Raw genomic sequence first — 57671 nt, forward strand, 5'->3', positions numbered from 1 at the left:
ATACGATTAAACCATAGTCTTTTATTTTTATAACTTTTACACTTAATTCTAATACACCCTTATTTGCATGATTAGAATGTGCAGCTTCATGTTGTCCAAAATAGCTTGTATTCTGCTCCATCTAAATAAATTAAAAGTTATAGCATGTATTTTTAGCTAGGGGTAACGATAACATTTCAGAAACCTCATGCTAAGCAAATTCGGATAAGAAAAGTGTCTCTGTTACACCCTGTACCAGAGACAAACTATTTACTTTTTCTTGATAACTAAACTTTTCACAAAGAAAGAATTTAAACAATTTATAGAATTAATACTTGAGAAAAAATAGGAGCAGCCTATCGTGACAGACTCCTCCTGAAATACACCCCTTGTATACATATAGGAAATGAATTTATTTTACCAATAATGAATATTCACCATTTTTATCATCAAACTTATAAACATTCAAATAATATTTCCCTGGTTTCGCTACGAATTTCCCCTTTATAGTATTTCCTTCATCTTCACCACAAGCTACGTAATTTTGCATGTCTGATTCATGATAAAGTACCCATGTCATCCCAATATTTTGTTCATTTACCACAGAAATATCTACTTCTTTTGGATCTGTAACATTAAACGTATAAACATCTGTTTGATCAGGAGTAATCAGATTTCCTTTTACAAGCGTATTAAACGGGAGTACCTTCTCCTCTTCATAAGATTCACCTGTTTGCGGATCTTGTTTTATAGTAACTTTTGTCTGTTCTTTGCTTTCTTTTCCTCTACTATCTTTCACTGTTAGTTCCACAGTGTATGTTCCTTTTTCTCCATATACATGGGTAGGATTTGCTTCTGTACTTGTTGTACCATCTCCAAAGTTCCATAGATAAGAAGTAACTTTTCCATTTTCACTTGTTGTACCATCACTATGAAATTGAATCTCTTCATTTACTATCCCGCTGTATGGTCCATTCATATTTACTATAGTATTTGTTTTTTCCTTTTCCTCAGTTGCAACACCATGAAAAACAATATCATATTCAAACTGGTTAGCTGCATTCACACGATAGTTTACAAAATAGGCTGTAACTGTTTTATAACCACTCCAACCTTTTTGGGATAACTGCTCTAAAGTTCGATTTACTTGTTTACTCATCGTTTTCCAATCTTCAGACTCACCTTTTGATGTACCACCTGTATACTTGCCTTCCACGGTAAATGTATTAAAGAATTGCGACTCATATTTTGTAATTTTGGCATCTTTTATATTTGCTACATCCACAATTTCGTTTTTCACTTCAGCTAGCGGCTTTGGTGCGTGTTGAATTAAATAATCATTTGTTACTTGCGGTACATTATATTTATCTTGATTATCAATCAACTGCTGCATATATGCTTGATATTCTGCATTCAATTGTGTATTGTTGCTCAATGATTCACGATATGAGTCATAATTTTTCACATCGTTTGCACGGATTAAATCTTGAAGCTTATCAAATGTTTCAAATTGATGATTATACAAATATGACTGTAGTGCAAAGGAATACTTATAAAAGTCCCATGATCCATATTTTGAGAACAAAGTTTGCTTTGCTGTATAACGGCTTGCTGGATCAGATGATAAGCCACTTATCATACTTTTACGCGGAACAACATTATTTGTACGTGTAGATCCTGCAAAAAATTCTGCATTCCCTTCTTGGAACCAAGTTAATCGTTCATTTTGATACATTTCTCCGCTTCCAAATAAACCAGGAACCTCATATCTTCCTTGTAAATAGTGAGTGAACTCATGACGGAACAACTCTTCTAAACTATAAATACTCTGCTTTGGCGTACGCTCATATGTAAAGAAAGTCCCCTTCTCTTCAATATAAATTCCACCGTTGTTTGTTTCATATCCATATAATTGTCTATTTAATTGATATTCATCTGGATTATTATAAATTACTATTGTTAGTACATCATCAGCGTTACCCGGTTCTAGCGCTTTATCATTACCAATTACACGGTGATATTGTGCCTTTACTTCTTTGGCTGCCCAATATAATTTCTTAATTTTTTCTTCTGTTACTTTATCTCCCGTCTTGAAGACAATTGATCCGTCATCAAATGTATATGTTTTAGGTAGGTATTGTCGTTTCCCTTCTTCACGTATTTTCTGTAGATCTACTGCATTTCCACTATAATCTTTTCCACCATAGTTTGTTTTCATTTGTTCTACTGCTACAAAATAAGGTCCACTTAGACGAGGATACAAGCTCATCGCTTGTGTAATAACTTCCAATCCTTTGTTTGAATTACTATGAAATTTCCCTAAACGACCTGCATAATAAATACCATTATTAATTAACCAACCATTTTCATTTGTTATATTCCCCACGAGAGCAATTCTATTAACCTCATTTATAAAGTTATCAATCTTTCCATACCACATTGTTTCATTAGGTTGCTTATTCGTATCCTGCAAATAAGACTGTATATCATAATCAATTCCTTTTATAATTTCATATATGGCTTGTCCTTTCGCATAATTGCTTACATACGTTGAAAGGTTATCATTATATTGTTTTAAAACATTTACTGCATACTGTATTGTTTCAGTATCACTAGAGGCATTACCAATTAATTTTCCATATGCAGCTACTACTCTATCTTGCTCAGCTGTACCTAATGTGAAGTTTGAATTTTTCGCAATCGCTTTCAATGCTGGTAAACACTTGTCATGGAAGCTTCTCTCTTTTAAATAACTTAATTCATTATTATAATATCCTACATAAAAAGCAGAACGTAATACTTCAACAAATGTTTCAATGCCCTTTGAGTTTTCTTTCGTAAACGTCCTTCCTCGTTGTCCTAATTCATTAATGATAACGTTCATGCGTTCTTTATTCTGATAAAATGCTTTCGTATCTTGATTGAATTGAAATAAATCCGTAATTTGATTCCAAGAAATTTTTGATAATGTATCAATGAGTTCGCTATTAGGCATTTTATTCAGTTCTGCCAGAGTATAGCTTTGCTTTAATTGAATTTCATCACGTTTCATAACCAGAGTAGGACGTTGTGAAAAATCTCCTATTTTTAAACGTTCTTCAAAAGTCAAAGTTTCGTCCGTTTTTGTAGCATGTACAATTTCATCTTTTGAAGTTTCTGTCCCCATTGGTTTCATCTGTAAGATATTATAGGGTGCTGTTTCTTCTGCTGATACCTGTGTTTGAATACTTCCAAATGATAATGCCATCGTACTAATCCCAATCATCATTTGGGTAAATTTTAAATTCTTGTTCATTACATTTCCTCCATTTATATATTCCATCCAAAAATATAACATTTTATCTTAATAAATCATTATAATATGTATTATTTCATATTTTATTACATGAATTTCCTTATAAACTGATATTAAATAAAATATTATAGAAGTTCTTTCTTTTTCATCCTTACTCATGAATTGGGTATATCTTTTGTTTGAAATTTACGGGTTCATCGCAAGAAACCAAACTCTCTGGCAAGATTTCATAAGATATTTGGTGATAAAAAGCTTTGGATTTCTTAAGCAAATAGTTGTAATTCAATGGATACAGAAATAGACATACAAAAACGTGATCTTTTCTTATAATTTTACAAAAAGAATAACGTATTTTTTTATAAAAAATACTCGTCAAAGTGTAAAATAAAAAGGGCTATCTCAGCCCTTTTTGTTTTATAAATCCTCTATATTATATTCAGTATATCCCTCATAATAGTAACTACTATTAATACTTTTCATGAATATTTCATGACTATTTATTTCATCTACTAATACATTTTGGAGTAAATGCTTAATCTCAATATCTTTAATTGGGCTGCGTTCCATTACAGTAAATAATCTTCTTTATCAATTTTATTGCAGTCGACCACCTGATGAAGTTCATTTTTAAAGATTAAATCTCCCCATATTCTTGTCGCTCTATCGTTTCCTTCTCTAAAGGGGTCGGCTATATTCATTTCAACTTAAAGAGAGTCTGTGTTTTGACACAAGCTCTTTTTTATTACATTTCAAATATATTCAACAAGGTGAGTCTTTTTCAATTACAGCAATATAGAAAAAAGTCTGGTTCTGATGTAAAAACTTCAAAATAACCGCAATTAATCTATAAAACTCGGACATACCAATGAAGAAGCATTCAAACGAATCCGGACTGTTTAAATTTGATTATAAAACTATTTTTCTCTAGCAAAATAAAGCAAGGCTATGGTCGGAAAAGCGATTCCTATCCATAATGTTAGATTCCATCCTCCTAAGGCATATGCCCATCCTCCAATAAAGGATCCAACAGCACCTCCTAAAAAGAATATAGCCATAAATAGCCCATTTAATCGACTACGAATTTCTGGACTCAACGAGAAAATTAAACGTTGGCTAAGCACAAGGTTTGCAGATACTCCCATATCCAACAGAATTGCAGCAATTACTAAAACAGCTATTCCTATGGGCGAACTACTTTGAATAATAAGTGGAAGTAATAAAGAAATAATAACAATAGTGAGAGCTATCCCAGTGGCGGGTCGTGTCCAGCCAAGATCAGCTAGACGACCACCTATTGGAGCGGCTATTGCACCTGTAATTCCGACAAGTGCATATAATGCTATGGCAGTCTGAGAAAAATGAAAAGCAGGACTAGATAATAATAATGGAACAGTGGTCCAGAATAAACTAAAAGCCCCAAATACACAAGCATGATAAATGGCGCGACGGCGTAAAATTGGAGTAGTACGTAGCAGTTGCCACATTGAATTAAGTAAGGCTATATAATTTGTTTTCGCCTTTGGTTTCCTAGTAGGGAGTACTTTCGATAATACAAACGCTAAAACAATAATTACAGTAGCAGATAAAGCAAATATTGCATTCCATCCCCACATATCGGCTACTAGACTAGATATCGGTCGCGCAAGCATAATACCTAATAACAGACCACTCATGACATTGCCAACTACGCGACCGCGTGCATTCTCCGATGAAAGATATGATACAAGAGGTACGAGTACTTGCGCTGCGACCGAACCCAGTCCAATAAAGAATGAAGCAATTAACAACAAGGTTGCGCTTTTTACAAAAACCATAGAAATGAGTGCAAATGCACTTAAAAATAACAATATAAGTATCAATTTTTTATTCTCAACAATATCCCCCAAAGGCACAAGAAATAATAAGCCAACAACATATCCAATTTGAGTTAGCGTTACAATTAATCCAGCGCTACTATTAGAAAGCCCAATTTCATTACTAATTACCCCAATTAAAGGCTGTGCATAATAAAGATTAGCCACAATAATACCACATGCAGTTGCTAAAAGAATGACTAAGCCTGATGAAATATCCTTATCAATTGCTTTATTTTTAAAATTAGACATAACTATTTCCTCCCATACTTTTATTTCAAAATTACTAAATCACCTTGGCAAGTACTACTGCGATGCCATTTTTTATTGTAATAAATTAAGTTTGAGCTACTTTCCATTCTGCTTTTAAAAGGTCCAATTTCTTCTCTTTTTTATCCCCATTTTCTAAATGTTTTAGCAATTTAATTTGTGATTTTTGGAACCTAAATATATCCATAACATTACAGGATGTTAGTTAGTTAGTTAGTTAATTAATAAACTAAACGTTCAGTTTATTAATTAACTAAAATATATACTAAACGTTCAGTTTTGTAAATAGGCTATTTTGTTTTTTGTTCGTATTAAGTATACTAAACGTATAGTTTATGTTTTGAAAGGAATGATTAATGTGCAAGGTAAAAGAGGTCGACCACGTAATATTGAAACCCAAAAGGCCATACTTTCTGCGTCCTATGAGTTATTATTGGAAAGTGGCTTTAAAGCAGTCACAGTCGATAAAATTGCAGACCGTGCTAAAGTCAGCAAAGCTACGATTTATAAATGGTGGCCAAATAAGGCTGCTGTGGTAATGGATGGTTTTCTTTCTGCTGCTGCTGCTAGATTGCCTGTACCTGACACAGGTTCAGCATTGAATGATATTTTAACTCACGCTACAAGTTTAGCCAGTTTTTTGATCAGTCGAGAAGGAACTATTATCAATGAGTTAGTTGGTGAAGGGCAATTTGATTCGAAACTAGCAGAGGAATATCGTGCTCGATATTTCCAACCACGTCGACTGCAAGCAAAGCAACTTCTGGAGAAGGGAATTAACAGAGGAGAATTAAAAGAAAACCTCGATGTTGAATTAAGCATCGATCTCATTTACGGGCCAATTTTTTATCGGTTGCTAGTAACCGGTGAGAAGTTGGATGATTCCTATGTACATGACTTGGTTATAAACGCATTCGAAGGGATACGTTTGAAGTAATTAACATATAAACAAAGATTTAGATTTCCACTGTTTCCTATACTGATGTAACTTGTATTAACTTAATAAATAAAGTATCTAATTTTTTAAAACTGTTGTATATGGGATCGTCCCCGTATGCATCAGTTTTAAAACAGGATTAATCAACAAGCTAATCACGCTTCCTTTTTGATTTTTTGCAGGTTGTAATGTTTATTAGTTATTCATTTTTCATTTAAAAATAGATTAAAACCACATAAGAACCCTGAATTTGTATTGTATACAGTTTACCTATTCTAATTAGTTTTCATAAAATATATTCTGTTTACACAGGAATGGATAGGTTTTAATCTCTTCTGAATCTAAGGTTTCATCAAATAAATGAATGGCTGTAATTTGTCTACAATCGTAGGTATGATAATAATATGTACCAGACTCCATACACATTGTGCTTGTATAGATGGTATTGTCTAATATCCCTTCTTCTGTGATTACTCCACCCTTAGGAACTTCGCAATTTGATAAGATATGAAAACCGGCTGATATTCCCTCTTCTTTTGAATCGTGATATATTTTAGATGTTGATATCATTGGATTTAAGCAATAATTACTTAAAAAATTAATAAATAAAAACCCTCCACAGCTGCAATTCTATCCTCATTTTTATTAACCAAATCATACTGTAAATCATTTGTGAGCACTGCATATTTCATAATAATCCTACCTCCAATTAACTAAGAATTTAATTTTTCTAAAATACAATATCCATTATCCCACCAGTAGTAAGAATATGTAAAATATTATTTTTTATCTGAATTTTCTAGATGATTTTCTGAAAATTAATACCTAATAGGACTCTATTTCCTATTAGGTATTAATTTAACGCTTTTTATTTTGAATAATCACTCATATGTAATTAAAGTTTTTCACTCTCTGTAAAAAATGATTTATGTTCTACTGGAGAAGAAAGCACTATCAAGGTTGTAGGCTTTCCATACTCTAAGCACAAATTAATATAGTCTTCGAGTGTATGTACAGATTCCGTCACTACCTTTGTTAGATAACTATACATACCGGCAATACGGTGACATTCAACCACATCCGAATGTTCCATTGCAAACTTTTTATATTTATTGCAATCCCTTGGTTCCATCAAAACAAACGCAGTAATATGTTTTTTTAATTCTTTCGGATTAACAATCGTGCGATAACTTATAATTACCTCCTGTTCTTCTAGTCTTCTAACTCGCTCTGTAACAGAAGGAGAACTCAAACCTACCAGTTTTCCTATTTCAACCATACTTAAACGTGCATTTTCCTGAAGATGAGAAAGAATCTTTAAATCTGTATCATCCATTGCTTGGCCTCCCCTTGATTAATTAAGAAAATATTTAATAATTCTTAAATTCTTTAAGAAAATTATAATTAATACATAAATTATAGCATGTTATCTTTTTTTTTAACTTTATATAATTAATATCAATTAACGAAAGAGAGGCTGAGAATCTTGACACAACAATCATTGAAACGTTCAATTACTTGGGTACAGGGGACCGCATTAACCATCGGAGCTGTGTTAGGTTGTGGAATCCTTATTTTACCTTCAATTACTGCAAATAGCGCTGGACCAGCTTCAATTTTATCTTGGGTTATCATGTCTATATTAGCTTTTCCTATTGTAGCGACTCTAGCGCGTCTTGCTAAAATGATTCCTAGTGCTGGAGGAATTACAGCTTATGTTCAAATGGCATTTAATGCAAATACAAGTGCCATCCTAGGCTGGATTATGTTAGGTTCTATTCCTATTGGAGTACCTATTATTGCTTTAACAGGTGCCCATTATATTGGATATGTTTTTCCAATAAGCAATCTTAGTGTTATAGGAATTGCAGCATTAATTTTAATTACCTCTTTGCTCCTACATATAAAAGGGATAGAACTATCGTCAAAAGTTAGTGTGTTTGTAATTTGTATTATTTCACTTTTAATAGTTGTCGCTGTTATCGTTTCTATACCATATGTAAAATTAAGTTCTTTTACACCATTTGTACCAAACGGGTGGTCTTCCGTTGGCGCTTCTTCTGTAATTATCTTTTTCTCCTTTGTAGGGTGGGAAATGATAACCCCATTAGCTGAAGAATTTAAAAGACCTGCTAAAGATATTTCCATTAGTTTATTTTTAGGAGCAATTTGTATCTCCATTATGTACATTGCTATATCTTTTGTAACAATAGGTACTCACTCATATGGTGATAAGAATCAGATAGCTTCCCTTAGTATTCTAATATCAAAAGGATTAGGACCAATAGGTACCTATATAACAACTATCTTAGCAATTTTCATTTCGTTTAGTGCTGTACATGCTAACATTGCAGGTTTTTCAAGGATGATTTACGCTCAAGCTAGAGAAGGACATTTCCCTTCCTTCTTTGCTAAGTTACATTCTCAATTTCAAACTCCAACTAGGGTATTACTAGTTTTAGGAGGAATTTTTAGTTGTATTTTAATTTTTTATGGTATGACACGACCAAATTTAGAAATGCTTCTTAAAGGTCCTAGTGTAATATTTATTACCTCATATATTTTTACAATGCTAGCTGCTCTTCAATTATTAAAAGTGCGTGATATTGGTTGGTGGATGGCCTTCCTATCTCTAATTATATGTATTATTGTATACTCATTTAGTGGTTGGGCTATTTTCTATCCAGTTATCTTATCAATTATTGGTTGGATTTATATAGTTATAAATAAGAAGTATAGTACTATAACCAATCATCAAATAAATATATCAAATGAAAATTAGTTTCTACTCCTATAAACTCATACCATAGATTATATACTGTTATTAGCACTATCCAGGTTGGAATAAGTACAGTTTCAGCTGACTTATAATTAGATCAATGTAATTTAATAAAATATGAATGATTAATAGAAGTTATTTTTCATCTTTCAATTAACAACCCTTTTTTATAACGTACCTCTGCAAAGAAACGTTATAAAAAAGGGTGATTGATTATGTGCAGACCCTCTTTCCCCTTACTTCACATATACATAAGTTTCATTTGCAATTACAAAGTAGGTTTTATCCTTACTGTTGTATATTTTATATTGTAGCGAACCTGCACCAAAACAGTATAAATATAGGTTCTCGTGCAGTTTTTTTCAAACTATAATAAACTCCGGAAAACCAACTAAGGAGCATAATAGATGAGATTTGTTAAAGAAAAGTAGTTTGAGAAAGATAATATGTCTGATATTCTAAAGGAACGTGGTATTTCAATTTATCCAACGACCATTATGCACTAAATTCGTGAATATGAAAATTTTATCCGTTATATTTGAAAAACAGCATAGCAAAAATACATTTAGAAATGGATGAACTATATATAAATGTCAACTAATCTATGTAGAAAAACGTTCACTTAATTGTGCATAAAATTACTCAACTTCGAGAGCTAAGTGGTTCTTGAGGGATGATAAGAATATCTGTAGATGCTTCAAGGTAACTACATAATGGTGTGAGTTATATACTTACAATTTCGGGTTAAACCATACACATAAAACAACTAACTCCTTTGCTCAATATTTTCTTTAGCTAGGTGTTCTAGAGCACAAGGAAATATATGTCGTTGCAATTTCCCACTTAACTTAATGTCTAGTTTAGTGTACCACCTCCAATTACTGCGTTACTTTTCGGGTTCAATTCATTATATTTTCTACTTTATCTTTATACTCAACATATTCTTTCCCCTCTATCACCGCAAATTCATCCTTTAAAACCATTTAACCCACATGTTTGCATTAACCACTCCACATATAGTGATATATTTTATGCTACCTAGCCTTATCTCCCCTTCATTACTTCCTCTTCAAGTTGATTTCTATATGTAAGCATAGCAATTATCTTTGTACGATTTTTTTCATCAGATTCAAATTGCTCAATTGTTACGTCACAACGAATCGTATCCCCACTAAAAACAGGACGCAAAAATTCAAAATTCATCTTACGAGCTAATACGTTATAATCACCGCCGATTTTTGTAGGAAGTGTTGATGTTAACAGTCCTTGTACAAATCTCCCTTGCTCATCTGGTGTAACATGGTGCGCCCCCTCATCTCTAGACACCTCTGTGAATAAAGCAATATCTTCTTTCGTAAAAGTTCGTTCAAAGGTGATTTTTTCGCCTACTTGCAATTTCATTAGTCCCCCTCCTCAAAAACACTTTTAAAATAAGAAAAACCGAAACTATAATCGTTTCGGTTTTTCAAAACTGTAGAAGTCTATATTTACTTTAAAGAATGCACAAACAACCCGCTGCGCAGCTTCGGTTCAAACCACGTTGATTTTGGCGGCATAACTTCTCCAGCGTCTGCGATTGCTAATAAATCTTCCATAGATGTCGGATATAATGCGAATGCTGCTTTGTATTCGCCGCTGTTCACAAGGCGTTCTAGTTCTTCTAGCCCGCGTATTCCGCCTACAAAATCGATACGTGAATCAGAACGCGGATCATGTATTTCAAGCACTTGGCTTAATAAATGGTCTTGCAGAATAGATACATCTAAACCTCTAACAAGATCATTCGCATCAAACGTTTCCTCTTTCACTGTGAGCTTATACCACTTCTCATTTACATACATACCAAATGTTTTTGGCTCATTTGGTTTATACGGAGAAACAGGTGCTCCTTCTACATAAAAGTACTGCGTAATTTGATTTAAAAACTGTTCCTCTGATAAGCCATTTAAATCTTTCACAACTCGGTTATAGTCCCAAATCGATAATTCATCATGAGGGAATAGAACCGATAAGAAGAAATTAAATTCCTCTTCTCCTGTGTAATTTGGATATTGTTCTCTTCGCATAAGTCCTACTTTTGCAGCTGATGCAGAACGGTGATGCCCATCTGCAATATAAAGATTAGGAATATCTTCAAATGCGTTTACTAAAGTCGTAATTACATCTTCATCTGCAATCTTCCACGCAACATGCTTAACACCGTCTTCTGCTGTAAATGTATAAATTGGCGCATGCTCTTCTTTCCAGCTTCTAATTAAATGCTTTACTTCATCTTTTGTACGGTACGTTAAAAAGATAGGACCTGTATTGGCGTCACACACATCTACGTGGCGAATACGATCTAGCTCTTTTTCATGACGTGTTCTTTCATGTTTTTTAATTGTATCATCTTCATACTCATCAATAGATGTACAAACAACAAGACCTGACTGCGTTCTTCCTTGCATCGTCAGTTCATAAATATATAGCGCTGGCTCTTCCTCTTGTATGAACACTTCTTCTCGTATAAATTGCTTTAAATTGTCGCCCGCTTTTTCATACACGCGATCATCATACGGTGACAGTTCAGGATCTAAATCAATTTCTGCTTTATCAACATGCAAGAAAGAATATGGATTCCCTTTTACAACTTCCCTTGCCTCTTCACTATTTAATACGTCATACGGTAAAGCTGCCACTTGTGCCGCTTTTTCCTCTACTGGACGAATGGCCCGAAACGGTCGTATTTTTGCCACATTCCTCTCTCCTTTACACAATCATTCGAACGGCTACAACACCTGTAATTTTGCTTATATTTTCTACAATATTCTCTTTTATTATATCATCAATTCCGTTATCGATATCAATCATTGTGTATGCCCAAGAATGTTTACTACGATTAATCATATCGGCAATATTAATATGATGTTCCGCTAAGCATCCTGTAATTTGCCCTACCATATTCGGGACGTTTTGATGCATAATTGTAATTCGTTTCTTTCCGATATACGGCAATTCTACGTTTGGATAATTTACTGAATTACGAATATTTCCTGTCTCTAAATATTCACGTAATTGACGTGCTGCCATTACTGCACAATTTTCTTCCGATTCAGACGTAGATGCACCAAGGTGAGGCGTCGCTGTTACATTTTTCATCTTTATTACATTTTCAGTCGGGAAGTCCGTTACGTAATGTGTAATAATATCTTCTTCTAATGCTTTTTGAAGAACCTTTTCATCTACAAGTTCTCCTCTAGAGAAATTAAATAGACGCATCCCTCTTTTCATCTTCTCTACAGCGTGTTCCCCAATAATCCCCTTCGTTTGATTCGTAAGAGGAATATGCAGTGTAATATAATCACACGTTGCAAAAATTTCATCAAGGCTAAATGCTCTTTGCACATGTGTAGAAAGACGCCAAGCCGTTTCAACTGAAATATAAGGATCATATCCGATAACATCCATCCCTAACGCTAACGCATCGTTCGCAACTAAAGCACCAATTGCGCCAAGTCCGATAACACCTAGACGTTTCCCTGCAATTTCTGATCCAACAAATTGTTTTTTTCCTGATTCAACAAGCTGTGGTACTTCTTCACCCTCTAAGTTTTTCGTCCAACTTACACCATTAATAATGTTACGTGAAGACATAATAAGACTGGCAATAATGAGTTCCTTTACAGCGTTTGCATTTGCCCCCGGCGTGTTAAATACTACAATTCCTTTTTCTGTACATCGCTCGACAGGAATATTATTTACACCAGCGCCAGCTCTTGCAATCGCCTTTAAATCTTTTGAAAACTCTTCTTGATGTAAAGAATAGCTACGAAGCAAAATTCCATCTGGATGATTGATTCTATCTCCTACTTCATAACGTTCTTCAGTAAAAACTTGCAAACCTTTTTCTGCAATTTGATTTAACGTTTGAACACGAAACATATCCCCATCTCCCTATCTATTCTCAAGCTCAAATTCCTTCATATAATTTACTAATTGCTGTACGCCTTGTACTGGCATCGCATTGTAAATACTAGCGCGCATACCACCGACTGATCGATGCCCTTTTAACGTAACAAGTCCTCGTTCTTTCGCTTTTTGTAAAAACTCACTGTTCAGCTCTTCTGACGGTGTTGTAAACGGAATGTTCATAAGTGATCGATACGTAGGATCAACTGGTGAAGTAAACAATTTTGATTCATCTAAGAAATTATAAAGAAGTGAAGATTTCATTCTATTTTGTTCTTCAATCGCAGATACTCCGCCTTGCTCTTTCAACCACTCTAGTACAAGTTTCGTTACGTAAATACTAAAGGACGGCGGTGTATTATATAAGGAGTTATTTTTACTGTAAGTTTCATAATTTAACATTGTCGGACAAGAGCGATCTGCTCCCCCAATTAAATCTCTTTTTATAATAGCAATCGTTAAGCCCGCAGGTCCTAAATTCTTTTGCGCCCCCGCATATATAAGACCAAACTTCGAAACATCATATCGCTCTGATAAAATATTTGAGGACATATCCGCAACGAGCGACACTTTTTCTACATGTGGAATGTCCACATATTTTGTCCCCTCAATTGTATTATTCGTTGTAATATGTACATAATCTAGTTTTTCATCACTTAATAAACCGTCCAGTTTAGGAATCGTAGTAAACTTCTCTTGCTCGGAAGAAGCAATCACTTGTACTTCCCCAACTTTTTCGGCTTCTTGCAATGCCTTTTTAGACCATGAGCCAGTTAGTACGTATCCAGCTTTTTTATACGTATTCATTAAGTTCAACGGTATCATAGAGAATTGTAATGACGCACCGCCTTGTAAAAATAAAACTTCATACTCATCAGGGATGCTCATTAATTCACGAAGTAAGTTACTCGCTTCCTCTATAATACTTTGAAAATAAGAAGATCGATGACTCATTTCCATAATAGACATGCCTGTCCCGTTATAATTTAATAGCTCCTTTTGCACTTTCTCTAAAACTGGCAAAGGGAGTATTGATGGTCCTGCTGAAAAATTATAGACTCTCTCCATTACCCTCATAACCTCCCTATTTCTCATCGGATTATTTTTTAAACTTTCTGAATTATAACCTAAAATATAATATGTGGTCAATTTGTTTTCTATTATTAGGGCGCAAGACGCGATGGAATCGCTTGCAAGTGCAGACTTTTTTATGGACATATAAAAAGGTGTTAAGTACATAATCGTACTTAACACTCTAATAATGAAAGAATAATAGCTAATCGTTCGTAAAGAACCGATCAAAAATTTGATAAATAGCAGAGAGACCAATGAGCCAATAAATAGTGTCCACAAGCGCCGGCATAGAACCAAACCATTTCTCAACTACATTGTAATCTAACGCTACAAATAACCAATTCAAACCGCCAAGAATCACCAAAATTACTGTAAGGTAAGACAAAAATTTCATTATGATTGCCCCCTAGGTGATAAGATGGTGAAAGGCCTTTCACTAGAAATATATGTAGTAAACTTTAAAACTTACCTATTTTATAAAATTTATTTTCTGTACCACCCGTTAATAACTGCCTCTGCTTCTTTACTATGTATTTGATACGCATGTGTACTATCATTAGAGCCAATAAACCAAATTGAAAAACCTTTAAAATATGGTTTCGGTTCTAATACATCGCGGTAAGCACGCCATCCATTTAATTGCACATCCTTCGAAAACACATTTGAAACATCTGGATTCCATGGATTTTGTAATCCAAGTTCACGTGCTGGAACGTTAAATCCACCGAAGTAAACTGGCTTTCCTGTTGCATTATGTAATTGTTCCAATTGCTGAACAACATTTTGCCCACGATTATATACTGTTGTCGCAAATAAACTTTGCTTCACTTCTTCATATGTTGGATTTCTTTTTCCTGAAACTTCAAACCAACTGTCTATGCTAACAATATCCACCTTTTTTAAATACGGGCGATTGATTTTCTCTTTAAACTTCGCTTCATAAGAAGGGTCCCAGCTTGCTGTTAACCACCAGTTCATTTGATACAAAACATTTCCTTTATACTGATTACGAACAAAATCAATTGTATCGCTCCAGTATCCTTCTGCATACTCCATATTCACGAAATTAGAAGCAATCTTTAGTCCATACACATTGTATTTACTTGTAATGGAATTAAAAATATCTTGCAGAATAACCGTCTTCCAATTCCAGAAGAAATCATTAATGTTACTTGGGTTCCATTCTGTCTCTCCAACATTCCCCTGCTGAATATACGGGAACGGTTCCACTATAACTTGAATATTACGCTTTAATAATTCTTGAATTAAAATAATAGCTTGTTGCTTTTGCGCTTGATTAATTACCATGTTCGTAGAAGTCACATTTGGGATATCTACTTGAATCGGTACATTTACTGTATTTAAATTTAAGCGCTCTACATCAGCTAACACTTTCGCTACATTTCCAACTTCCCATACTGTTACGTTTCCTGATTTGATTTTTCCAGATTGAACAGTATTTACATCTGCCTGTACATTTCCTTGAAAACAAAAAGAAAACAACATAAGAAACACTCCTAAAAAACTTATTAAACTCTTATTTTTCTTCACAACTTTCCCCCTATAATTTTTGGCTTTCTTGATTATTTTATACAACGTTTCATATATATTCCACAAAAAACCCAATAAATTTTTATTGATAAAAATGCTATTCATCCTTTATTCACATCTTACTCATACTAAGCTCCTAAAAATAGTAAGATAAATAAAAAAGGAACGGATTTCCGCTCCTTTTTTATCTTTTTACAATTATCAATCCATTTCCCTTTTAGGCTCTACCAACATGATATGGGATTCCTTTTCAGTGAAAGGTTTATGCTCAACGCCTCTCGGGACAATAAACATCTCGCCTTTAGAAATTTTCACCTGTCCATCACGAAAATCGATGAACATCTCCCCTTCAAGCACAATAAATAGCTTATCTGTATTAGGATGCTCATGCCATATAAAATCTCCATTAGCTTTAAAAAGCTGAATTTGATCGTCATTCATTTCACCAATCACTTGTGGATACCAATAATCATTAATTTTAGATAACTCGTCATTTAGTTTAATAGGTTGGTAATGGATAATAATCCCTCCTCACTTTCAAATTCCACTATATTACAGTAATATAAGTAAAAAAGTCGTTATTACACTTAAAAAGAAAATGCTCCGGCCAGAACTTTTCATTCAGATAGTACAAAGGAGTGATTTCAATGAAAGTACTTTCAATCCAATGTTTCCTTTAACTCTCCATAAGTATAGAACAGTGATTTTCAAATAAGAATGGACCCATGTTGACATTAGTATGGATTATTGATGAACTTCTCGCGATATTTAGTAGGCGAAATGCCAACTCGCTTCTTGAAAACTCTACTAAAATAAAAAGGGTCTGTAATTCCAACAGCCTGCGCAATTTGTTGTACAGGCACATCACTTGTACATAACATTTTTTGAGCCATCTTTATACGATAGTTCAATAAATATTCTGCTGGCCCCATACCTGCATGCTTTCTAAACACGTAAGAAAGACGATTTCGATTAACATTATTTTGTTCTGTAAGTGTATGAATTGTAATATCTTTATAATAGTATTTACGAACATAACTAGATATTCGTTCGAATAAAGTATGCGACTCATAATTGCTTTCTCTATTGAAAACACTTAATAAAGCTTCATTCAACGCTTCGCGAAACAGCATTTCGGTCTGAAACATCGAAATGCCTCCACGCTGATTATATACATCCCAAAGACGCATAAGTAATTCGACAAGACGAGGAGATTGTCCTGTTAATAATTCAAAATGCTGATGAGTAAAGCCAGAGTCTTCTCGTTCTGAATTGCTTATCCGATATAAAACAAGAATATATTCCCAGTTTATTTCACCAAGCATTTTATGGGCTAATGTCATTTTTGCACCCCCATGTATAACTTTTCCTGGGGAAAGAGTATACGGCGTACCATTAAATTGAAATTGCGTCTTCCCTGTAATTGGAAATACAAATCCTGGGAAAGAATCTGTAGACTCAGCAAAAGGCACACCTGGATTTTTAGCATAACGATATACTCCTTCTACTCGGAAAGGAGTATTGGCAAGATACTCTGCTAACTCATTCACGTCTAACTTCACAATACACGCCTCATTTCAATAATAGTTTTCTTGTAATTCGCGAGATTAATTGGTGTACATTCTGGGAAACGCTAAACTAAAAATAGTACATACGACTTAACAAGATCTAGTTATTAACCTATAAATATATTGTTTTTCATTTATTGACCAAAGTATCCTCCCTATATTATTGATAATGATTTTCATTGTAGTTTGATAAAAAAACATTTGTCAAGTTGGCTGGCCTAGAAAAATGATGAAACAAGGGGGATAGAGGAACAGTTCTGTTGCAAATAATACCTAGTCTTTGTTAACTAATTCCCCTCAAAACTGGAATGATCATGTTAATAGTTGTAATGACTTTATTAGTTACAGCACTTACAGCATGTGGAAATAATCGTAATCCTGAAGAAGTTGCTACAGCGTATTTCGAAGATGGAAACAGCCTACTATCAAATTAAATGATAGTAGGCTGGCTGTTAAAATTATTTAAGAACTTGGTTATGTTCTAAGTGATAAGCTTTCATTATCAAAAAGAGTATTACTAGTTCCCTCCACAAACAAAAACACCCTATCACTTCGGTTCTAAATTTAGCACCTTCCCCTCTATCCCCTCCGTATTCAATGTAGTCGTATGATACGTGCCATTTACCCAATCATCTATTTGATCATGATACCAATCGCTTCTAAAATGGCCCGACTGTCCTGGCCCTACGATATGATAACCGTTTGACATATCTTTTGTATCAATAATGAATCTCCAAGACGCCCCGTGATTTACAATGCCGTTTTCGCCGTAACTCGCTGCTTGCACGGTAACTTGGCTCCCACCAATCGGAACTGGTTTCTCACGATTAAAAGCGAGTAATGCTAACATACTCGATGATTTCGAAATTGGATGTGTAAAAGCGAGTTGATGGTAATCGCCCCACTTCCACTCTCCAATATCGGGTCCATATTCCTTCTGCAATTTCTTCATTACATTCTCGTACGATGTATGCACAACTTTTGTGAAACCTCCGTACTTCGTAAACCAAACGCTAGTTTCTCCCGCTACTTCTTTTCGAATCAATTCATCAACAACTTGTGACTTCCCTTCAAATAACTCCATTACATCTTTCGGTATTTCTTTTGAAAATAACGTATTTGAAATCTCTTTCATTAACAAATGGAATATTAATGGTGCCGCTTCATCTTTACTATCGTAAAAATTCCACTTTGTTAATTGGTCTACGCCTTCTTTCTCTACCTCATTTAAAGATGCTTTATTTAACTCTTTTAAAAATATAGGAGTAAACTCTTTCCCATATAAATTCTTTTGATCCATCTGTAACTCTTCTAAATCTTTCACCGTATACTTTTCCTTCTCTTGCAAAAATTCTTGAATACGCATTTGCCTATATGGCTGCGCCCACGTATTGCTAATATGATACAGATAATCATCATCAACAATTTTATTATTCGCAGTTGAAATAAACCCTTGTTTTGGATTAATTACTTTTGGAAGTTGATCAAACGGGATATACCCTTCCCATTCATATTCATCTGTCCATCCTGGAACAGGTAAGCTACCATCACCTTTTTTACGCACTGGTATATTTCCATTCGCTTTATAAGCAATTGTGCCGTCGTTTGATGCAAACACAAAGTTTTGGGTTGGTGTATGAAAATCTTGAAGAGCGGTTTCAAACTCATTCCAGTCTTTTGCTTTGTTCATATTTAATACAGCTTTTAACTCAGCTGACGGTTCTAAAGCTGTCCACTTTAAAGAGAATACTGTTTTCGTTTTCTCCTTCCCCTTATCCGCAAACTCTGAAATTACTGGTCCATGCCTCGTAATCGTAACGTTATAAGGAATTGTCTTCCCGCCTTTTACTTTAATAGACTCGTCTACAACGTTAGCTTTCTCCCATTTATCGTTATACAGAAATTCATTTTCATTATTAGGATTTCTCTTCTCAATATATAAATCTTGCACATCAGGCCCTGTATTCGTAACACCCCACGCTATTTTGTCATTGTGTCCTAATATAACACCTGGTACTCCAGCGAAAATAACGCCACTCACATTTAAACCTTTCATTTCAAGTCTCGTTTGATACCAAATAGAAGGCGTCGCAAGAGATAAATGAGGATCATCTGCTAAAATTGGCTTACCTGACGCACTCTTCTCACCGCTCACAACCCAGTTATTACTACCGTTAAACTCCGGCGGAATTATCGTTTTTGAAAAACTTTGTGCTACGTCCACATTTGTATTTTTCAGTTCAGCTAGCAATCTAGGAGCATCTTTCGGATATGCAGGAAATAGCTCATTCGCTTGCTCTTTCGGAAGATTTTTCAGCGCCCAATATCGAAATGCCTGTCCGTGCCAATGTCCTCCTAAGTCAAACGCCATATACTTCCCAATCGTTAAAGTATCAACAATTGACCACTCAGCAGGTTCATAACCTAATATAGTAAACTCAACTGGTAATTTCTTTTCCTTTTTCGCCTCACGTATAAAAGCGTTCACCCCATCAGCAAATGACTGCAGGGCATCTTTCGCTTCTCCATTATATTGACTAACTGAAGCTTCGGCCGCTCGCCGTAAACCGAGTGTTCGAAACAATTTATCTCGGTCAACAGCTGCTTCCCCAACAACTTCACTTAACATACCAGACGCTTGTCTTCTACTTAAGTCCATTTGAAACAAACGATCTTGCGCTTGCACATATCCTTGTGAAAAATATAAATCATGTGCAGTTTCCGATCTAATATGCGGTACACCTTTACTATCACGCTTCACCGTAACAGCGTGTTGTAAATCCTCTAGCTTTATCGTTCCATCTATCTTTGGCATAGATTTCAGCGTATATATGTTCAAAAAAATCGCAGCGGAAATAACTAACAAAAGAACGATACTACTAGCCCAAATAAAAATTCTTTTTCCCCTTTTTCGTTTCTTCTTTATAACGACTTCCATATAACCACCCCTTTCTCACACTATTCGCTTCTTTTTGAGAATGAACCTTTTAAAAACATTAAAAAACCCCCTTCATTTTCCTACCAATGAAGGGGGTCTTTCTTATCGTTTGCTACGCCAACTTTCATTATGCCCAAGATTTGCACCTGTCGCTACTTGCACATCATATAACATTTCACTAAAGAAGCGTTTATCTACTTCTTTTGGTACAATGCGTCTTTCATCATCAATCTCATCGTATTCATATGAACCACGCTTCACTGTACCTGCTTTATAAAATTGAATGTCAAATACACATACATCTTCTTCATCTTCATAACCAATCGGAGCTCCGCTAAATGACAATTGCACGCCTAATCCGGTACGAGTATCTTCTTTGTAAAATGTATAATATACACCGCCATCTTGAACAGACCCACGGATCCATCCAAGCTTCGTCATCTTACTGAATAACGAACGACCATTTAGTAAAATACCGCCAAATCTCTCAATAGCACTCTCATCATTCTTTTCTACTACAAACACTGGACGCTCAATTTGTAGGAACGGCTGAACAATTCCCGCACTTTCTAATTGCTCTTTCCATAATTCCTTCTCCGCCCCAGACAATTCTAACGGATGAACGAAACCAATAACAGTGCCAGATGAAAGTTCATAACTCTTCCCGTCAATTGTACAGAACACGCCACCTTCTGCATAACGGAATGCCTTCAGCAACTTCCCTTCCTTATACTCACCCCAAATGAGTGAAATAGAAAATTGCTTCATAATTGGATTATCCATAAATACAGATTTCCATGCATTATGTGACCAATAACGCTTTAACGAAAGTGCCGCTTCTAATCGTTGTTTTTGCATTGAAAGAGTAGTTCGGAGTTCCTTCTTTAAAGAGGCTAATTCTTTTTTAGCCTCTTCAGCCTTTTCTACATCATCTTTTGCATTCGGCTTTGGAAGTGACTTCATACGTTTTCCTTCTTCTGTCTCTAATTCAATTTTTGACTCTGTAGTTAAAATGGCAGTAAAACTTCGATTCCCGAAATCAATTATCTTTTCACCCTGTATAGTAAAGCCGAGGTCCGGCACCAATTGATCTTCCAGCTCTTCCTCTGTTATACCACGTGTTTTCGCAGCAAGACTTAGCGCTTCTTTTGCTGCATTACGTACTTGCTTATGTTTATATTTAAATGCTATTGCATGAATAGACATAAGTGCAAGCTTAGATGAAGACAAACCTAAAGCACGAACGGCATCCGCTGCTATCTTTCCTCTCATTTGAAGCACCCATTCATCAATTTGCTTTATAAGTATGTCGACCATTTGGTCGTCACTATACATTCCGTATAACGAAAGAATTCCACGCTTCTTCACATCTGCGTCTTGAGAAATCCATATTTGATATATCGTTTGCACACATTCTTTTAAGTCCTCTTCATTTAAAGCTCTACCAATTACTTCTGCCGTTTCTTTCTTCTCAATAACAGCATCTGAAATATACTGTTGTAAATAGGCTAACGGAATTGCAGCATCAGCAATTTCATCAGAGTCACGTAAACGGATTTGTGGCTCATCCCCAATCAATTGCAGAAGTGAATTTCTTGTTTGTTCAGTTAAAATACGTGCACATAGTTCTTCTATTTTTTCTTCCTCCGTTTGGAATAAAAATGAGAATTTTCCTGCGAAAGATTCATTTTTACTTTCTTGCAAAGCTTCCTGTACAATTTTCGTATATTTTTCAATCTTATACTCTATTAGTATTTTCATCACATTTTCACGAACAATCTTCTTTTTATTATGAAGTTCAACTGCTACATCTGCTGCAGCTTCCACATCTTTTGAAAGCAGTTTAACTACAGACTCACGCATTTTTTTAGATGAATCTCCTAAGCTTTTAATTAAAATTGGACGCATTTTAATCATGTTATCCTTTGCTAACTCTTCTAAAATATATGCTTTGGCCACAGCAGAATACTCATCAAATCTTTCAATGATGTACGCTTGTTCTTTTACAATTACACAAACAAGCGCTTCCTTCGCCTTATTTCTCTCTTCACTGTAGCATGCAGCTTCTTCAACTGCATAAGCGATAAGCTTTTCCTTACTTAACCCATACGAAAGCAGATCTTCTAATACTTGTTTCGGTTCTACTCCTCTGACAGAACATTCGTAAAGAAGTTCGTATAAATTAACACTATCATCATCTCCAAACTGTAGTGTAAGTACAGCTTCCCTCTTCGCTACATCATCTATATCCCAAAGAAGCGCAACCTCTAACACCGGCATACCCCAATACATACTCCTATATTTCGGATTTTTAAGTATTTGCTTCATATCCTCAAGTGACAATTTCCCTTGTAAATAATCACGATATGTATCCCGCACTGTAGACAATTTTATTTGCAAAGCAGCAACAAAAAATTCTTCTCGCATTTTCCCTATATTTAGCTCATATCCTTTTTCAGCTAACGTTCGTGCGATGATGAGATAATTCATTTTACTTACATATTGCAAAGTATGTTGAATACATTCAGGATCTTCCTCCAACATAAAGCATAGCAATTCATATTCATACGTCTTACAAAAATCCTCACTGTTCAAATCATGTTGCCTTAGACGATGCGCAAAAAATCTTTCCTTAGAAATCCAAAACTGTGTACAAAAACTTTGAATTTCTTCATATGTTTCTCTATTTACACTACCAGTTTTTTTGTAGTTTTGAGACTGACCGAGAGTGTGACACATATAACGTGTTGCATAGTTTATAAAACCCCAAACATTTTTCTTCGCCAATATTTCAATATATCGCCTCGCAACATCCGAATATTTATGAACACAAAATAATAGCCGCCAAATATGTTCCGGTAAATTCCCACCTATAAATACTTCACTATCATCTTCACCTTTTAAATACCGTTTAACTGCTTCAACCTTTTCCTTTTCCCCTAGCAGTTTCAATATAAATTCTGTATGTTCTTCTAACCTTTCATTCAATAAAGAACTATATGTACGAAACTTTTCATAATCTACATCAAACATTATGAGAAGTAATGTTAATTGTTGCTTAGTTGGTAAAGTATGTAATTGTCCCTCTATATAGTTCGGACTCTCTTTTGTTAACTCTCTAAGAAAAACATCTGCTTCATTTACATAACTTGAAATACTGGATAAATATTTACATGCGATTGCTACAAGTTTGTCCAAAGGAAGTGCACTTTTTTCTAAATAAATCTTCATTTTAGAAAAACTGACATGCGCAAAACGGACTACAAGAACATTTAATAATTGCTCCTCGAGTATATGGTAAAATAATCGAAAAAAATCCGGATCTTGTTTATGCACTTTCCTAAAATCGTTTATAAATCTCTCCGCAAAATCACTTCTTTTTTGATCACGAATTGTCGTTAGTTGAATATTTTTTAAAATCTCTTCTTCTTTTGTCTGTAAATATCGTTGTGATAATTGTTTCTGTTCTTCTGTCATATTAATATATTGAAACAACTCAGATGTACTAGTAGTCAAACTTTGTACCCCCCCGCATCTTTTTATCTATTATAAAAATACCCTTATTTAATGGTAGTATAGCATAAAACTCACAAAAACGAACGTACATTCTATATTAAATTAATGTAAATTAAAATACACTACTCAACATACATTTCCTTCTCTCTAAACTTCCCATTACAGACTTCTCCCCACTAAAATCCTTTAACTTTTTGCTACACCAACTCCTCAAAATCCCCTTCACATAAGCTAACGTTTTCTTATTATTTTCAAACGCAATTTTAAGTGCCTCTAACACTTTCTCTCCAGAAAGTCTTTGTATCCAATTCTTCAATTCCTTCACAATATATGGGGATAAACTACTAATATTTTGTTCATAAAACTTATAAACTTCACTATTTGGAACGTCCTCTTCTATGGTTTCCACCTCTTCCGCTTCTTCTTTCTCTTCAATAACTACTTGTGAACTACTATTATCCTCTTCTTTTGGCATACCAAAATGCTGCAGTACTAATGGAATCTTGTATTCTTTTTCAAGGCATTTACGTAAAAATATATGTATGAACTCATTACTTTTTATAGTCTTTAACTCACGTAATACGCACTTCTCCACATTCGTATTTGAAATAGGGTTATAGTGTAACCAGTTTATTATGAATACCTCTTTCGTTTCCGTATCATATAGAATCTTTCCATACTCAACAAACCTGTTTAGCAACTTCTCAACAGTCTCCATACTATAACCTGTTTCAAGCTCTGCCACACGCTTCGGTAATATGTAGATACCACATTGCTTCGTTTTCGTACCAGTTAACAAATATATGTAAAAATAACGCTCCTCTGGCGTTAAATCTAATATGAATTCATCTTGCCAAAAGTTCACCTGCACATTACGGTATACCGCCATATGTTTCCCTCCACTCTTTGCTAGTAAATAGGAAAATTTTAATCCTTCATTATAAAGATAGGAATGCGGGAATGGTTTTGGCATTCGAATTACAATTTTTTTACTACTACAACGCCGGTTTAATTTTTTCGCGCTTGTTTTGTTCTTGTAGTTGTTTTTGTTTTTGCTTTTGCTTTTGTTTTTTCTTAGTGATTTATTACTTGGTAGGGGCTTATGAGGGGCTTGGAAGGGCATTCTACATTACAATCTATCAAATACAATTGTTCTTCCTACTAAATAGGAGCTATTCCAAATTATTATTTTGGATAGCTCCTTTCAAATTCTTCTTATTTTTTACTTCTACCAATGTCAGCTTCTACATACAATTTCTTCTGCTATTTGCGGGCAGTAAAACTCTCATTTCAAAATTTGGTGAATAAACTGCTTGATTGCAATGCGAGTGGCCCTCACTGATTAAAGTTTCATTTTATTTTTGCATTGAATCTAACATCTTCACAATAAAGGCAGCCGCCTGACCACGAGTTGCTGTGCCTCGAGGATCAAACTCATTATTTCCAATACCATTAACTACCTTTAAACTGTATAATCGTTGAACCGATTCTTTGTATGTTATTAAATGCTTATCTGTAAATGGTAATGCTACTAACTCACCTGTAATTCCTTTATATCGTAATGCTTTGTCAATCATAATAGATACTTCTTCACGAGTAATTGGTGAGTTAGGATCAAAAATCCCTTCACCACGACCATTAATAATTCCTGCACTTGCACAACGTTTAATACCGTCATGAAGTGATGGATGTGCCTCATTGATATCTACAAATGACTTATTTCCCTCTGGTAGTTTAAGAGCATTCGAGATTAATTTCGCAAACTCCGCTCTCGTTACATTTCGATATGGAGCAAATACACCATTGCCTTCGCCTTGCATAATACCTAGACTGTTTAATTTACGAATATGCCCTTCAAACCATCCACCTGTAATATCATCTTTTGGTTTTTGTACTTCTTCCTTAGGCTTTTGCACTTCTTCCTTTGGTACATTGTAGTTAATTTTAATCCAACTTGGGTCATAGAAAATCCATTCTCCAATACCTACTTTATACCAACCATTTTTAACCGCTAATACTTTGTAACGATCTCCGTTTGAAGCTTTACGTACAACACGATGTTCAATGCCCGCATCACTACGTACATTGATGCCACTACCATTTACCACTAGTTCCATGCTAGGTTCAGCTGGATTATTTTCATTTGGATTAAATGAGTCATTTTTATCTTGTAAAGGCGTATCAATCTGCGCATTTATATTTGCATACCACTGAATTCCTTGTACGAAACCAGCCCAATTACCTCGTGAAATTAAAATGTCAGGACATTTTTTCCCGCTCCATTGTTGATGCTTGTATATATGATCTGCACCAATTCCTTCTTTGTTCATTAAATAACCTGCAAGTCGTTTTGCATTTTCTAACGCTTTATTGTAATCACCGTCTTGGTTAACCGCAATCTCGATACCGATAGACTCCCTGTTTCCTGAACCATCTCCATCTCCTGCATGCCAACCATTTTCGTTTGTTGGTAAGTGTTGATAAATTTGTTTATCATCTACAGTAAAATGCCATGAAGCTGTTCGGAAAGTGCCTTCAGTTGCTTGCTTGTATAAATATTTCGCATGATTTTCAGCATTAGCACCAGCGGCTGTATTTGCGGTCTCATGGATTGTAATGTAACGTGCTTTCATCGGATTCGCAGGACGAATATCAGGATTTCCTGCTGGAACAATCCACTCCACAAATGGAACTCCTGCAAGTGTTCCATATTTTTTCGTACTCTGTGCACTATATTGAATACCTCTTGGCTTTGCAACAGGTTTCATTTGACGATCAGATCCATCATTTCGACCATCTACAGATTCAAATGCCTTTTCAATGTTTGAAATAGCTTCCTTTTCTGCTACTTGTCCCTTCTTAGCATCTTGCATTTTGTTTAATTCTTCTGTTTCATCATGTTTATGCTTATATTCTTCTAAAAGCATTTTTTCATTTTCAGATACTTCTGCTTCGTTAATTTGTACATGATCAGGAACTTCCAACTTGAAATTAGAATAATTTAATCCGCTCGTTCCGTGTTCTCCTTGGGCAATATTAAGTTGATCAGTTTGAGATTTGTTGATCTCTTCTGCTGATGCTGATAAAGGTACGCTCCCTAAAATCACTAGACTTGTTGATAGTGCGATTACTTGTTGTTTGATTGTCTTATTCATTATTATAATAGATACATACACATTCCCCCCGTGTATGTATCTCAACCTCCCTTTATTGTCACATTAATTTTTTAAAATATGAATCTACTATGTACTTTTAATGCTTTTTCTTTTTATTCATATATTTAAATTACCATATTTTATACCCATTAAGAAAATATTTATATGTCATCCCTACAGATGAATTTCATCTAACATACTTTTTATAAAATTTATCAACAAACATTATTTTACAACTAATTACAAATACCGTCAAAATAATCAATTTAGACTTAGACAAATAACTGGCATACAATTTCATAATAAGAGATTCTATACTATCGAAATACATCTATTACAAATTCCCTTTAACGTTTTCAACAATCTCATTTATCGTATTCCGATCAAACTTATCACTAATTTCATATGACTCACGATCTCCTACGAATTGCACGCCTACGATATCATTGCGATCCTTACCGTATTGCACTTCAATAATAGATCCTCGCTCTATTTGTTTCCAAATGAGACCTGCTTCATCTTTATTATCTAAAATAATGCAGTCTTCAATATTTTCGTCAATCCCAATTAACTTATTATCATCCATATATCCAATCTCGTATTGTTGCCGTTCTTTCGCTTTGCCACTTACTAATATACCTTTGCTACCATATGAATAATCCATATAGTCCTTTTTCTCCGTTTGTACCGCTTTCGGCTTTTGTGTTTCAGCTTTTTCAGCAGCCCCACAACCTGTAATAAGACTGATTGGCATAACCACTATTAATACTAATCTAGTAAATTTCTTTATCATTTGTAACCAACCTCATATATTTAATGTAAAACTCCATTTATTACTTCTATTAAAGAATAACATGATACTAAGTAAACAGAACGAAAGATAACATATTATTTACATACCCACTCTTTAATGAAGGACCAGGCCATTTAAACCTAGTCCTCCATAACTTTAACTTTGCTTCACATACTTAATTGTATGAAATGACGTCTCATTAAATAATTGCAAGTTTTCCCCATCATAATCTTGAACTTTATATGCTATTTTCTTTTTTTGAATTGTATCTTCTACACCGTCTACTAAACGTTTATTGAGATGTAAATAGATTGTAAAAGCTTCCTTATCATATTCCCAAGTGCCTTCAATATAATTCTTTTTATTTGGATACTCACCTTTACCATACGTTTCAAATGTCTTGTCACCTTTTAGAATAAGTGACATAATGAAACCGTCTGTTCCTTTGAATCCCCAATTACCGATTAATTCCGTACCATCTTTCACATTCTTCATAACGTTATCCGTATTAATTCCAGCTTTCTTATCTAACTCTTTCAAATCTTTCACAGATACTGTACCGTCACCGATTTTAATATCCCCTTCAAGATCTTTGAATGCCTTAAGCCAGTAAATATCTCCTTCTTTCACTAACTTTTCGGATTTCTCCATTAACTCTTTATCAGTCTTATCGCCTTTTTCTCTTTTTTCTTTTCGGGTGAATACTTCATTTATTAAAGAAAAAGACTCTCTAAAATAACCAATTGCTTTTTCAAAATCTTTTTGTTGTTTTACATACTCTGTAGGGGGATCTATCGACTCAAATTTATCTAACACTTTATTTAATTCTTTCACATTATCTACTATATCTGATTTCTTTTTCTTACCGTCAAAAACATCTCTTGTAATATTGTTATGCTCCGCAAACAACTTATCAAACTCTACCCCTAATTTATACACTTTATTAGGATAGTCTTCCTTTGAAACTTTTTCTTTCTTACTATTAGACTTCGATTCTTTTACTTTAGACTCTTCCGTTTTCTCCTGTTTAGAAGTGTTCGTTTTCTCAGAAACTCCACAACCAAATAACAACATGACCGGAACTGCTACCCCTAGTAGTTTCTTTGCATTCATGACTGATTTCTCCTTCTACTTGAATAGATTACTCTTACTATACCCATCCTCTTTTTTTATCTTGTAATTAAAGTTACAACTGCAATAACTCCTAAAATTGGTCCCCAATATTCCATTTTTATAAAAAATAGCGAGTGTTTTTTGTTAAACATAACTTTTTCACCAGTTTCGGCATCTATATAAACTTTACCATCTGGCTTATTAATATATTTACCTAAATACCAAGACATAACCCCTGATATAATAAACATTACCGCCATTGGCCAACTATGGTCTTGAAAATATGTAGCGTCCCCCGTTATAGATCCAAAGATAGCCTTACCCAAAAGAGTATTAATAATTACAATAATTGCGACTAAAAAACCCCAACCAGACCAAATAATCATTTATTTCTCCTCCTAAAGCATACAACTTTGTGCTTTATGTTAATTTGAACTGCAAACGAAAACGTTTAAAAAACCGAATATTCAGACGTTAATAATTATATTTAGCTTACATTCGATTCTAACTTTAATGTTCTAAATGCAAATGAACCAGATATAATTTGTAAAATTGTCGGAATAAGTAAAAAGAATAATGACATAAATAACATAACTATAGGAATCACAATCATACAAACTCCATAAACTTTATTATTAACCTTGTTTACTAAACACGATAAAATGAACAACCCTATTTGAACCGTTAAAATAATAGAGTAATAAGCTAAAAGTTCGTAATCAACACCTTCCATAATATTAAACGCTACAACTATTAATATTATAGAAATAATAATTCCCAAAATGCCACCAATTAAACCTAATACAAATTCAGGCGTTCTTTTCAATTCAATCCCCCTTTTATGAACCACTAACTGCTTGTATATTTTTCCCATTCACCATCATACCAAATATTCATTGGAAAAACTATACAAATGTATTTTTTATTCTACTGTACTTTGCTTCTAACTATAGATAGTTTGTAGCAGTCACAAAATCAAAAGCTTCAAAATTACTAACCGAATTGTCATACTGAAAATTATAAATTAAAACGATAGAATTATAGGATTTCTTTAATTTAACTACTTCGTTAATTCGAGATAATATTTTATCATCATATGAACATCCCTTTAATAACATAGAAATGTCATCACTTGCTTCTTCTAACACTTCCTTTTCAATAAAATCTTCATCTACATCAATCATATCTATATTAAAATCAACAAAAAATCTTGCTGGTATAGAGTCTCCTTCTTCATCATACGTAACATCTATATATGTATCCAACTGATCTTGCGTTTGCATATTACCGAACCATATTGAAACCATTCCGTGTACTTCCATTGTAGTTCTCCTTTATTCTTTATCTTGCAGAACCAATTTTATAACTTACTGACTACTTTAAAAGTCGAGATTTTTATAAAAACTATTTCTTCTTTCCTTTCAGTCAAATAGGATTATTCGGAAATTCATTGTCATACTTATGAATTAGCTCTTTATCATTTTCATCAATTGGTACTTCACCTAAGTATTTATGTTTCCAAATAATCATCTGATCACTAAAACTATATTCTGTATCGAACCAATTTGTATAATCGAAATGCATGTTAAATTCCCCACTATGTTCCAGAGACATTGTAAAAGAGTACCAAAGCTCTTGCTGATTATCTTTGAAAACATTTCTTAATTCCTTACTCAATTTATATAAAAAATCTTCTTTCCTTTCAAACTCCTCTTCATCAACTTCGTATTTAAAAGGAATTTCTACACTATACTTATAATTTTCTTTATTTCTGAAATTGTTATAGAAAAAGTAAGTTCCCCCTCCAGCTTCTGATATTTGTGCATAAAAATAAAATTTCTCCCATTCTTCTGGAATCATGGCATAAACCGTTTCCGCTATCTCTCTATATAATCGATTCAATTTTATTTCCAATTAAATTCCCCCTATTTAATTTTCATCACTTACTTTTTCTATATTATACCATTCTTTTAATTAGCTCTTTATTTACACTAAAGTGTAATGTAGTTCATCTAAAAATCAAACCAAGTTTCGATGCCTTTAGAAAGTAGACATACCTCTTAAATACAATTAGTATTAAAATAAGAAATATGAAAGACTTAAAAAGGCTCTTACATGAAGGAAGGAAGTGCACAACTTTGGATTTTAAAACAGTTATGCAAGAACTTGAGGCTCTAGGTAAGGAACGAACGAAAAAAATATACATATCTAACGGCGCCCACGAGCCAGTTTTTGGCGTAGCTACAGGCGCTATGAAACCAATCGCTAAAAAAATAAAAGTAAACCAAGAGTTAGCTGAAGAACTGTATGCCACAGGCAACTACGATGCTATGTATTTTGCAGGGATTATTGCGGATCCAAAAGCTATGAGTGAGTCTGATTTTGATCGCTGGATAGACGGGGCATATTTTTATATGCTATCTGATTATGTAGTGGCAGTAACTTTATCGGAGTCAAATATTGCGCAAGACGTTGCTGATAAATGGATTGCAAGTGGGGACGAGCTTAAAATGTCTGCCGGCTGGAGTTGCTACTGTTGGCTTTTAGGAAATCGCAAAGACAATGAGTTTTCCGAAAGTAAAATTTCCGATATGCTTGAAATGGTGAAAGATACAATTCATCATTCTCCAGAACGAACAAAATCCGCTATGAATAATTTCCTAAACACCGTGGCAATTTCATATGTACCACTACACGAAAAAGCAGTCGAGATTGCAAAAGAAGTTGGTATAGTTGAAGTCAAACGTGATAATAAAAAAAGCAGTTTGCTAAATGCTACAGAGAGTATTCAGAAAGAACTTGATAGAGGAAGACTAGGTTTCAAACGTAAGTATGTAAGATGTTAAAAGTATGAAGGTGTCAATCTAGGAGAGATTGACACCTTTTTTGTGGACATTATTAGACTAACGGAGCTGCAAGTTAAAGGGAACCAATCATTCATCTCCCACTATACATCTCAAACTTCTTCTTTCAATTTATATACCCTATCTCTTTTCTCATCATCTTTGATAAAAATAAGTTTTCCTTCTGTAACAAAACCTTCTAATAGTAAACATACTTGTCCATATGCTTTAGGCTTATTCGTAGTAAATCTTTCATCGGGTATTTTACCAGATCGTATTAATCGTTCACATAGCTCAAGCGCACTTATTTCTTCAGAATTAATTAATTCTAAAATATCTTTTTGTAATGGTGATAAAGGGACTGGTACCTTACATACCTCAGCTACCTCCACCTTTTCTTTTTCTTTTTCTTCTTCAAATAAATCTTCAAATGAAATTTGATTCATTACATCTGTTCCTTTCTAACGATTGATTTGTATAATATGAACTGAATCCTATAGCGTATTTATTATTATGTATTACTTACCTTTTTTCATAAATCTCAAACTCATGTACATCGTTTCATATAGTATGTTTTGATTATACCAAATATACGTTCTGTTTTCTATTGTAGAATTTTCATAACAGAAATGAAAGTAATAGTGAACATTTTTCTTCTCTTTAGTTGTATAAAAAATCACGTAAAAAGTTTACATAATAAAATTATAGTGCTCTGTTAAATTTCTACGCTAAAACGCAAAAAAACACTCGTTGCCTTTAATCGACAATCGAGTACTTTAAGTTCATCTATTTTTAAGTAGCATAAATTGGTAAGTTTTGTAGTAACAGTATGACACCTTTTACATGTCATGACAACTACTACGTTAAAACTTACGAGTTTGTACGAGTTCGTTAATTTAATATACATTCCATGCGTTTATATTCATCACACAGTAAAATGTCATCTCGCCTAAGCTCGTACTTCGTTTTCTATTCTATCATTGCACACAGTACTCCATGATGGTACAACCATCATGGAGTATCAATTTTCAAACACCCTATTATTTTTTCTATCCACTTCACATAAACTTTATTTTTTTAATCATGTAATTTATTTAAAAAATCAGTAAATGCATCTGCAATGTAAAATACATTCTCTCTTGCACGTTCTTCCACTTGTTCTTCTGTTAATCCTTCTTCTCGCAGCAACATTTCTTTTTCACCAGCATTTTCATGTTCCCAAAATACCACAACAGGGTTATTTTTGTCATTTTTATAGTCAAAACATATTAAATTTCCCGCTGGGTCAAAAGCAAAAGGAACTAATTCTGCTGGTAGTGTATCCTTGTAATCATCAAATACTTCCATAATATTTTCATCATCTTCCATATCGTAACTTAATAACGTTCCAAAAACCTTTCTTTTCCCTTCAATTTCAAACACCTCTGGACTAACATGCGCTCCATTATTATTCATCACACATTCTATATAATCTAAAGGAAAATTAATGTTCAATTCCTGTTCAACATTCTTTACATCTTCTCGTATAATAGGTTCATCTGGTGATCTCCATTGTACCTTACTCATCTGATTCCATCCCCCCCATAATGCATTTCCACCTAAATGGTTAACTTTATGCGTTTTAGACACTACTAACTGCATTTTACCAGGTACTTGATAATCCATGTCTATCTAATAAAAAAGCACTCGTTGCCTTTAGTCGGCAATCAAGCACTCTAAATTCAAATAATATTTTCTAAGAGTTTAATTTATTGATTATATAAGACACACACGGAACCAATAGCAATTTTTCAACAATATTATTTTGAATTAATAATTGTATTAAACGGTTCTTAATTCAAATACCCTCTATTTTAAGCCCTAAAATCAGTTAATCAGTACTAGATATTTTCAATATATCCCCTAATTCGCCTAACAGTTCTATGTTTTTTAAAGCCAACTCAACAGGTATGTCTTTCATTAACACAAATGGTAATTGTTTTGATCCTTTTAATAAGTCAAACAATCCCTTTTTGATGATAAATACCTCTTGTATTTTCTTTAAATCCATAGCCCCTCCTACTGGTGGACTTACCAATATAAGATTACACAGTTTTTCCTTAAACACTTCCTGTTCTTCGTCCACACAGTCAATATCTATCGCTCCGTCATTTATCCACTGTATTAAATTCTCACTTACTGTGGTTGCATAATTCGGATCCATAATCCCCGAATCAACTTGTACTAACTCTGTTGCGTTTTCATTTGCAGTCATTAACAGTATTTTGCCTCCACCATTACTTCCTACAGCAACATAACCCTTTGCATATTCATGGACTTCATATGTTTTATTCATTTCATCTATTATATCCACTCCAAATATAACGACTCCATTATCGGACACAAAACCATTTGTATGCTTTAGTAATTGTTTATAAGCATTAGGGAGTATTAATCCCATTTCCTCTTCAATTTTTTTAATTTCATTTTCATCAACTGGAGAATATAATTCATAAGTCGACAATTTTTGAACATTTATCATTTAAATCCTCCTAATCCATCAAAATATCTATATGCTTCTCGCATTACTTTTTTTGCTACTTTTAAATCTACACCCGCTTCAATCATTTCTTTATAGCTAATATTAAATTCGTATATTATATCCGTACTAAAACCTTCATTCCTTCTTCTAGCTCTTTGAAGAGCGGATATTATAGTATGTGGTTCACCAGAGGTAGATTTGAGTAATATTGATAGTGCTTGTCGACTGCTATAATTATTACCGCTTGTTTTAGCCCATATCTTAGCCCATTCATCTTGTATTGCATGATGCGCTTGTACCAATCCATCATTTTTGGTATTCCGAAAACCTAGAGCACGATTCTTATTTGGACTCATTTTTTTATACAAGTCAACATCTTCAACAATATAACCTCCATTTTTAAGTTGACTCCTAGTGGACCTTTGCGGAAATGCAATACCAGCCCTTTCATTAATTAGCATGGAGCTGTTCAGAAGTTAATTCGCCATATTTCCCTCTTAAATATTCTAATCTGGATTCTCCCGTACCCTTAACCCCACCACTCTCCAAATTCGAGATCCTACTCTGAATACTCGCCTTTGAGGCATCATGGGCTTCTTGGAATTTCCCGCTATAGTTCGTTCCAGTTCTAACGACACTTCCATCTGGCAGTATTTCTACACCTTTAAAGAATGGGGATACGGAGTCCGCACCTTTTGCTAATGTATTTTCAATTATATAATACTAGTAATTTGTGTTAGCTTTAATTTATAGCATGCCTACCTATTAAAAAAGCACTTGTTGCCTGTAATTGACAATCAAGTACTTTAAGTTAATATATTTTTAAGTATCGCTAATTTTGTAAGTTTTGTAGTACAGTTTGACACCTTTTATATATCGTGGCAACTACTACGTTAAAACTTACGAGTTTGTACGAGTTCGTTAGTTTTATGTCCATCTCATGTTTTTATATTCACCACCATGTAAAATGTCATATCGCCTAAGCTCGTACTTCGTTTTCTATTCTATCATTGCACACAATACTCCATGATGGTACAACCATCATGAAGTATTTACTTTTTAACAGCTTATTCTTTTTCTTTTTCTTTCCACTTCAAAAATAAATTCTTTTTCGTTTACTTGTCTTATGTGAATTCTTTAATTTCTAACCCTAATTGTCTATACCTTTCAATACTAATTAACCCTCAAATTATAGATTTCCTGCTAACATTAAAAGGATCTACGTTATTTTCCTCTAACAAATCTTCAAATTTTTCTGTTCCGCATTTTACAAAACATTCATATTCCGACTGGGAAATAAAGAATGCTAACAAAATTTTACCATCTTGATCTTCACTTCCAGTACGTACATCACCATATTCTTCTGGAACAGCGAATGGTTCAGTAAAGTAAACTGCACTTTTATTATATTTTTGAACAAATGATTTATCAATACTTTCAATACCACTAATTGCTGTTCCTCGTCCTATTTCTATTCCATTACCTATACAATAAAATAAAGCACTTGCAAGGATATACCCTGTACTATTAAATGCCCCATCAACTACCATTGAAATTTCAACATTATCCCCTACTATTTCTTCATATTTACTGAGTCCAAGTGTATTAAAAACTAAACATTCTTCAAATACATTTTCATATTTTAAAATTTGCATACTCGGAAGCTCTTCATTATTTTTAAAAACCTCTCGGTCTATTGGATCACCTAAATATTTACTATAATGGTCATAATAAAGCTCTCCGTAATTTATCATTCTTTTATCTCCCCTTTATATGTTCCTTCTATTCCTTCAAATTTATGACTTATATTACATTCATGACATTGAACCCTTATTCGAGCATTATATTCATCCAATACTTCTTTTCGTGTTGATTTTACTTCACCTGTTTTCATACTTGCAACTCTTTCTGCCCAAGTATCTGGATAATGATCTAAGTCATATCCAATTCTTTTTACTGGTCCATTTTTAGTATTAATGGTAATACTACCTGGAATGTCTTTTCCGCACGTAGGACAAATCATTTTTCCTGATGCATTTTTTGGTGCTTCACTTTCTGCTTTAACACGAGTACCTTTTCTAAAACTACTTCTCTTATACAAACTATCAGTTTTTTTTACTTTTGTACTACCTTTACCCGTACCCTTAACCCCACCACTCTCCAAATTCGAGATCCTACTCTGAATACTCGCCTTTGAGGCATCATGGGCTTCTTGGAATTTCCCGCTATAGTTCGTTCCAAATCTAGCGACACTTCCATCTGGCAGTATTTCTACACCTTTAAAGATTGGGGATACGGAGTCCACACCTTTTGCTAATGTATTTTCAATTATATAATAATAGTAATTTTCATTAGCCTGAATTCATAAAAAATAATTTCTAAAAATTTATAGCATGTCTATCTATTAAAAAAGCACTTGTTGCCTTTCGTAGACAATCAAGTGCTTTAAATTCATCTGTTTTTAAGCAGCATAAATTTGTAAGTTTTGTAGTAACAGTATGACACCTTTTATATGGTAACAAGTAATACATTAATACTTACGAGGTCATTATTATTATGTCCTTTCCATGTCTTTTCAATAAAATATCATCTCACCTAATTCTCACGCTTTTCTTTCTAATACAGTTGTAAAAATAAAAAATTCAATAGCCACTACGTTCTCCTAACGTTGCCATTGAATTCCTTTACTAAGCATGTACCTTTGTCAACGTGCAAGTAACCAACAAAATAGGCACATTTCTCAATTTATTTTCTATCTCTATTATCACCCCTCCCAAATCCAAAACATTTTTATTATTTCGAATTCAGGAGGTGAAAAGTTTAAATGCATTTGTAGTAACACATGGTGTTATTAAAATTGTACGTGGCCAAAAATAGCACATTCTAGGTGGTTATGCAATCTTGATATTAACTTATAAAAAAATCTTGATCGGATTCAAGGGTGAAGGCATACAACCTTAGGCCTATCTATAATATTTGATACACCTTTCTTGAAAAGGAATTCTATCATCAAGCAACACCTCTTCTTGCAGGATTTTTGTTATATTCTCTATTTTCCCAATGAATAATGCATAAAAGTCGCCCGAATTTGGATATAAAAACAGACCAAATCCCTTTGGTGACAGTATTTTGTTGGCCATCTTGATCTTATCGGGTAAAAATTCATAATTAAATGCTTCTAATCTCTCAAGTTCTTCTTGTGTTGCTAATTCAATTTGGTGGGCAAATTCGTAATCAAGAATAAAATTGACAATTTCTTGGTATTGCTCACCTTTATAGTCAACGTATAAAAACTGTTTCGTTGTCAATCCATATTTTAATAGGTCTTCATGTAAGTCATAACTTCCTTGTTCCTTCAAAAATGTTTCCAAATCCTTGCTATCAGGAAATATAATCTGCGCTATCCCTTGATCAGGCATCTTAGCTTCCTCCCTTTTATTGAAATAATTCTCCATGCTTGTTAGGAATATATTCCGGATAGTTTTCACGATAAAATTGATCAATCATCTGAAGTACGGGATCCCATTCAGGATATGACTCATGTTCCCCAAATACCATTCTAGCTTCTGAAGTATTCATCAGAAAATTATCGATTTGAGTAGGTACTGGCAACCCTAGTTGTTTCCTTACATGGATTAAAAATAATATTTCAAAAGGATAAAATCCGTATCTGAAATCACCAAATTCACCTAGCTGTCCGATTTCAGAAGCTAACGCAGAATGATACTGAGACATTATCGAAATTAGATATTCTATTTCTTCTAAGTCACGAGTCGACCAACGTCCTAACACTTCATCATATATATTTAGGTCTTCAGGGATTAAATCGCATCGCAGTTCAGCTTCTTTAAACTTATTTTTCACGACTAGATGCAATTTTTCATTTGTCCCCATGATGGTTTTATTTCTATACTGCGAGTATAGCTCTAGCAAAAACCAAATATGTCTATTCTCTTCATTAGCATCTATTAAATGTCCACCGAAGTGATGAACCATAAAATCATATAATATATTTTCTTCTTTCTCCCATCCATACATTGCAAAATGAACTAATGTGAGGACGACTTCTCTAAACGTATACCCCAAAATCATCTTTGGATATCTGATTTTATAAAGATCTTGTCCCATGCACTGGTAAAATAAGACTTTCTGCATGTTCTTTAATCCTTCTACATTGTTTCCACCGCTTATCAATACATCGTTTTTCCATAGTGACAAGTGATATGAGAAAATTTTGCTTAAATTTATTAGTAGGATGTGATCTTTCTCTGTTTCATTTTGCTCAACGATTTTCTCAATCTTTCTTCTACTGACATTATATTTATCTTTCACATCTTCAAATTTGATTCCATCCACAAAATTTTTGCTATATTTTTTAAAAGCCATTTCTAACTTTTTTTGGTTTATCATTGTATCCTCCCTATGAATTAATCTATTTTCTTATTCCAGTCCTTTACCTTTAACTCATCAACACCGAATCCAGTATCAGTATTCTTTATATCTGTTTCAACTCTAATAAAATCGAATTGTAGATCCGGACTCTCCAAATTCGAGATCCTATTCTGAATACTCGCCTTTGAGGCATCATGGGCTTCTTGGAATTTCCCGCTATAGTTCGTTCCAGTTCTAACGACACTTCCATCTGGCAGTATTTCTACACCTTTAAAGATTGGGGATATGGAGTCCGCACCTTTTGCTAATGTATTTCCAATTATATAATACCAGTAATTTGGGTTAGCCTTAATTCACAAAAATAATTTTTAAAATTTTATAGCATGCTTATCTATTAAAAAAGCACTTGTTGCCTTTCGTAGACAATCAAGTGCTTTAAATTTATATATTTTTAAGTAGTATTAAATTTGAAAGTTTTTTAGTAACAGTTCGATAGCCTTACATGTTGTGACAAATACTAGGTAAAACTTACAAGTTTATATAAATGCATTCTACTTGTAGTTATTGCTTAATAAATATAGAATACATTGTTTTATTCTCCTATTAACTTCTTCCTCATTTTATGTGTTTCTAAATCTGCTAATCTAACAGGAATAGGTAAACGACTTTCATTATTAATACAGTTCATAACAATTTCAGTACTTGTATCTAAATCAATCCAGTTCCCACAAGAAACAAAAATAGGTTTAACATTTTTGGTCGTTCTTAAAGTTCGACCATAGACTTCATTATTTATTACAATATCAGTGTAAGATCCTTTTAGATTCTCTGGCATAATAAAATCTACATCTCGAATTTTAAGATAACTTTTTGCTACACCAATGGTTGGTTTATTTAGCAGAAAGGAAGCATGAGTAGCAATACCCATGTGACGATAATGTAAATATCCATTACCATCAAAAATATATATATCTGGTTGCTTTGTTAGCTTTTTAACTGCCTCTATTATTAAAGGTAACTCTCTAAATGCAAGGAAACCTGGAATATACGGGATTGGTATTTCTCCATAACTGTATACTTTTTCGACAACTTCCTTTGTACCATAATCAATGATTACAATACAACATGTACCATACTTAGTTTTATTCACATTCCAATAAGCCAAATCTACCCCTGCGATAAATTGTATCTCTTCTATTTGAAAATTATTTTCTAATTTAATTCTAGGTGATAATTCACTTTGGATTTTTGAAAACTCTTGTATTAATTTCTTTTCATCAAAATTATTCATTATCATCACAATCAGCTAATCGGGTAATTAGTCTTAATTCCTCTTTTGTTGGAGCAACTTTTTGCCTAATTATATTCCCTTGTTTATCCCATTCAGTATATTTTAAACAAACGCCAAACTTAAACGTTCCTTCATATTTGAGTTCTTCGCTTTCATACCAAATTTTTCTTATACCTCTTGTTTGTCCTTTTATCATGTAATCTATAGATTTAACTTTCCCATTATGGTGAAATTTAACATAATTACCTTCTTTAAAACCATTCTTATAATAACAGTAATACGCTAGATTCCCATTTTCATATAACTCATAAGCTAATCCAGTAAAAGGTTTTCCACCTTCATCTTCTGGGTTATCCAGCACTTCATCGCTGTAAGAGGTAAACCATAGTTCCTCATCAAAATCTATACCCTGTTCTAATACATATTCTTTACTTAATACATCCATCTTATTTTCCAATTTTTCTCACCTCTGAACTAAATTCAAATCCTTCAGTAATAAAATTACAATGTGGATAGGTTGGCATCATCATACCAGCCGGTTTCAATTTCTTACCAGATCTTACGACGTGGGTAATAAAATCTGTTGGCTGTGCGTTGGGATTCGCAAGTAATGCCTGATTCAAGGAGTATACCTCTGCGTGGGAACCTGCTCCATACGTAAATTTATAACCATCTCTAACGCTACTAGGCATGTTCTCTATCCGATCCCTAATAATTGTGTGCAATGTAACTGGAATATCACCGTCAGTATTGTTAATTCCAAAATAATATTTTCCAGTATTTTTATCAAATGTTCCTGCAACCGCTGGACCCATTTCGTTTTTGGTTAGCCCTAATGTATTTAATCTTTCAACCTCTTTTTCTACAGCACCACGCAAATTAATTCTATGATTTAATTTGCGTGGAGTAAATCGACCATATTTATTACGCAAGTATTCTATTCTACTTAATTTTTCACTACTATTAGAAACTTCACCCGTACCCTTATTTAAAACCAAAAGCGATAATTGGGTTACCAATTATCGCTTACTAAGTCAAACCATTTGATGTACTATAAAGTAACAATTATTTTATTATCTATGATAGTTCTAAAATTGGTGTAATTTCTCATCATATTATTACCATATGCACTAACTGCTTTATTACCACACACCATACTTTCATAGTTATCTTTAAATTCTTTTTTTATTGACTCTTCCAAACTGGAATAGTATCTTTTGATAGCTTCCTCTGCCAATTCACGCGACCCGTGCGTTAATATAAAATTAATATCTACCATATAACCCTTTTGAGGATAAAAACCCCTTTCAACAACCTCTTTTACAAAGTTGTTCAAATCATTCGTACACCTTTCTACAATTGGCATAAATACACTATTTAACCAATTAGTGAATTCGTTAACTGTCCGCTCCCACTCTTCCTCATTTGCTATGTTCCAATATAACTGACCGCTTGGTACATTGCACTGACGTGTATTAATATGAAATATTTTATCTTTAGATTTTAAAGGAAGAATTGCGCATTCACCATAAAATACTACATTTTTATCAGATATATTATTCCAACTTGTATAAAAGAGTACCTTATAAATGAAATTTTTATCTTTTTTACTCATCCAATGACCAGACTTAGAATATTTCCAGCCATTATCTAAATACTTTTCAGATATTAGATTACATACGCGCTCAAATGCTTTATTTGCTTTCATATTACATCTCCAATTCAAACTACCTAAGATTCATATATTTTAAACTCAATCCTCAAATCTTGAGTATTCTTCCTAAAAACCTCCAATAATTTATTACAATTTTCAGTTGGTTTATATTTAAATCTTAAATCGAATATAAAGCCATCTACTAACTTAGCATCCGGATAAACACTATAGATTTGCCCACTTTCAATAAAAGATACATAGGCATTAATTTTATCTTGTAACAATGTTAAGTGCTGAAGTTCATTTTCCCAATCTAAATGATCTGCAATCATTAATGCTAACTTATTTTCACCCATACTCTTGCCAATTCCATCTATTTTATTTTTGTCTAATATTGACACTTATCTCTCACCTCATTTATTCATCAAAATAAGTTGTCCCTTCAGGACGAACAATTTGTGGTCTTGTTCCACTAGGCACTTCGTATCCCCCTGAAAAATCTCCCTTTCCTTCACCTACGACCTTTCCACCAGAATTCTTCAATTCAGGGAATCCCTTTTCTTGATTAGTAGTATAGGGAGCAGTAGCGGAACTTTTATATTCTTGTATAATAACATTCCCATATTCATCAGATGCAATTGCGTCAACTCTTACCTTAGTCCCTTCATGTGTAACAATGGTTATTTCTCGTTCAGCGTTTTCATACTGTTGTGAAAATAGATTAAAACTTTCATCAGAAAATTCTTGCCCCTGCTCTTTAAGTGATGCCCATTTTTCACTTGCTTCTTTCCACTCCAGTGGCTCTTTAGGCGCTTCACTATTCTTATATTTCCTTTCACAATATACATCATACTTAGATTGCAACTCAGCATCTTTAAATCTACCAGTATTATCAAGTAAATCAGAATTCCTTTTCCAACTTCACCCGTACCCTCAGTAGGTACTGAAACACAAATTTAAAAAATCCACAGTATAAAAGTTTATCACTGTGGATTCTAACATTTATTTTTCTTGGCAATGCACCATATCATAAGGGTAATATGAACTATCTTTCAAGGTTGAGTCATCTAATTTTAAAATTTTAGCGATTGCTCCACTTTCAAAACTCCAGTAACCACTATAAATGTCATGTTTATTTTCATGTGCATCGTACCATGCTTCTTCTGAATGTCCCTTATACCAATATTCCTTTATATATTCCACTAAATTTTTTATAGAATTCTCTTGTGAAATTTTATTACTCTCAATTACTTCTTTTAATTTTACATATGGATATTTTACATAAAACTCTCTCTGCTCATAAAAATCTGATGGCTCACTATTTCTAAAAGCAATAAAATAATTAATTAAATAATCATTTAATCCTTCTTTCCTTACCATTGCTATTAGTCTATTAAATTCTTTATCTTCAACATTTAGCATTACTGCTATAGATATCATCCATAACATACGTATATATCCACTTTCTTTATTCCACACTTTTTCCATTATATTTATTACTTCAGGTAAAAAATCACGAATAGTTTGAATAGAACAACCTGCCGAGTACATTGCCCTTAATTTATTAAAATGATACCCTTGTAATGCTATATATCCATTCTTTACACCTTTATCATCTTTGCCTCTTTCCTCAATAACCTTTTCAACCAATATTAAAAACTTTTCTATTCTCTTTTCCTCATAATCGATAAATTCGTTAAAATATATATCATTTTTGATTTTATCCCTTAGCATAATTTCTCTTCCACCTTTTATATGTGGTAACAACTACTACGTTAAAACTTACGAGTTTGTACGAGTTCGTTAGTTTTATATCCATTCCATGTGTTTATATTCGTGAACCAGTAAAGTGTCATCTCGCCTATTTATCATACTTTTCTCACAAAACCTGTATTAGAACAATATGTCTTGATGGTACAACCATCATGAGTTTTGAATTTCAAGTAAGCATTTTTAATCGTTCAGACATAAATACTTTATAAGAAAACAAAAGCACTTGTTACCTAAAAGGAAATCAAGTGCTTTTTCTATGCATAATAGGAATTCTTGCAACTCTAAACTGCAAACATCCTTTTCTAATTTGATAACTCTAATCAAAAAAAATTCATAAAATAATAGAGTAATAGTTAATTTTGTATTTGTAATTCCCTTAAAACTTCTGTCCGCAAATCACTCGCAATATTCCCATTCTTATAATCATCCAATAAAAAATTTATTCTCTGAATATAACTATCTGAATTCTCTATACATTTCGCGAAACAATCCATAAAATGGTCTACTAATGTATCATCAACTAAAGCAATTGGTTCTGGATAATATTTGACACCTTCTCTTTCAAATGCTTTTCTACTAGTATAAGCAACTGCATCAATAACACAGTTCCAAGCTATGACATCTGTTTCATTATCTGACATCTCTTGAATTATTGTTATACCATTTTCCTCATTATCTAATAATTCATAAAGAATATCCCCTATATTTTCTTTACCTTTTAGCCATTCCCAACATTTAAATATAACTTCCTGGGCTAAAATTTGATCTTCCTTTTGAGAAAATACCGACAAAACTTTTTCTGAAAGTCCAAGAAAAAATATTACTTTACCATCTTCTGTTAAACTACTAAAGTTAGTATTAGCCATAATTAACCTCCAACTAATCAATATACTTTCCATTTTTAATCATTAGATTAAGCCTACCAGTTACTTTAATGCTTTCATCGGTTTCCGATGTTACTTCGATTTTTAGATTAGGATATTTTAAACTTAATTGCTTTAACACACCAGGCGGAACTTTATCGTTCGCTAATCCTTGATAACACTTTCTACATACACCTGAAGGATTCGATTGATGAAGTTTTAATATTCCTGTTACATCTTCTGGTTTTATACCTGCCTTTATTACTGCTGAATCAAATTCATTCAGAACCCCTTCCTCTGCATGCCTAGTGAACAATGGGTTAGTCCCTGGGGCTTTAATATTCCTGTCAGGCATTACTTCATCTAAATCAGGTAATCCAGCTTCTTTTCGTACTTTCGGCGATCCTCCTTCAAAATTCAAATCTTCTAATCCTTTTACATCAGTTTTTCCAACTGCCACTGTTTCAGTTTCTGGAACATTCCATTTTTTCCTTAGTGCATCTATATCAGTTTTACCAATATCAATCTTACTTTCTTTACCCGTCCCCTTAGCCACACTACCTTCCTTACTAACTCCTGAACCTCCACTACCCTTAGCAAGTTGATAAGCGTCATCCTTAGCTGCCGTACTTGCCTTTGAAAACTTTCCAGCTACTTCTCCAACAGTTGAAGATTCTATATAAGGAAGCTTCATTCCTATTCCAGTATCCACCGTCCTAACTGCTACTGGAATAGGAGTATTTTTCATAGCATCTAGTGCATTTTTTAAAGTCTTATTTTCCTTAAGCGATTGTACCACATTTTTACCCAAATTTGGATTAAAACCAGGCATTCCTTCTTTGAATTTTAATAATTTGGCTAAATCAGCTAATTCACTCGTGCCTTTGAATGCTTTTACTCCTTTTCCTACTGCTCCAACAACTGGGATTGCATCTAATCCGCCAAAAATGATGTTTCCTACCCGCTCTTCTTGGCTCAATTTCCGGTGTGTTCCCCAGTCTTCTCCGTCGATACCGCTTTTTATTTGTACAGCGCCGTATACTACTGCGGCAGCGGCCCCGAGTGGTGGACAAAGGATTGTTGTGATGATGATTCCTACGCCTATTCCTATATCTCGCACCATTTCTAGTTTTTTCTGTTCATCTTCTATTGATTTGTATTCAAATCCTCGTGTGGATGGGACTACTTTCTTGTATTCTTCATAATTTAATTTTGCATCTGGATTTTGTTTTTTTAGTTCTTTGTATTCTGCCCTAAGTACGTTATCAAATGCAGGAGAATCTCTAAAAATATCTTCTACTGTTATTTTATCTTTCTTCTTCTGTATTGTTTGTGGTACACTTCCGTAGCCTGCATGCGCACCTGGTAATACTGTCGTTGTTGTAGAGCCAATTCGGTTATTTGTTTCAAAACTGAGAATAGATGTATCTCTCATTTTTTGAGCGAATTTATCCATTTCTACTAAAAAAGGTTTATCTATATGTTCAGACACCAATCGCCCTGCTTCTCCGCAATATTTTTGTAATGTCGTATAACTATCAAGTAATTCCCCGATTTTTTGCGATTGATCTTTAGGATTAAAATGTATACTACCATCCGAGTCTAAATCTCGTATTCTTCCATCAATTCTTTTTAATGATTCATTTGCTTCCCGTAATTTCATGAGTGCATCTTTTGTAATTCGATTCATACCATCCCCCATGTTTTGCCATGGTTCAGGTCTATATTTCACATCCATCTCGTTTTCATCCCCCCAGCCGTATGGTGATTTCTACAACTTACTTAATATTTCACGTAATTGTTCGTCCTTTTCAAGCATTTCTACACATACATTCCCTACAACTGTCGCTGACCTAGAATAGTGTTCAGCCAATTCTAGTGTTTTGTGTAATATATCAGGATATTTTTCAATTACTCTCATCGCTTCACCTTTTTGATAAAAATCACAGCTTAATAAACTCTCAATATTCGTTCCAATGACGTCTACATGGATTTTATATATATTTTCTAACTTCATTACTATATCTAGTAGTTCTTGAAAATTAACTAATACTTCTTCTCCACCACCAGAACCACTATCTCCCATTGATACTTGCATTATTGAATACCTCCTAACGAGAATTGTCTCGGGTCAATTAACTTTTTATATGGCATTTTTAACACGTCATACAATTTCTTATTAACCGCATAGAGGCTCACCCAGTCATATCGATTACGATCTACATCTATTTGAACGAAATCTTCTCCTTCAGTGAAATATAAGAAACATTCCCATTTTCCTCCTCTATTACTTCGAGGCCTCGTATACGTTTCTATCGCTATAACGTTTTTATTTGATAAATCTTTTTCCTCAAATGTTTGTTGTTCTTCTTCTGTCATTCTCTTTGAGAAAAATGTATCTTCTATTTCCCTCGGTTCTCTCAATAAGAAAGGGATGCGTGTTAATAAGGAAAAATATACGTCTGGCTTTGGTATGTAGTCGATCTCGTATTTTTTATTTGGTTCTATTTCCGTTAATACAGCCACTCGGTCTTTATCCTCTTTCAAAAAGCCAATTAATACATTATTCATTCTCGTGTATTCATGACAACTTTCATATTCCTTTAATAGTTCAATTATTTGAAAAGCTGCAGGGGTAATTCCATTTTCACTTGTAAGTAGGCCTTTTTCTTTTAAACTCGTAGTTGCTTTCGTGACACATTCTGCATCAAGTAAAATAATTGCGTCACGGTTTGGCAATCCAAATATATCGGTAACCCCAGCTGCACCTGCGAGAACATATAATTCAGCAGGTGCAAAACTCATTTCTTTCCCCATTCTTTTATCCCTCGTTTCTCCATCACAGTTGTTTTATCGCCCTTACTTCCGATTTATCTCCGTACGTTTGAATGCTTTTATCTAACTCTTTCAAAGCTTTCGTATGTCCTTCAAATGCCTCTACCATTTCTGAATTATATTGAATGATCAAATCAAGATAACTTAAAAATGCATCTCTCGTTTTTCCATTCCATTTCGCACCTGTGACATATGCTTTTAAGTCTTTCGCTTGGTTTAAAGAATCCTTCATACCATTTTCAATGTTTTGTGCGTAAGAAATGGCACTTGCAGTGTTACTTCCTATAATTTCAACCTCTTTACCACTCATGTTAGTTCCCCCACATTCTTTGTATGCTTAATGGATAAGTTTTTCAAATTCCTTTTTCTTTTCTTCAAAAGCCTTGGTCGCTGCAGCGTATGCTGACGCTTTCTCCGATTCTGCTTTCGCTTTATATTCCAAATACTTTGCATAAGCTGTACTTTTTGCAGATCCAATATCGCTTAATGCACTTTTAAAATAGGATAATACTGTATTTAAGTCTTCATCCTTTTCATGACGTTTTTGTTCAAATTCAACTGCCGGAATTTTATTAGCTTCTAAGCCATTACTTTTACTCTCATAATCTCTCTTCGCTGATTCAGCCTCTTGAATGAATTGCTTTAACTCTCTTTCTTTATCTTTTAAATAATCATGTAAATCATCATACCGATCTCGTTTCCTCGCACTTTCTGTAAAACCAGACGCATTTAAAAAAGCATTGTACAATTCATCTAACATCTTTCTCCCCCTTTAGCACAATAACTATGTAGTTAAATCCGTATATTTAAACATGAATATTCATTGCATTAAGAATTAACAAATAATTATTTTTACATATTGCTATTTTATCAAAGGGATTTTAACATTTCCATATTTTATGAATGGCTTTCGCATTTTTCTTCAATAAAGTGAAACTTTAATCAATATGACTATGTATTTATTATTACCTTTTATCCAATTCATTCGTATTAAATCCTTGCTTGAGAGTAAGACCAGTTCTTTCTTATTTCATCAACAACTATTTCTGGATAATCCCAATGAAGCGTACGAGTAGGCTCCCGGACTCGTTTTACTATTCCTTGGGCTGTTTTGTTTTTATATTCATTCCAATATTTTGGCTCAGTCGCGCTTAAAAGAACAATAGAAAAAGGATCTGATATGAATATCAGATCCTTAACTTTAATTTCTTAATACATACATCTTTTTACACGATAACTGGTTCATACGTGCTCAAATTATCATACTCAGTTTTTACAATACTAGGCGGAAGGTTAACACATCCTCAGATTCACCTTTTCCTGTAGCAGTGCATAATGTTTAATAAAATTAAAGCATATTTTTACTTACCAGACTTAATTTTTTCGTTATATTCTTCTAAAGTTAACCCTTTTTCTTTTAGATAAACAGCAACTTCTTTTCCTACATAACGATAGTGCCATGGCTCATACTTAATGCCAGTAATATTCTCTTTATCTTTTGGATAGCGGAGAGTAAACCCATATTCTGCAGCATTCTTATCTAACCATTTGAATGCATCGGTAGTTTCAAATTTTGCATTTAAATCTTCTACAGTATTTTGCCATTCAACTGAAATAATGTCTAACGCTAATCCAGTATGATGTTCACTTGCACCAGGATACTGAAGATATTCCAATGCCTTAGCACTAGCCTCTTTATCCGACAAGCCTTGAGATTTATAGCTTTTAACTGAAGCATCATAATACGTTTGTTGTAATTTTATAGCTCGATAACCTGATCTTAAATAAAGATTGATTCCCTCTTTTTTTGCAGCTGCTACCATATCCTGATAGGAAGTTGCAATTCTACTATCTATTTTCATATTTGGCTTCGCATTTTGGGTGATACTTGTTAATTCAATTCCTAGTTCCTTTGATAACATATGCTCTCTATTTACAAGGATAATTCTCCAATCATTAACATCAGAGATAGGTAAAACATCTTTTTTCTTCGCATGTATTTCATTTTTATTTTTATCGTTATTATTAGTAGTTTCCTGAGATGTTTGCTTTCCACTACAAGCAGCCAGACTCCATCCCATTGCCAATACCAATGCTAAAATTATAAATTTTTTAATTGTATCTCATTCCCTTTTTGTTTATTAGTCTTTATACCAATTTCCCAACACGTCTCTAGGAATCTCCTTGAAATCCTTCAAAGAAACGGGGCCGACAAACTTTTTAATTCCATGTTTTTTAGAATTTTCATCCGAATAATCTTTTAAGAATTGAATTTTAAATTGTTTCTTACCATCAGCATAGTCGGTTACTGTCGGTACGATTGCCGCTTGTCGTATACCAAAAGTTTTATCTTCATACTTAACAAATTGTACATAAGATAATCCTCCAACCAATGTTTCTAGTTTTTCTTGCGCAGAAATAAGATTTCCAAGAGAATAATAGATTAGCGTTTCATGTCCATCTTTATTTTGTTTCCACTCAATTGGTTGAATTACATGTGGATGATTTCCAATTACTACATCTACACCTAAATCTGTTAAATATTGAGCAACTTCTTTTTGTTGCTTTGAAGGTGTTGAGGTATATTCTACTCCCCAATGCACCATAACAATCACCATATCAGAGCTACTCTTCGCCTTTTCCACATCATTTTGTATCGCTTTTTTATCAATTAAATTTAAAGCCCAAGACTTATCAGCTGGAATTTTAATTCCATTCGTACCATATGTATAATTGAGTAACGCAAAACGAATACCATTTTTTGTAATCGTTTTTATTTCATTACGCTCGTTTTGACTCTCATTAATACCTACCGGGATAACATCCAGATATTTCTTCCAGTATTCTCTTGTATTCGCAACACCTTTAATACCCATATCCATAGCGTGATTTGTCGCTTGCGTCACTATATTGAATCCAGTGTCCACTAAAGATTGGCCTACTTCTTCAGGTGTATTGAAAGTCGGATATCCTTGTACTTTTAAATTATTTCCGGCAATCGGAGTCTCCTGGTTCACGATAGCAAGATCACTTGATTTAACAGCTTTTTTGATATTTTCATAAATATAATTATAATCATATGAACCGTCTTTTTGTTTGCCATCTTTAATTACTGCGTCATGATATAAATTATCACCCGTTGCTATTAAATTCACAACCGATTGTACTTTTTTATCTTCCGTAAAATTAGGAGACTGTTGGATAGGACTTTTATCTACCCAATTTGGTGCTTTTAATGATGTATCTATATTGGATTCAGCCGGTGGTAATGAAGCTTTAGATGTCTTAACATCAGTATTACCACAAGCGGTTAAAAGCACTAAAAAAATAAGACATACTAAAAAAAACTTTTTACTTCTCTGTAAAGTATCTAACATGTGATCCTCTTTTCTGTTTTATTCCTTATAACTAGTTCTAACAAATCATTCTTTACAACAACGTATTTTGGTTTTACCCTTAATTATGGAAGGACACTCTGTTACACCTGCTTCGGAATATACTAATAATTATTTTCCGCTTTCTAGCAATCTATCGATTCCATCAGAAGTGATAGATTACTAGAAAAAGATGATCCATCAGGATGTCGACTAGTTTGATATACCTGTTCCAATTGCAGTAACTCGTTTAATATTTAAACAAGATAGGAGAATCGTTCATATAGCCTCTTCTCTCGCTTTATGTTTAAGGTGCCTCCCAAAAAAGGGATCGTTGCTGTACCCCTTTACATAGTGCGAAATTTTTGCAACTAATTTCTTTCATTCAAGCGACAAACATTATACCGATAACAATAAGTAAGACCCAAGAACTTATTTTACCAATATACGAAAAAAGTAGCAATCTTTTGCCCCATATAAAGAAGCCAATTAGAAGAAATGAACGAGAGATTCATTCTATTCAATTCCTTCATTGATTAATAAAAAAACAAGCCACCCAACTATTGGATGGCTCTATACTATAAAGAGAATTTGTTATTGGATTACTTCAATTTCCCTTCAAAAACAATCTTCCTACCGCACGGCTCAACTACTGTTTTGCCGTCTTTCTTTACTTCATGAAAGATTGGCTCTTCCATACGACGAGACGGAGCGTAGCCTTCTTGTTCCATACGTGCTAAGCAGTCTGTAATTGTTTCATTTTCAAGTACTTCAAATTTCTTTTTATTAGGTTGTTTTGTCATGCCCTAACCTACTTTCTATTTTTCTTGATGCGAATTGATTTTTCATGTAGACCATATATAACATTGCGAGAATTCCCATTATAATCATAACCGCAATAAAAAAGCTTGTATACTGTATTTTTTCTATAAATACGCCGCCTAATACAGGTCCCATAATACTTCCTAAACTAAAAGCGATTCCGGATAATATATTACCTGCTGGTAGTAAGTGTCTCGGTAATAAATCAGTCATAAATCCAAGCCCTAAAGAGAAGCACGATCCAATAACCATACCCGCTAAAAGCATGCAGGCAAAGACGATCCAGTAATATTGATCAAATACGGCGGCAAGTAGAAAAATGCCCGTACTTATGCTAAACGTCCACGTTAAAATACGGTCCCTTCCGTATTTATCACTCAATATACCGAGCGGAATTTGTGTAATAATACCCCCAACTGCAAATGCTGGTAATAAGAAGGATACATCTGAAACAGACCACCCTTTACGAAGTGCGTATACTGGTAAGTTACTGTTTAGCATTGCTTCAAGTACGCCATATGCAAGTGGACCCAGCAGTGCAATCCATCCTAATCCAACAACTTGTTTATAACGAGAAAATGATGATTCACTCTTCACTTCTCTTTCATCTTGCGCTGGGAATGCATTTTTTGTTGGAAGTAGTAAAAGCCAACCTATTAGACAAAGTATAGTAGATATAATAAATGGTGTTGCAAGACCGTACTGCACAGTGCTTGCTAAATACGGACCAACGGCAAAACCAATTCCGAAGAATACACCGTATATCGATACTTGTCTCCCTATTTTACTTGGGTCTGATGTTGTCGTGATCCATGTTTGTGTTCCGACATGAAGCATATGATCTCCAACTCCAACTAGAAATCTAAGGATAAACCATACCCAAAATGAAAATGTTTGTGTAAAAAAGAATAATGAAATAATAACGAGAAACCCACCTATAACAATAATCGGCTTCATTCCAAACCTTTGCATCGGTTTTTCAAGAAACGGCGAAATAACTAATATCCCAATGTACAATGCCGTCGCATGAATACCATTAATACTTGAACTAACCCCTTCTTGTTCAAAAATCATTGCAATGGCCGGTAAGAGCATTCCTTGTGACAAACCCGAGATTGCTACAATCCCAACCATAATCCAAAAAGTAAAACGCATTGACATCCTCTGTCCCTCTCCTTCTCATGCTTCCACTTTTCATTATAAACTGTTTCTTCAAATGCGTGTACGAATATTCGCAATAAAAAACAAGCTAAAAGAATGAACCTTTTAGCTTGTTATCTTATCCTTCCCAAACTTGCGCTTTCACATTGTAATGAAAGTGTTTAAAATATGGATTTTCATAAAATGAAGGTCCATATAAGTAATGTTGCATATGAGCTGTTAGTGGCTGCTGCATTTGTAAAGGAACTACAGCTGGTGAAACTTGCATATACATCGGATCTATCATTATTTTTGTATAGATATGATGATTATATGGCGAATAAGCGATTAAGGATGGTTTATGCATTGATAATCTCCCCTTATACATACAAATGTTATAGTATATGCAACACTTCTCATTTCGGGGATTATTTCTGTTCTAACCAATCCTCTACATGTTTTATAAATACATCTAAACAATCAATAAACGGCGAGTGTCCGCAATCTTCTAATACCTTCAACTCTGCATTTGGCAAATGTTTCGCTAATTCCTCACCGACTACTTGCGGTACGACATAATCTCTATCACCTTGTATGACGAGTGTTGGCTCTTTAATACGATGAATTTGTTTACTTCCCTCTACAACCCCATTATGTTCATCTGAAATATTAAATGTAATGAGCGCATAATTCACATCTACGAAATTACGTTGCGTTAACATATCATCTAAATACTTTTCATAACGATCCGGTTCAGGTTGATTATGTGTATATATTAATAGATTCCATACTGTACGGTAATATAGTTTGTTCATATTTTTTATCGCATCTAATACTGGATCTTGCGCAATTTCTTCTTTCGTCTTTACTAAACTTGATACAATCGGCTGCCCATTCGTATCTTTTTTAAAGATTGGGTATCCTTTCATTCCTACTGATTCTACTAAAATTAACTTTTCTACAAAAGTTGGGTGATTCGCTGTAAATTGCATCGCAACGCCACCACCCATTGACCAGCCCATTAATGAAAATTTCTCTAGCTTTAACTCGTCAATAAATAATTTTACATCGTCTGCAAAGTCTTGTAATGAATCTATCGACTGATTATACGTTGATTGTCCAAACCCTCTTAAATCAAGAGCGTAAATATGGTATTGATCTTGCAACTTTTCAATAACTAAATCCCAATGTTGTGACGATGTCATGTTCCCGTGAATGAGTACAAGAATATCTGTATTTCGCCTTCCAACTTCCTGATATGCAATCGTTTCTCCGTTCGATAGTGAAACAAACTCCATTGTTGCAGGCTTAATCATCACAAGTTCCCCCATTCTATTTAATAGAAAGAAAATTCTTTACTTAATTAAAGAATAGCACGTAGAATATACGTTCGCAACATAAAACCTATAAGAATTTTTTACATAAATCAACATGTCTATTACTAGACAATTATTATAAAAAAGTATATAGTTAGCTAGGTAACTAATTTGAAAGGATCAAAATACATGGACGAAAAACAACATTTTTTTCACATCGTCAGCCAGACTTCTCGAAAGTTTACGAAGAAATTTAATGAACGTGTATCTCCAACAGGGTTATTTAGTGCGCAATGGGCTGTTATTTTCCGCATTAATCAAACTGGTTCTTGTACCCAAACAGAATTATGCCAGTATTTAAATGTTGAATCACCAACGATGACTCGTACGTTAACACGTATGGAAACGATGGGATGGATTATTCGTACAGAAGGTAAAGATCGCCGCGAGAAGCTCATTTCTTTATCCGAAACAGCGATAAAGATGATTCCAGTATGGCAAGAAGAAGTTGATACTTTCGAAGAAAAAACGCTAGAAGGTATTAATGAAGATGATTTACATCAAGCATTTCAAGTGTTACAACAAATTATTAAAAATTTAGATTAAATTGGAGGGATGACGATGCAAAGTGAGAAACTTTGGACGAAGGATTTCCTCGGAACTTGTTTTAGTAGTCTATTTCTCTTCTTAACATTTTACATGCTTATGACTACTCTGCCTGTCTATGTTATAGACGGGCTAAAAGGAAAACCTGAGGAAATTGGTTTAGTTGCAACTGTGTTTCTTATTTCTTCTGTTTTATGTAGACCATTCACAGGAAAATGGCTCGATGATTTAGGAAGAAAGAAAATATTATTTATTTCACTTTCATTATTTTTAGCCGCTACTGTTATGTATTTCGGTGCGCAAAGTTTATTCTTATTACTTGCCCTTCGCTTCTTGCACGGTATTGGGTTCGGGATGGCAACGACAGCTACTGGTACGATTGTAACTGATGTTGCGCCAGCTCATCGACGAGGCGAAGCGCTTGCATATTTCGGCGTATTTATGAGTCTGCCGATGGTAATTGGTCCTTTTTTAGGTTTAACAATTATTTCTCATTTTTCGTTTACTGTATTATTTATCGTTTGTTCCGTATTTTCATTACTTGCATTTTTATTAGGACTACTTGTAGATATTCCGCACGAAGCACCTGTTAGCAAACAAAAACGTGAAAAAATGAAATGGAAAGACTTAATCGAACCATCTTCTATTCCGATTGCACTTACAGGATTTGTTTTAGCCTTTTCTTATAGTGGTATTTTATCCTTTATTCCTATTTATGCGAAAGAACTCGGTTTAAGTGAAATTGCAAGTTACTTCTTTATTTTATACGCACTTGTTGTTGTCATTTCTCGTCCATTTACAGGAAAGATTTTTGATCGCTTCGGTGAAAATGTACTCGTTTACCCTGCTATCATTATTTTCACAATCGGAATGTTCATATTAAGCCAAGCACAAACTTCATTTTGGTTCCTTGGCGCAGGTATGCTAATCGGTTTAGGTTATGGGACATTAATTCCGAGTTTCCAAACGATTGCGATTTCTGCCGCTCCAAACCATAGACGTGGTTCTGCGACAGCTACGTATTTCTCATTCTTTGATAGTGGTATTGGTTTTGGTTCTTTCATTTTAGGTATTGTCGCAGCGAAATCCAGTTATCATAATATGTATTTTATCGCAGCTATTATCGTTGCGTTCACTTTACTTTTATATTATGGATTACACGGACGAAAACAAAAATTCAAGAAACAACCTACAGACGGAAAAATTTCCGCTTAACGTTAATAAGGAAAGTAAACTTCCCCGTTTACTTTCCTTATTTTGTATTTCTTTCAAGACGAGCGTATACTTATAGTAGAAATAAAAAGGAGGGCCATATATGAAACTAAAAAAATCTCCCCTACTCTTACTTATACTAACATTCATATTTGTAATTACAGGGCTTGGGTTTACTTACTTCAAACAAAATAAAACGACCCCATCAAAACATAATGTGACAAAAGAAAACTGGTTAAATGACCCTTACTTACGTTGGTCGTACACACACATGAAAGAATTCACTTTAGTTAATGACGTAAAAAACAATCCTGACCAAATTGCTCACTTCCCTTCCGCATTGCAAAACTTAGACGATTTTGCTGTGGAGCGTAGATTCGGAAATACAAATCCTCTAAAAAAACTTTTAGATGATAACAAAACAGATGCTTTTGTCGTTGTACATAATGGACAACTTGTTTACGAACGATATTTCAATGGGTATAAACAGAATGAACCTCATGGTATGGCATCATTAGCAAAAGTCTTTACCGGGGCAATTATACAATCTCTCGCTGAAGAGAATCGTATCGATTTAGAGAAAACAGCTGACACTTACATAAAAGAATTAAAAAACACACCGTTCGGTAATGCCACACTTCAGCAATTAATGGACATGCAAGTTTCAGCTGAATATCCTACTCATGGATATGAGCAACCTGGGCTAGAAAATCAAGATGCACAATTATATTTAGCTAGCAATATTTTACCCCGCGGCAAAAATTACGACGGTCCGATGAAAATTTATGATATGTTACGGGAAGCCGAAGAAACTGCACCGCCTGGTTCTTCCTTTTCTTACAATAACGGATCAACAGAAACGCTCGCTTGGATTATTAGAACTATTACTGGTAAATCACTAGCTGAAAATGTAAGCGAACGAATTTGGTCTCAAATTGGTATGGAAGAAAACGCGTATTACGTTACAGATGAAACAAAAGTAGAACAAGCTAGTGCTGGATTAAATGCAACTGCTAGAGATATGGCGAGATTCGGGCAATTACTATTAAACAATGGGGAATATAACGGAAAACACATTCTCCCTTCTTCTATTACAGAAAGTGTAAAAAATGTCCAAGAAGGTGAACTTGCAATTGGCCCTGGAGCTTCCATTTCTTATCATAATCAATGGTGGATTCCGCACAATGAACAAGGTGCTTTTGAAGTGTTAGGTAGTTACGGACAAACACTTTACATCGATCCGAAAGCAAATATGGTAATCGTTCATTTCTCTTCTAACGCAACGCCAAGTAATGAAATACATTCGACTTACTCAAATATGTATATTGATATTGCACATCATTTAGAAAAGCTTCCACAGTAGTGGAAGCAGGAGTTTAAACCTTGCACAGTTATGACTATTTAATTGAACACTCGATCTGTTGTGCTAAAACGTCAATATAGTAAAAAAGGATCTCTCTTTATCAAGAGAGATCCTTTTTTTACTTCTTCTTCTTTTCTGTCGGTTGGCTTTGTTTAGCGAAATTAGATGAATCATCGAAATTCGGTTGCTTTTTACCTGCATTATTACTTCTACCTTTTCCCATATGTAATGCACCTCCCCTCATCCTTACTATTCCCAATAAAAAACTCCTCTTGCATTCAGGAAAAAATTTTTATTGTCGCTTATTAATAATGTCCAACAGTTCTCGTAGTACTTCCAACACTCTCGGTTCTGCCATACCATATTGTATACTTTCAATCATATTGTTAATGGTGATCATCATGCTGAGCTTGATAAAGAACAGCTTGTGGATAAAAAAAACGCACATTCCATACATGTGAAAGAAGTTTTAGTGGTATTTTGACTCATCCAAGCATATAAAGTAACTAAATACTTACTTGGTACCTATCTGTTTGTTGCACAAAACCAACATCCCTAGTAATCTCTCGTAAGGTATTTAGAGATAACAATCTTTAAAATTCTTGAGCAAATAATTGTAATTCATCAGATACAAGAATAGACATAAAAAAAACGCTATCCTTTCCTATATATTTACAGAAAGAATAGGTTTTTCATTTTAATGGTATTACTTGATAGTAATGGCATTCCTATTAAAGCTAATATACAAATAACATCAATAAACTTGTAACTATGCCGACCCAAATGCAAAGAATGAAACAATAACCCATAATGTCTTTAATTTTCAATCCCAGCACACCTAAAAGAGGTAATGCCCAGAACGGCTGAATCAAATTTGTCCATGCGTCCCCCCAACCT

Annotated in this window: 54 protein-coding genes and 5 pseudogenes (1 of these 59 running past the window's edge); 6 read left to right on the forward strand and 53 right to left on the reverse strand. The window is 33.9% G+C overall.

Annotation, left to right across the window (positions count from 1 at the left end):
• Positions 1 to 391: 391 nt before the first annotated feature.
• The 3 genes and pseudogenes from colA to ACTFR3_RS03800 form a co-directional block, all read right to left on the reverse strand.
• Complete coding sequence (gene colA / locus ACTFR3_RS03790; RefSeq protein ID WP_440044175.1) at positions 392 to 3274, reverse strand: collagenase ColA; 2883 nt, start codon at positions 3272 to 3274, stop codon at positions 392 to 394.
• Between the two features lie 414 nt (positions 3275 to 3688).
• A pseudogene (locus ACTFR3_RS03795) lies at positions 3689 to 3978 on the reverse strand (protein adenylyltransferase Fic); the annotation flags it as partial.
• Positions 3979 to 4188: 210 nt separating this feature from the next.
• A complete protein-coding gene (locus ACTFR3_RS03800; protein ID WP_242259283.1) occupies positions 4189 to 5379 on the reverse strand; it encodes an MFS transporter in 1191 nt (396 codons plus the stop codon).
• Positions 5380 to 5755: 376 nt separating this feature from the next.
• Between ACTFR3_RS03800 and ACTFR3_RS03805 the strand changes: the two genes are divergently transcribed.
• Entirely contained in the window at positions 5756 to 6334 is a 579-nt protein-coding gene (locus ACTFR3_RS03805) for a TetR/AcrR family transcriptional regulator (protein WP_001161705.1), read from the forward strand.
• Between the two features lie 279 nt (positions 6335 to 6613).
• Here the strand turns inward: ACTFR3_RS03805 and ACTFR3_RS03810 are convergent.
• The 3 genes and pseudogenes from ACTFR3_RS03810 to ACTFR3_RS03820 form a co-directional block, all read right to left on the reverse strand.
• A pseudogene (locus ACTFR3_RS03810) lies at positions 6614 to 6877 on the reverse strand (linear amide C-N hydrolase); the annotation flags it as partial.
• 65 nt (positions 6878 to 6942) lie between these two features.
• Positions 6943 to 7026 (reverse strand): annotated as a pseudogene (locus ACTFR3_RS03815) (cysteine hydrolase); the annotation flags it as partial.
• A gap of 203 nt (positions 7027 to 7229) precedes the next feature.
• Positions 7230 to 7670, reverse strand: coding sequence for an Lrp/AsnC family transcriptional regulator (locus ACTFR3_RS03820; RefSeq protein WP_000342842.1), 441 nt, complete (start codon positions 7668 to 7670; stop codon positions 7230 to 7232).
• A gap of 150 nt (positions 7671 to 7820) precedes the next feature.
• Here ACTFR3_RS03820 and ACTFR3_RS03825 point away from each other — a divergent pair, with 150 nt between their 5' ends.
• Positions 7821 to 9116 (forward strand): APC family permease, encoded by a 1296-nt coding sequence (locus tag ACTFR3_RS03825; RefSeq protein ID WP_440044176.1) that lies wholly within the window; start codon positions 7821 to 7823, stop codon positions 9114 to 9116.
• A gap of 1041 nt (positions 9117 to 10157) precedes the next feature.
• Here ACTFR3_RS03825 and ACTFR3_RS03830 read toward each other — a convergent pair.
• The 18 genes from ACTFR3_RS03830 to ACTFR3_RS03915 all read right to left on the reverse strand — a co-directional run bounded on the left by ACTFR3_RS03830 (position 10158) and on the right by ACTFR3_RS03915 (position 30683).
• Positions 10158 to 10514, reverse strand: coding sequence for an enoyl-CoA hydratase (locus tag ACTFR3_RS03830; RefSeq protein ID WP_440042184.1), 357 nt, complete (start codon positions 10512 to 10514; stop codon positions 10158 to 10160).
• A gap of 86 nt (positions 10515 to 10600) precedes the next feature.
• Positions 10601 to 11848: a DUF1015 domain-containing protein gene (locus ACTFR3_RS03835; RefSeq protein ID WP_440044178.1), complete on the reverse strand. Its 1248-nt coding sequence runs from the start codon at positions 11846 to 11848 to the stop codon at positions 10601 to 10603.
• A 13-nt stretch (positions 11849 to 11861) separates the two neighbouring features.
• Positions 11862 to 13034, reverse strand: coding sequence for a 3-phosphoglycerate dehydrogenase family protein (locus ACTFR3_RS03840; protein WP_440044179.1), 1173 nt, complete (start codon positions 13032 to 13034; stop codon positions 11862 to 11864).
• A 12-nt stretch (positions 13035 to 13046) separates the two neighbouring features.
• The gene (gene serC, locus ACTFR3_RS03845; RefSeq protein ID WP_440044180.1) at positions 13047 to 14129 is read right to left on the reverse strand and encodes a 3-phosphoserine/phosphohydroxythreonine transaminase; all 1083 of its coding nucleotides are present in this window, start codon (positions 14127 to 14129) and stop codon (positions 13047 to 13049) included.
• 208 nt (positions 14130 to 14337) lie between these two features.
• A complete protein-coding gene (locus ACTFR3_RS03850) occupies positions 14338 to 14529 on the reverse strand; it encodes a DUF378 domain-containing protein (RefSeq protein WP_000670804.1) in 192 nt (63 codons plus the stop codon).
• 89 nt (positions 14530 to 14618) lie between these two features.
• Positions 14619 to 15686: a glycoside hydrolase family 113 gene (locus tag ACTFR3_RS03855; protein ID WP_000739788.1), complete on the reverse strand. Its 1068-nt coding sequence runs from the start codon at positions 15684 to 15686 to the stop codon at positions 14619 to 14621.
• A 201-nt stretch (positions 15687 to 15887) separates the two neighbouring features.
• Complete coding sequence (locus tag ACTFR3_RS03860) at positions 15888 to 16127, reverse strand: cupin domain-containing protein (protein ID WP_000997182.1); 240 nt, start codon at positions 16125 to 16127, stop codon at positions 15888 to 15890.
• Positions 16128 to 16420: 293 nt separating this feature from the next.
• Positions 16421 to 17248 (reverse strand): helix-turn-helix transcriptional regulator, encoded by an 828-nt coding sequence (locus tag ACTFR3_RS03865; protein ID WP_440044182.1) that lies wholly within the window; start codon positions 17246 to 17248, stop codon positions 16421 to 16423.
• A 553-nt stretch (positions 17249 to 17801) separates the two neighbouring features.
• Positions 17802 to 20192, reverse strand: a complete 2391-nt coding sequence (locus ACTFR3_RS03870) for a penicillin acylase family protein (RefSeq protein ID WP_440044183.1) — start codon at positions 20190 to 20192, stop codon at positions 17802 to 17804.
• Between the two features lie 102 nt (positions 20193 to 20294).
• A complete protein-coding gene (locus ACTFR3_RS03875; RefSeq protein WP_440044184.1) occupies positions 20295 to 23708 on the reverse strand; it encodes a DUF4132 domain-containing protein in 3414 nt (1137 codons plus the stop codon).
• A gap of 112 nt (positions 23709 to 23820) precedes the next feature.
• Positions 23821 to 24681: a DnaD domain-containing protein gene (locus tag ACTFR3_RS03880; protein WP_440044186.1), complete on the reverse strand. Its 861-nt coding sequence runs from the start codon at positions 24679 to 24681 to the stop codon at positions 23821 to 23823.
• Between the two features lie 382 nt (positions 24682 to 25063).
• Positions 25064 to 26863 carry an S-layer homology domain-containing protein gene (locus ACTFR3_RS03885; protein ID WP_140335658.1) on the reverse strand — a complete coding sequence of 600 codons (1800 nt, stop codon included), beginning with the start codon at positions 26861 to 26863 and terminating at the stop codon, positions 25064 to 25066.
• 334 nt (positions 26864 to 27197) lie between these two features.
• Complete coding sequence (locus ACTFR3_RS03890; protein WP_440044187.1) at positions 27198 to 27656, reverse strand: hypothetical protein; 459 nt, start codon at positions 27654 to 27656, stop codon at positions 27198 to 27200.
• 156 nt (positions 27657 to 27812) lie between these two features.
• Complete coding sequence (locus ACTFR3_RS03895; protein WP_440044188.1) at positions 27813 to 28769, reverse strand: DUF3994 domain-containing protein; 957 nt, start codon at positions 28767 to 28769, stop codon at positions 27813 to 27815.
• Between the two features lie 56 nt (positions 28770 to 28825).
• Positions 28826 to 29155: a hypothetical protein gene (locus ACTFR3_RS03900; protein WP_000587854.1), complete on the reverse strand. Its 330-nt coding sequence runs from the start codon at positions 29153 to 29155 to the stop codon at positions 28826 to 28828.
• Between the two features lie 101 nt (positions 29156 to 29256).
• Positions 29257 to 29595: a DUF4064 domain-containing protein gene (locus ACTFR3_RS03905; protein ID WP_000831724.1), complete on the reverse strand. Its 339-nt coding sequence runs from the start codon at positions 29593 to 29595 to the stop codon at positions 29257 to 29259.
• A 121-nt stretch (positions 29596 to 29716) separates the two neighbouring features.
• Positions 29717 to 30091, reverse strand: a complete 375-nt coding sequence (locus ACTFR3_RS03910) for an immunity 22 family protein (protein ID WP_440042189.1) — start codon at positions 30089 to 30091, stop codon at positions 29717 to 29719.
• A gap of 103 nt (positions 30092 to 30194) precedes the next feature.
• Positions 30195 to 30683: an antitoxin YezG family protein gene (locus ACTFR3_RS03915; protein ID WP_098584282.1), complete on the reverse strand. Its 489-nt coding sequence runs from the start codon at positions 30681 to 30683 to the stop codon at positions 30195 to 30197.
• A 224-nt stretch (positions 30684 to 30907) separates the two neighbouring features.
• On the opposite strand from ACTFR3_RS03915, the gene ACTFR3_RS03920 reads away from it, so the two are divergent.
• Complete coding sequence (locus ACTFR3_RS03920) at positions 30908 to 31615, forward strand: DNA alkylation repair protein (RefSeq protein WP_000346326.1); 708 nt, start codon at positions 30908 to 30910, stop codon at positions 31613 to 31615.
• A gap of 110 nt (positions 31616 to 31725) precedes the next feature.
• On the opposite strand, the gene ACTFR3_RS03925 is transcribed toward ACTFR3_RS03920, so the two are convergent.
• The 28 genes and pseudogenes from ACTFR3_RS03925 to phaZ all read right to left on the reverse strand — a co-directional run bounded on the left by ACTFR3_RS03925 (position 31726) and on the right by phaZ (position 53593).
• A complete protein-coding gene (locus tag ACTFR3_RS03925) occupies positions 31726 to 32058 on the reverse strand; it encodes a DUF3895 domain-containing protein (RefSeq protein ID WP_440042193.1) in 333 nt (110 codons plus the stop codon).
• Between the two features lie 631 nt (positions 32059 to 32689).
• Positions 32690 to 33178 (reverse strand): SMI1/KNR4 family protein, encoded by a 489-nt coding sequence (locus tag ACTFR3_RS03930; protein ID WP_440042195.1) that lies wholly within the window; start codon positions 33176 to 33178, stop codon positions 32690 to 32692.
• A 304-nt stretch (positions 33179 to 33482) separates the two neighbouring features.
• The gene (locus tag ACTFR3_RS03935) at positions 33483 to 34133 is read right to left on the reverse strand and encodes an SMI1/KNR4 family protein (RefSeq protein WP_000611386.1); all 651 of its coding nucleotides are present in this window, start codon (positions 34131 to 34133) and stop codon (positions 33483 to 33485) included.
• Positions 34130 to 34850 (reverse strand): annotated as a pseudogene (locus tag ACTFR3_RS03940) (hypothetical protein). Before ACTFR3_RS03940 ends, ACTFR3_RS03935 begins: the two are co-directional and overlap by 4 nt.
• 467 nt (positions 34851 to 35317) lie before the next feature.
• Positions 35318 to 35887, reverse strand: a complete 570-nt coding sequence (locus ACTFR3_RS03945) for a suppressor of fused domain protein (protein WP_440044189.1) — start codon at positions 35885 to 35887, stop codon at positions 35318 to 35320.
• Positions 35884 to 36438 carry a GH-E family nuclease gene (locus tag ACTFR3_RS03950; RefSeq protein WP_440044190.1) on the reverse strand — a complete coding sequence of 185 codons (555 nt, stop codon included), beginning with the start codon at positions 36436 to 36438 and terminating at the stop codon, positions 35884 to 35886. Before ACTFR3_RS03950 ends, ACTFR3_RS03945 begins: the two co-directional genes overlap by 4 nt.
• Before the next feature lie 658 nt (positions 36439 to 37096).
• Positions 37097 to 37552: a hypothetical protein gene (locus ACTFR3_RS03955; RefSeq protein WP_001113308.1), complete on the reverse strand. Its 456-nt coding sequence runs from the start codon at positions 37550 to 37552 to the stop codon at positions 37097 to 37099.
• Positions 37553 to 37568: 16 nt separating this feature from the next.
• On the reverse strand, positions 37569 to 38543 hold the full coding sequence (locus tag ACTFR3_RS03960) for a hypothetical protein (protein WP_000609922.1): 975 nt from the start codon (positions 38541 to 38543) through the stop codon (positions 37569 to 37571).
• Positions 38544 to 38671: 128 nt separating this feature from the next.
• A pseudogene (locus ACTFR3_RS03965) lies at positions 38672 to 38878 on the reverse strand (hypothetical protein); the annotation flags it as partial.
• A gap of 239 nt (positions 38879 to 39117) precedes the next feature.
• On the reverse strand, positions 39118 to 39816 hold the full coding sequence (locus ACTFR3_RS03970; RefSeq protein WP_400154444.1) for an endonuclease V: 699 nt from the start codon (positions 39814 to 39816) through the stop codon (positions 39118 to 39120).
• Complete coding sequence (locus tag ACTFR3_RS03975; RefSeq protein WP_050595094.1) at positions 39809 to 40261, reverse strand: toxin-antitoxin system YwqK family antitoxin; 453 nt, start codon at positions 40259 to 40261, stop codon at positions 39809 to 39811. The genes ACTFR3_RS03970 and ACTFR3_RS03975 overlap by 8 nt, the downstream gene beginning before the upstream one ends.
• 1 nt (position 40262) lies before the next feature.
• Complete coding sequence (locus ACTFR3_RS03980) at positions 40263 to 40748, reverse strand: YwqJ-related putative deaminase (RefSeq protein WP_025708740.1); 486 nt, start codon at positions 40746 to 40748, stop codon at positions 40263 to 40265.
• Between the two features lie 119 nt (positions 40749 to 40867).
• Positions 40868 to 41524 (reverse strand): hypothetical protein, encoded by a 657-nt coding sequence (locus ACTFR3_RS03985; RefSeq protein WP_326038433.1) that lies wholly within the window; start codon positions 41522 to 41524, stop codon positions 40868 to 40870.
• A 23-nt stretch (positions 41525 to 41547) separates the two neighbouring features.
• Positions 41548 to 41871, reverse strand: coding sequence for a DUF6572 domain-containing protein (locus ACTFR3_RS03990; protein ID WP_000025256.1), 324 nt, complete (start codon positions 41869 to 41871; stop codon positions 41548 to 41550).
• Between the two features lie 16 nt (positions 41872 to 41887).
• On the reverse strand, positions 41888 to 42334 hold the full coding sequence (locus tag ACTFR3_RS03995; RefSeq protein WP_033659867.1) for a hypothetical protein: 447 nt from the start codon (positions 42332 to 42334) through the stop codon (positions 41888 to 41890).
• 138 nt (positions 42335 to 42472) lie between these two features.
• Complete coding sequence (locus ACTFR3_RS04000) at positions 42473 to 43204, reverse strand: PoNe immunity protein domain-containing protein (protein WP_400154443.1); 732 nt, start codon at positions 43202 to 43204, stop codon at positions 42473 to 42475.
• 392 nt (positions 43205 to 43596) lie between these two features.
• Complete coding sequence (locus ACTFR3_RS04005) at positions 43597 to 44109, reverse strand: Imm6 family immunity protein (protein ID WP_078384807.1); 513 nt, start codon at positions 44107 to 44109, stop codon at positions 43597 to 43599.
• A gap of 13 nt (positions 44110 to 44122) precedes the next feature.
• Positions 44123 to 45844 (reverse strand): hypothetical protein, encoded by a 1722-nt coding sequence (locus ACTFR3_RS04010; protein ID WP_431819151.1) that lies wholly within the window; start codon positions 45842 to 45844, stop codon positions 44123 to 44125.
• A 33-nt stretch (positions 45845 to 45877) separates the two neighbouring features.
• Positions 45878 to 46204 (reverse strand): hypothetical protein, encoded by a 327-nt coding sequence (locus ACTFR3_RS04015; protein ID WP_001198201.1) that lies wholly within the window; start codon positions 46202 to 46204, stop codon positions 45878 to 45880.
• Positions 46204 to 46923, reverse strand: a complete 720-nt coding sequence (locus ACTFR3_RS04020) for a DUF5081 family protein (protein ID WP_000514125.1) — start codon at positions 46921 to 46923, stop codon at positions 46204 to 46206. Before ACTFR3_RS04020 ends, ACTFR3_RS04015 begins: the two co-directional genes overlap by 1 nt.
• Before the next feature lie 22 nt (positions 46924 to 46945).
• Complete coding sequence (locus tag ACTFR3_RS04025) at positions 46946 to 47251, reverse strand: WXG100 family type VII secretion target (RefSeq protein WP_000014535.1); 306 nt, start codon at positions 47249 to 47251, stop codon at positions 46946 to 46948.
• A gap of 27 nt (positions 47252 to 47278) precedes the next feature.
• Positions 47279 to 47701, reverse strand: coding sequence for a hypothetical protein (locus ACTFR3_RS04030; protein ID WP_061457482.1), 423 nt, complete (start codon positions 47699 to 47701; stop codon positions 47279 to 47281).
• Positions 47702 to 48302: 601 nt separating this feature from the next.
• Complete coding sequence (locus ACTFR3_RS04035; RefSeq protein ID WP_000241995.1) at positions 48303 to 49034, reverse strand: M15 family metallopeptidase; 732 nt, start codon at positions 49032 to 49034, stop codon at positions 48303 to 48305.
• Between the two features lie 48 nt (positions 49035 to 49082).
• Positions 49083 to 50318 (reverse strand): CapA family protein, encoded by a 1236-nt coding sequence (locus ACTFR3_RS04040; RefSeq protein WP_400154768.1) that lies wholly within the window; start codon positions 50316 to 50318, stop codon positions 49083 to 49085.
• Positions 50319 to 50917: 599 nt separating this feature from the next.
• Positions 50918 to 51118 carry an NETI motif-containing protein gene (locus ACTFR3_RS04045; protein WP_000166303.1) on the reverse strand — a complete coding sequence of 67 codons (201 nt, stop codon included), beginning with the start codon at positions 51116 to 51118 and terminating at the stop codon, positions 50918 to 50920.
• Positions 51102 to 52298: an MFS transporter gene (locus tag ACTFR3_RS04050; protein WP_000062798.1), complete on the reverse strand. Its 1197-nt coding sequence runs from the start codon at positions 52296 to 52298 to the stop codon at positions 51102 to 51104. The genes ACTFR3_RS04045 and ACTFR3_RS04050 overlap by 17 nt, the downstream gene beginning before the upstream one ends.
• A 118-nt stretch (positions 52299 to 52416) precedes the next feature.
• Positions 52417 to 52644 carry a hypothetical protein gene (locus ACTFR3_RS04055; protein WP_000549500.1) on the reverse strand — a complete coding sequence of 76 codons (228 nt, stop codon included), beginning with the start codon at positions 52642 to 52644 and terminating at the stop codon, positions 52417 to 52419.
• A gap of 61 nt (positions 52645 to 52705) precedes the next feature.
• A complete protein-coding gene (gene phaZ / locus ACTFR3_RS04060) occupies positions 52706 to 53593 on the reverse strand; it encodes an intracellular short-chain-length polyhydroxyalkanoate depolymerase (protein WP_440044192.1) in 888 nt (295 codons plus the stop codon).
• A 189-nt stretch (positions 53594 to 53782) separates the two neighbouring features.
• Between phaZ and ACTFR3_RS04065 the strand changes: the two genes are divergently transcribed.
• From ACTFR3_RS04065 to ACTFR3_RS04075, 3 genes are all read left to right on the forward strand, one after another.
• Complete coding sequence (locus tag ACTFR3_RS04065) at positions 53783 to 54199, forward strand: MarR family winged helix-turn-helix transcriptional regulator (protein ID WP_000343680.1); 417 nt, start codon at positions 53783 to 53785, stop codon at positions 54197 to 54199.
• Between the two features lie 15 nt (positions 54200 to 54214).
• Positions 54215 to 55414, forward strand: a complete 1200-nt coding sequence (locus ACTFR3_RS04070) for an MFS transporter (protein ID WP_001190318.1) — start codon at positions 54215 to 54217, stop codon at positions 55412 to 55414.
• A 100-nt stretch (positions 55415 to 55514) separates the two neighbouring features.
• Positions 55515 to 56774, forward strand: coding sequence for a serine hydrolase domain-containing protein (locus ACTFR3_RS04075; protein WP_440044193.1), 1260 nt, complete (start codon positions 55515 to 55517; stop codon positions 56772 to 56774).
• Between the two features lie 737 nt (positions 56775 to 57511).
• Here ACTFR3_RS04075 and ACTFR3_RS04080 read toward each other — a convergent pair.
• On the reverse strand, positions 57512 to 57671 hold the end of the coding sequence (locus ACTFR3_RS04080) for a short-chain fatty acid transporter (protein ID WP_119683721.1). It continues 1208 nt past the right edge of the window; 160 of the gene's 1368 nt are visible here — the last part of the coding sequence; the start codon falls outside the window, past its right edge — the gene reads right to left on this strand; its stop codon occupies positions 57512 to 57514.

The organism is Bacillus cereus group sp. MYBK14-1 (genome assembly GCF_051916885.1).
GTDB lineage: Bacteria > Bacillota > Bacilli > Bacillales > Bacillaceae_G > Bacillus_A > Bacillus_A cereus.

Coding starts and splice junctions, on each gene's coding strand:
- ACTFR3_RS03985 (WP_326038433.1), bottom strand. CDS start 41,524: ATGAAAGCAAATAAAGCATTTGAGCGCGTATGTAATCTAATATCTGAA.
- ACTFR3_RS03910 (WP_440042189.1), bottom strand. CDS start 30,091: ATGGAAGTACACGGAATGGTTTCAATATGGTTCGGTAATATGCAAACG.
- ACTFR3_RS03800 (WP_242259283.1), bottom strand. CDS start 5,379: ATGTCTAATTTTAAAAATAAAGCAATTGATAAGGATATTTCATCAGGC.
- ACTFR3_RS03850 (WP_000670804.1), bottom strand. CDS start 14,529: ATGAAATTTTTGTCTTACCTTACAGTAATTTTGGTGATTCTTGGCGGT.
- colA (WP_440044175.1), bottom strand. CDS start 3,274: ATGAACAAGAATTTAAAATTTACCCAAATGATGATTGGGATTAGTACG.
- ACTFR3_RS04005 (WP_078384807.1), bottom strand. CDS start 44,109: ATGGCTAATACTAACTTTAGTAGTTTAACAGAAGATGGTAAAGTAATA.
- ACTFR3_RS03895 (WP_440044188.1), bottom strand. CDS start 28,769: ATGAATGCAAAGAAACTACTAGGGGTAGCAGTTCCGGTCATGTTGTTA.
- ACTFR3_RS03930 (WP_440042195.1), bottom strand. CDS start 33,178: ATGAGTAAGGTACAATGGAGATCACCAGATGAACCTATTATACGAGAA.
- ACTFR3_RS04015 (WP_001198201.1), bottom strand. CDS start 46,204: ATGCAAGTATCAATGGGAGATAGTGGTTCTGGTGGTGGAGAAGAAGTA.
- ACTFR3_RS04010 (WP_431819151.1), bottom strand. CDS start 45,844: ATGGATGTGAAATATAGACCTGAACCATGGCAAAACATGGGGGATGGT.
- ACTFR3_RS04065 (WP_000343680.1), top strand. CDS start 53,783: ATGGACGAAAAACAACATTTTTTTCACATCGTCAGCCAGACTTCTCGA.
- ACTFR3_RS03970 (WP_400154444.1), bottom strand. CDS start 39,816: ATGAATAATTTTGATGAAAAGAAATTAATACAAGAGTTTTCAAAAATC.
- ACTFR3_RS03890 (WP_440044187.1), bottom strand. CDS start 27,656: ATGATAAAGAAATTTACTAGATTAGTATTAATAGTGGTTATGCCAATC.
- ACTFR3_RS04050 (WP_000062798.1), bottom strand. CDS start 52,298: ATGTCAATGCGTTTTACTTTTTGGATTATGGTTGGGATTGTAGCAATC.
- ACTFR3_RS03860 (WP_000997182.1), bottom strand. CDS start 16,127: ATGAATGACGATCAAATTCAGCTTTTTAAAGCTAATGGAGATTTTATA.
- ACTFR3_RS03885 (WP_140335658.1), bottom strand. CDS start 26,863: ATGAATAAGACAATCAAACAACAAGTAATCGCACTATCAACAAGTCTA.
- ACTFR3_RS03935 (WP_000611386.1), bottom strand. CDS start 34,133: ATGATAAATGTTCAAAAATTGTCGACTTATGAATTATATTCTCCAGTT.
- ACTFR3_RS04030 (WP_061457482.1), bottom strand. CDS start 47,701: ATGTTAGATGAATTGTACAATGCTTTTTTAAATGCGTCTGGTTTTACA.
- ACTFR3_RS03820 (WP_000342842.1), bottom strand. CDS start 7,670: ATGGATGATACAGATTTAAAGATTCTTTCTCATCTTCAGGAAAATGCA.
- ACTFR3_RS04025 (WP_000014535.1), bottom strand. CDS start 47,251: ATGAGTGGTAAAGAGGTTGAAATTATAGGAAGTAACACTGCAAGTGCC.
- phaZ (WP_440044192.1), bottom strand. CDS start 53,593: ATGATTAAGCCTGCAACAATGGAGTTTGTTTCACTATCGAACGGAGAA.
- ACTFR3_RS03960 (WP_000609922.1), bottom strand. CDS start 38,543: ATGATAAACCAAAAAAAGTTAGAAATGGCTTTTAAAAAATATAGCAAA.
- ACTFR3_RS04020 (WP_000514125.1), bottom strand. CDS start 46,923: ATGGGGAAAGAAATGAGTTTTGCACCTGCTGAATTATATGTTCTCGCA.
- ACTFR3_RS03880 (WP_440044186.1), bottom strand. CDS start 24,681: ATGCCAAAACCATTCCCGCATTCCTATCTTTATAATGAAGGATTAAAA.
- ACTFR3_RS03975 (WP_050595094.1), bottom strand. CDS start 40,261: ATGGATGTATTAAGTAAAGAATATGTATTAGAACAGGGTATAGATTTT.
- ACTFR3_RS03840 (WP_440044179.1), bottom strand. CDS start 13,034: ATGTTTCGTGTTCAAACGTTAAATCAAATTGCAGAAAAAGGTTTGCAA.
- ACTFR3_RS03925 (WP_440042193.1), bottom strand. CDS start 32,058: ATGAATCAAATTTCATTTGAAGATTTATTTGAAGAAGAAAAAGAAAAA.
- ACTFR3_RS04070 (WP_001190318.1), top strand. CDS start 54,215: ATGCAAAGTGAGAAACTTTGGACGAAGGATTTCCTCGGAACTTGTTTT.
- ACTFR3_RS03870 (WP_440044183.1), bottom strand. CDS start 20,192: ATGGAAGTCGTTATAAAGAAGAAACGAAAAAGGGGAAAAAGAATTTTT.
- ACTFR3_RS04045 (WP_000166303.1), bottom strand. CDS start 51,118: ATGACAAAACAACCTAATAAAAAGAAATTTGAAGTACTTGAAAATGAA.
- ACTFR3_RS04055 (WP_000549500.1), bottom strand. CDS start 52,644: ATGCATAAACCATCCTTAATCGCTTATTCGCCATATAATCATCATATC.
- ACTFR3_RS04040 (WP_400154768.1), bottom strand. CDS start 50,318: ATGTTAGATACTTTACAGAGAAGTAAAAAGTTTTTTTTAGTATGTCTT.
- ACTFR3_RS03830 (WP_440042184.1), bottom strand. CDS start 10,514: ATGAAATTGCAAGTAGGCGAAAAAATCACCTTTGAACGAACTTTTACG.
- ACTFR3_RS04075 (WP_440044193.1), top strand. CDS start 55,515: ATGAAACTAAAAAAATCTCCCCTACTCTTACTTATACTAACATTCATA.
- ACTFR3_RS03900 (WP_000587854.1), bottom strand. CDS start 29,155: ATGATTATTTGGTCTGGTTGGGGTTTTTTAGTCGCAATTATTGTAATT.
- ACTFR3_RS04000 (WP_400154443.1), bottom strand. CDS start 43,204: ATGCTAAGGGATAAAATCAAAAATGATATATATTTTAACGAATTTATC.
- serC (WP_440044180.1), bottom strand. CDS start 14,129: ATGGAGAGAGTCTATAATTTTTCAGCAGGACCATCAATACTCCCTTTG.
- ACTFR3_RS03955 (WP_001113308.1), bottom strand. CDS start 37,552: ATGCCTGATCAAGGGATAGCGCAGATTATATTTCCTGATAGCAAGGAT.
- ACTFR3_RS03945 (WP_440044189.1), bottom strand. CDS start 35,887: ATGATAAATTACGGAGAGCTTTATTATGACCATTATAGTAAATATTTA.